54 protein-coding genes, 1 pseudogene and 1 riboswitch (2 of these 56 only partly in view) are annotated in these 56460 nt (G+C 66.7%); of the genes and pseudogenes, 23 read left to right on the forward strand and 32 right to left on the reverse strand.

The window, feature by feature from the left end:
- From upp to WFK36_RS15255, 6 genes are all read right to left on the reverse strand, one after another.
- Nucleotides 1–603 carry the 5' portion of a uracil phosphoribosyltransferase gene (upp, locus tag WFK36_RS15230; protein WP_008379890.1) on the reverse strand. Its footprint begins 48 nt before the window's first position, so only the first 603 of its 651 coding nucleotides appear in the window; it begins with the start codon at nt 601–603; the stop codon falls past the left edge of the window.
- A 24-nt stretch (nt 604–627) separates the two neighbouring features.
- Nucleotides 628–1557, reverse strand: a complete 930-nt coding sequence (locus WFK36_RS15235) for a C40 family peptidase (protein WP_008379893.1) — start codon at nt 1555–1557, stop codon at nt 628–630.
- Entirely contained in the window at nt 1554–1844 is a 291-nt protein-coding gene (locus WFK36_RS15240) for a type VII secretion target (RefSeq protein WP_157436025.1), read from the reverse strand. Before WFK36_RS15240 ends, WFK36_RS15235 begins: the two co-directional genes overlap by 4 nt.
- 64 nt (nt 1845–1908) lie before the next feature.
- Nucleotides 1909–3612 carry a cytochrome c biogenesis protein DipZ gene (locus WFK36_RS15245; protein WP_336792685.1) on the reverse strand — a complete coding sequence of 568 codons (1704 nt, stop codon included), beginning with the start codon at nt 3610–3612 and terminating at the stop codon, nt 1909–1911.
- Nucleotides 3613–3691: 79 nt separating this feature from the next.
- Nucleotides 3692–4384 (reverse strand): anti-sigma factor, encoded by a 693-nt coding sequence (locus tag WFK36_RS15250; protein ID WP_336792686.1) that lies wholly within the window; start codon nt 4382–4384, stop codon nt 3692–3694.
- A complete protein-coding gene (locus WFK36_RS15255; protein ID WP_336792688.1) occupies nt 4384–4935 on the reverse strand; it encodes a sigma-70 family RNA polymerase sigma factor in 552 nt (183 codons plus the stop codon). The genes WFK36_RS15250 and WFK36_RS15255 overlap by 1 nt, the downstream gene beginning before the upstream one ends.
- A 125-nt stretch (nt 4936–5060) precedes the next feature.
- On the opposite strand from WFK36_RS15255, the gene WFK36_RS15260 reads away from it, so the two are divergent.
- Nucleotides 5061–5330, forward strand: a complete 270-nt coding sequence (locus WFK36_RS15260; protein ID WP_336792690.1) for a hypothetical protein — start codon at nt 5061–5063, stop codon at nt 5328–5330.
- Nucleotides 5331–5427: 97 nt separating this feature from the next.
- Entirely contained in the window at nt 5428–6693 is a 1266-nt protein-coding gene (locus WFK36_RS15265) for a primosomal protein (RefSeq protein WP_336792692.1), read from the forward strand.
- Nucleotides 6694–6756: 63 nt separating this feature from the next.
- On the opposite strand, the gene WFK36_RS15270 is transcribed toward WFK36_RS15265, so the two are convergent.
- Nucleotides 6757–7875, reverse strand: coding sequence for an adenosine deaminase (locus WFK36_RS15270; RefSeq protein WP_336792694.1), 1119 nt, complete (start codon nt 7873–7875; stop codon nt 6757–6759).
- Between the two features lie 114 nt (nt 7876–7989).
- On the opposite strand from WFK36_RS15270, the gene WFK36_RS15275 reads away from it, so the two are divergent.
- Entirely contained in the window at nt 7990–8970 is a 981-nt protein-coding gene (locus WFK36_RS15275; protein ID WP_336792695.1) for a glycerophosphodiester phosphodiesterase, read from the forward strand.
- 13 nt (nt 8971–8983) lie between these two features.
- On the opposite strand, the gene WFK36_RS15280 is transcribed toward WFK36_RS15275, so the two are convergent.
- On the reverse strand, nt 8984–10276 hold the full coding sequence (locus WFK36_RS15280; protein WP_336793081.1) for a thymidine phosphorylase: 1293 nt from the start codon (nt 10274–10276) through the stop codon (nt 8984–8986).
- A complete protein-coding gene (locus tag WFK36_RS15285; RefSeq protein WP_040520545.1) occupies nt 10276–10698 on the reverse strand; it encodes a cytidine deaminase in 423 nt (140 codons plus the stop codon). The genes WFK36_RS15280 and WFK36_RS15285 overlap by 1 nt, the downstream gene beginning before the upstream one ends.
- Before the next feature lie 196 nt (nt 10699–10894).
- Between WFK36_RS15285 and sdhC the strand changes: the two genes are divergently transcribed.
- The 6 genes from sdhC (at nt 10895) to WFK36_RS15315 (ending at nt 16740) form a co-directional block, all read left to right on the forward strand.
- Nucleotides 10895–11302: a succinate dehydrogenase, cytochrome b556 subunit gene (gene sdhC, locus WFK36_RS15290; protein ID WP_075051939.1), complete on the forward strand. Its 408-nt coding sequence runs from the start codon at nt 10895–10897 to the stop codon at nt 11300–11302.
- 18 nt (nt 11303–11320) lie between these two features.
- Nucleotides 11321–11752 carry a succinate dehydrogenase hydrophobic membrane anchor subunit gene (locus WFK36_RS15295; protein ID WP_008380871.1) on the forward strand — a complete coding sequence of 144 codons (432 nt, stop codon included), beginning with the start codon at nt 11321–11323 and terminating at the stop codon, nt 11750–11752.
- Between the two features lie 16 nt (nt 11753–11768).
- Nucleotides 11769–13523, forward strand: coding sequence for a succinate dehydrogenase flavoprotein subunit (gene sdhA, locus WFK36_RS15300; protein WP_008380873.1), 1755 nt, complete (start codon nt 11769–11771; stop codon nt 13521–13523).
- A complete protein-coding gene (locus WFK36_RS15305) occupies nt 13523–14305 on the forward strand; it encodes a succinate dehydrogenase iron-sulfur subunit (protein ID WP_008380874.1) in 783 nt (260 codons plus the stop codon). Before sdhA ends, WFK36_RS15305 begins: the two co-directional genes overlap by 1 nt.
- A gap of 179 nt (nt 14306–14484) precedes the next feature.
- Nucleotides 14485–15765, forward strand: a complete 1281-nt coding sequence (locus WFK36_RS15310; protein WP_336792699.1) for a D-alanyl-D-alanine carboxypeptidase family protein — start codon at nt 14485–14487, stop codon at nt 15763–15765.
- Between the two features lie 198 nt (nt 15766–15963).
- Complete coding sequence (locus tag WFK36_RS15315; RefSeq protein ID WP_336792700.1) at nt 15964–16740, forward strand: hypothetical protein; 777 nt, start codon at nt 15964–15966, stop codon at nt 16738–16740.
- Nucleotides 16741–16811: 71 nt separating this feature from the next.
- Here the strand turns inward: WFK36_RS15315 and WFK36_RS15320 are convergent, their stop codons facing one another.
- Both WFK36_RS15320 and trpS read right to left on the reverse strand, forming a co-directional pair.
- Nucleotides 16812–17864 carry a YhjD/YihY/BrkB family envelope integrity protein gene (locus tag WFK36_RS15320; RefSeq protein ID WP_336792701.1) on the reverse strand — a complete coding sequence of 351 codons (1053 nt, stop codon included), beginning with the start codon at nt 17862–17864 and terminating at the stop codon, nt 16812–16814.
- 17 nt (nt 17865–17881) lie between these two features.
- Nucleotides 17882–18904 carry a tryptophan--tRNA ligase gene (trpS, locus tag WFK36_RS15325; protein WP_336792702.1) on the reverse strand — a complete coding sequence of 341 codons (1023 nt, stop codon included), beginning with the start codon at nt 18902–18904 and terminating at the stop codon, nt 17882–17884.
- Nucleotides 18905–19045: 141 nt separating this feature from the next.
- Here trpS and WFK36_RS15330 point away from each other — a divergent pair, with 141 nt between their 5' ends.
- Entirely contained in the window at nt 19046–19735 is a 690-nt protein-coding gene (locus WFK36_RS15330) for a hypothetical protein (RefSeq protein ID WP_336792704.1), read from the forward strand.
- Between the two features lie 183 nt (nt 19736–19918).
- Here the strand turns inward: WFK36_RS15330 and WFK36_RS15335 are convergent, their stop codons facing one another.
- On the reverse strand, nt 19919–20761 hold the full coding sequence (locus WFK36_RS15335; protein ID WP_008380885.1) for an exodeoxyribonuclease III: 843 nt from the start codon (nt 20759–20761) through the stop codon (nt 19919–19921).
- Nucleotides 20762–20771: 10 nt separating this feature from the next.
- A complete protein-coding gene (locus tag WFK36_RS15340) occupies nt 20772–21989 on the reverse strand; it encodes an MFS transporter (protein WP_336792706.1) in 1218 nt (405 codons plus the stop codon).
- A gap of 105 nt (nt 21990–22094) precedes the next feature.
- Between WFK36_RS15340 and WFK36_RS15345 the strand changes: the two are divergent.
- Nucleotides 22095–22709 (forward strand): annotated as a pseudogene (locus tag WFK36_RS15345) (VIT1/CCC1 transporter family protein); the annotation flags it as partial.
- Here WFK36_RS15345 and WFK36_RS15350 read toward each other — a convergent pair.
- On the reverse strand, nt 22653–24122 hold the full coding sequence (locus WFK36_RS15350) for a PE-PPE domain-containing protein (protein ID WP_336792708.1): 1470 nt from the start codon (nt 24120–24122) through the stop codon (nt 22653–22655). The pseudogene WFK36_RS15345 and the gene WFK36_RS15350 overlap by 57 nt on opposite strands.
- A 403-nt stretch (nt 24123–24525) precedes the next feature.
- Nucleotides 24526–24646, forward strand: a riboswitch (SAM riboswitch).
- Nucleotides 24647–24710: 64 nt separating this feature from the next.
- Here WFK36_RS15350 and WFK36_RS15355 point away from each other — a divergent pair.
- Complete coding sequence (locus tag WFK36_RS15355) at nt 24711–26012, forward strand: bifunctional o-acetylhomoserine/o-acetylserine sulfhydrylase (RefSeq protein ID WP_008380892.1); 1302 nt, start codon at nt 24711–24713, stop codon at nt 26010–26012.
- A 25-nt stretch (nt 26013–26037) separates the two neighbouring features.
- A complete protein-coding gene (gene metX / locus WFK36_RS15360) occupies nt 26038–27192 on the forward strand; it encodes a homoserine O-acetyltransferase MetX (RefSeq protein ID WP_336792710.1) in 1155 nt (384 codons plus the stop codon).
- A gap of 225 nt (nt 27193–27417) precedes the next feature.
- On the opposite strand, the gene WFK36_RS15365 is transcribed toward metX, so the two are convergent.
- The 3 genes from WFK36_RS15365 to WFK36_RS15375 are packed head-to-tail and all read right to left on the reverse strand — an operon-like array spanning nt 27418 to nt 28796.
- A complete protein-coding gene (locus tag WFK36_RS15365; protein ID WP_008380896.1) occupies nt 27418–27738 on the reverse strand; it encodes a DUF3017 domain-containing protein in 321 nt (106 codons plus the stop codon).
- Entirely contained in the window at nt 27738–28601 is an 864-nt protein-coding gene (locus tag WFK36_RS15370) for a bifunctional methylenetetrahydrofolate dehydrogenase/methenyltetrahydrofolate cyclohydrolase (RefSeq protein WP_040520547.1), read from the reverse strand. Before WFK36_RS15370 ends, WFK36_RS15365 begins: the two co-directional genes overlap by 1 nt.
- A gap of 36 nt (nt 28602–28637) precedes the next feature.
- Complete coding sequence (locus WFK36_RS15375; protein WP_336792712.1) at nt 28638–28796, reverse strand: hypothetical protein; 159 nt, start codon at nt 28794–28796, stop codon at nt 28638–28640.
- A 391-nt stretch (nt 28797–29187) separates the two neighbouring features.
- On the opposite strand from WFK36_RS15375, the gene WFK36_RS15380 reads away from it, so the two are divergent.
- A complete protein-coding gene (locus WFK36_RS15380) occupies nt 29188–29652 on the forward strand; it encodes a tRNA (cytidine(34)-2'-O)-methyltransferase (protein WP_336792714.1) in 465 nt (154 codons plus the stop codon).
- Here WFK36_RS15380 and WFK36_RS15385 read toward each other — a convergent pair.
- The 4 genes from WFK36_RS15385 to WFK36_RS15400 all read right to left on the reverse strand — a co-directional run bounded on the left by WFK36_RS15385 (nt 29649) and on the right by WFK36_RS15400 (nt 33337).
- Nucleotides 29649–30947, reverse strand: a complete 1299-nt coding sequence (locus tag WFK36_RS15385; RefSeq protein WP_336792716.1) for a reverse transcriptase family protein — start codon at nt 30945–30947, stop codon at nt 29649–29651. The genes WFK36_RS15380 and WFK36_RS15385 overlap by 4 nt on opposite strands.
- Nucleotides 30948–31129: 182 nt before the next feature.
- Nucleotides 31130–31849, reverse strand: a complete 720-nt coding sequence (locus WFK36_RS15390) for an alpha/beta hydrolase (protein WP_336792718.1) — start codon at nt 31847–31849, stop codon at nt 31130–31132.
- 178 nt (nt 31850–32027) lie between these two features.
- Nucleotides 32028–32261: a DUF167 domain-containing protein gene (locus WFK36_RS15395; protein ID WP_008380905.1), complete on the reverse strand. Its 234-nt coding sequence runs from the start codon at nt 32259–32261 to the stop codon at nt 32028–32030.
- A complete protein-coding gene (locus WFK36_RS15400) occupies nt 32258–33337 on the reverse strand; it encodes a citrate synthase (protein WP_336792720.1) in 1080 nt (359 codons plus the stop codon). The genes WFK36_RS15395 and WFK36_RS15400 overlap by 4 nt, the downstream gene beginning before the upstream one ends.
- Nucleotides 33338–33390: 53 nt before the next feature.
- On the opposite strand from WFK36_RS15400, the gene WFK36_RS15405 reads away from it, so the two are divergent.
- Entirely contained in the window at nt 33391–34509 is a 1119-nt protein-coding gene (locus WFK36_RS15405; protein WP_336792722.1) for a citrate/2-methylcitrate synthase, read from the forward strand.
- Between the two features lie 207 nt (nt 34510–34716).
- Here WFK36_RS15405 and nagB read toward each other — a convergent pair whose 3' ends face one another.
- Together nagB and WFK36_RS15415 are read right to left on the reverse strand one after the other, a co-directional pair.
- Entirely contained in the window at nt 34717–35466 is a 750-nt protein-coding gene (gene nagB, locus WFK36_RS15410; RefSeq protein WP_336792723.1) for a glucosamine-6-phosphate deaminase, read from the reverse strand.
- A gap of 105 nt (nt 35467–35571) precedes the next feature.
- Nucleotides 35572–38844 (reverse strand): error-prone DNA polymerase, encoded by a 3273-nt coding sequence (locus WFK36_RS15415; RefSeq protein WP_336792724.1) that lies wholly within the window; start codon nt 38842–38844, stop codon nt 35572–35574.
- Between the two features lie 156 nt (nt 38845–39000).
- Between WFK36_RS15415 and WFK36_RS15420 the strand changes: the two genes are divergently transcribed.
- Nucleotides 39001–40920, forward strand: coding sequence for an SDR family oxidoreductase (locus WFK36_RS15420; protein ID WP_336792725.1), 1920 nt, complete (start codon nt 39001–39003; stop codon nt 40918–40920).
- Between the two features lie 5 nt (nt 40921–40925).
- Here WFK36_RS15420 and WFK36_RS15425 read toward each other — a convergent pair whose 3' ends face one another.
- Nucleotides 40926–42515, reverse strand: a complete 1590-nt coding sequence (locus WFK36_RS15425; RefSeq protein WP_336792726.1) for a DNA polymerase Y family protein — start codon at nt 42513–42515, stop codon at nt 40926–40928.
- Nucleotides 42515–43255 (reverse strand): hypothetical protein, encoded by a 741-nt coding sequence (locus WFK36_RS15430; RefSeq protein ID WP_336792727.1) that lies wholly within the window; start codon nt 43253–43255, stop codon nt 42515–42517. The genes WFK36_RS15425 and WFK36_RS15430 overlap by 1 nt, the downstream gene beginning before the upstream one ends.
- A gap of 117 nt (nt 43256–43372) precedes the next feature.
- On the opposite strand from WFK36_RS15430, the gene WFK36_RS15435 reads away from it, so the two are divergent.
- Nucleotides 43373–43885 carry a hypothetical protein gene (locus WFK36_RS15435; RefSeq protein ID WP_336792728.1) on the forward strand — a complete coding sequence of 171 codons (513 nt, stop codon included), beginning with the start codon at nt 43373–43375 and terminating at the stop codon, nt 43883–43885.
- On the opposite strand, the gene WFK36_RS15440 is transcribed toward WFK36_RS15435, so the two are convergent.
- Together WFK36_RS15440 and WFK36_RS15445 are read right to left on the reverse strand one after the other, a co-directional pair.
- Nucleotides 43832–44632 (reverse strand): ABC transporter permease, encoded by an 801-nt coding sequence (locus WFK36_RS15440; protein WP_336792730.1) that lies wholly within the window; start codon nt 44630–44632, stop codon nt 43832–43834. The genes WFK36_RS15435 and WFK36_RS15440 overlap by 54 nt on opposite strands.
- A 151-nt stretch (nt 44633–44783) precedes the next feature.
- Nucleotides 44784–45698 carry a radical SAM family protein gene (locus WFK36_RS15445; RefSeq protein ID WP_336792731.1) on the reverse strand — a complete coding sequence of 305 codons (915 nt, stop codon included), beginning with the start codon at nt 45696–45698 and terminating at the stop codon, nt 44784–44786.
- A gap of 79 nt (nt 45699–45777) precedes the next feature.
- Here WFK36_RS15445 and WFK36_RS15450 point away from each other — a divergent pair, with 79 nt between their 5' ends.
- On the forward strand, nt 45778–46995 hold the full coding sequence (locus WFK36_RS15450; protein WP_336792732.1) for a serine/threonine-protein kinase: 1218 nt from the start codon (nt 45778–45780) through the stop codon (nt 46993–46995).
- Nucleotides 46996–47107: 112 nt separating this feature from the next.
- On the opposite strand, the gene WFK36_RS15455 is transcribed toward WFK36_RS15450, so the two are convergent.
- Together WFK36_RS15455 and WFK36_RS15460 are read right to left on the reverse strand one after the other, a co-directional pair.
- The gene (locus tag WFK36_RS15455; RefSeq protein WP_008380934.1) at nt 47108–47767 is read right to left on the reverse strand and encodes a LuxR C-terminal-related transcriptional regulator; all 660 of its coding nucleotides are present in this window, start codon (nt 47765–47767) and stop codon (nt 47108–47110) included.
- Nucleotides 47764–49020, reverse strand: coding sequence for an ATP-binding protein (locus WFK36_RS15460; protein WP_336792734.1), 1257 nt, complete (start codon nt 49018–49020; stop codon nt 47764–47766). Before WFK36_RS15460 ends, WFK36_RS15455 begins: the two co-directional genes overlap by 4 nt.
- A 99-nt stretch (nt 49021–49119) precedes the next feature.
- Here WFK36_RS15460 and WFK36_RS15465 point away from each other — a divergent pair, with 99 nt between their 5' ends.
- Entirely contained in the window at nt 49120–50391 is a 1272-nt protein-coding gene (locus WFK36_RS15465) for a PspC domain-containing protein (protein WP_336792735.1), read from the forward strand.
- Nucleotides 50388–50600 (forward strand): hypothetical protein, encoded by a 213-nt coding sequence (locus tag WFK36_RS15470; RefSeq protein ID WP_008380939.1) that lies wholly within the window; start codon nt 50388–50390, stop codon nt 50598–50600. Before WFK36_RS15465 ends, WFK36_RS15470 begins: the two co-directional genes overlap by 4 nt.
- Nucleotides 50601–50635: 35 nt before the next feature.
- On the opposite strand, the gene WFK36_RS15475 is transcribed toward WFK36_RS15470, so the two are convergent.
- The gene (locus WFK36_RS15475) at nt 50636–51004 is read right to left on the reverse strand and encodes an elongation factor Tu (RefSeq protein ID WP_336792737.1); all 369 of its coding nucleotides are present in this window, start codon (nt 51002–51004) and stop codon (nt 50636–50638) included.
- Nucleotides 51005–51154: 150 nt separating this feature from the next.
- Between WFK36_RS15475 and WFK36_RS15480 the strand changes: the two genes are divergently transcribed.
- The 3 genes from WFK36_RS15480 to WFK36_RS15490 all read left to right on the forward strand — a co-directional run bounded on the left by WFK36_RS15480 (nt 51155) and on the right by WFK36_RS15490 (nt 54541).
- Complete coding sequence (locus WFK36_RS15480; protein ID WP_336792739.1) at nt 51155–51541, forward strand: hypothetical protein; 387 nt, start codon at nt 51155–51157, stop codon at nt 51539–51541.
- A 146-nt stretch (nt 51542–51687) separates the two neighbouring features.
- Entirely contained in the window at nt 51688–53457 is a 1770-nt protein-coding gene (locus WFK36_RS15485) for an McrB family protein (protein ID WP_336792741.1), read from the forward strand.
- Between the two features lies 1 nt (nt 53458).
- Nucleotides 53459–54541 (forward strand): 5-methylcytosine restriction system specificity protein McrC, encoded by a 1083-nt coding sequence (locus WFK36_RS15490; RefSeq protein WP_336792743.1) that lies wholly within the window; start codon nt 53459–53461, stop codon nt 54539–54541.
- 60 nt (nt 54542–54601) lie between these two features.
- On the opposite strand, the gene guaA is transcribed toward WFK36_RS15490, so the two are convergent.
- Entirely contained in the window at nt 54602–56185 is a 1584-nt protein-coding gene (guaA, locus tag WFK36_RS15495; protein ID WP_336792745.1) for a glutamine-hydrolyzing GMP synthase, read from the reverse strand.
- A gap of 42 nt (nt 56186–56227) precedes the next feature.
- Nucleotides 56228–56460 carry the end of a Fic family protein gene (locus tag WFK36_RS15500; RefSeq protein WP_336792747.1) on the reverse strand. The gene runs 421 nt beyond the window's last position, so only the last 233 of its 654 coding nucleotides appear in the window; its start codon lies off the right edge, out of view; the stop codon is at nt 56228–56230.

The following is a 56460-nucleotide window of genomic DNA, read 5'->3' on the forward strand; positions in this document are numbered from 1 at the left end:
GATGAACGAGTCCTCGTTGAGATGCTCGTCGATCGCGCCGATCACCAGGCGCAGGCCGCGGTGCGCGGACCCCTGCAGTGCGGCGACGCCTTCCGGAGCGCCGACGACACACACCGCGGTGAGGTCGGTGGCACCGCGTTCGGCGAGCAGGTCGAGCGTGTGGATCAGCGAACCTCCGGTCGCGAGCATCGGGTCGAGCACGTAGACGGGCTGGCCGGACAGGTCCGCGGGCAATGACGCGAGGTACTCGACGGGCTGCGCGGTCTCCTCGTCGCGTCCGACACCGACGAATCCGATCCTGGCGTCGGGCAGCACCGCCAGCGCCGATTCGAGCATGCCCAGACCCGCACGAAGGACCGGCACGAACATCGGTGGCGTCGAGACGCGTGCTCCGGGCGCGACGGCGACCGGCGTCTGGACGTCGATCTCATCGACGTCCACGTCGGCGAACGCCTCGTAAACCAGCATCTGCGACAGGCGGGCGAGCGCGCTGCGGAACGCCGTGTTGTCGGTGGCCTGGTCTCGCAAGATCGACAGCCAGGCACGGGTCAGCGGATGGTCGACGACGCGCACATGCACGCCGTCGTCGGAAGCCGAAGTCATGCGCAGATCTTATGCCGGGCCCGATCACCTCGGGCGGTAGAAGCCCTCGAAGGTCTGCCCGGCGTTGGTCGTCCGCAGAGGCGTGACACCCACCGGATCGCCTCCGGTCTCGACGAACTGGTTGTTCCCGATGTACATCGCGACGTGACCGGACCAGACTGCGAGATCACCCGGCATCAGTTCAGACTGCGACACTTGGACGCCCGCGAGGTCCTGATCCTGCGCGAGTCGCGGCAGATCGAGTCCGGCCTGTCGATACGCCCATTGGGTGAATCCGCTGCAGTCGAAACCGTCGGTGGTGGTGCCTCCCCACACGTACGGGGTGCCTTGGACACTCAATGCCGCCCTCACGGCACGTGCGGCACGTTCGTTCGGCGCCTGCACCACGGTCCCGTCGGGCAGCACGACCTGCGTCCCCGTTCCGCCGACCGAGGTCGGCCCGGCGCCTCGCGGACTGACCTCAGCGGGCGCCCGATGCCGCTCCAGCGCCGCCGTGTCGTCAGCCAGTTCAGTCTGCGCCCGCCTGACCACCGCGACTCCACGCTCGATGTGGTCGAGCGCGAGCGGAACCAATGCGGCGAGCCCGGCAGGAGTCGCGACGGACCCGAGCGCACCGGCGGCCGCGACGAAGGAGTCCACAAGTCCGTTCAGTTCGGTGTTCGCCGCTTTGACGTGCGCGGCCGCCGCTGCGATGACGGTGGCGACATCGGCGCCGTCGTCTCCGACGGTGCGGTCGGTCTGCGCCAGGACCCGTACTCTGGCCGCCGCCGCGTCAGCGCCGGTCCCCCGCCATCGCGCCGACGTCGCCGTCATCGTCCGCTCGGACTGGTCGGCAGCCGCTCCGAGGGTCTGTGTCGACTGAGCCAGCGCTGCGGTGGCCCCCGTGGGAAGGTCACCGGTGCCCAGCGTTGCGATCAGCACCTTCAGCGGCGCGATGAGCACGTCGGCGATCATGCCGTCACCTTCTTGGCACCGTCGGCGTCACAGCAGGTGTACGCGCAGCAGGCCGCCGTGGTTCCGACCGACGTGTTCGTGTGTGCCGTCGACAATGCGTCGAGCTTCCTTGTCCGTTGCACCGTCACGTCGGCGAGGGCGGCGAGGAATCCGGCGCCGATCAGTCCGAAGACCGGCGCCAATGCGCCGGTGTCGAGCCGTTCGGCGTCGGCCTGGTCACGAACCCGGTCGGCGGCGCCCCGCTGCGCGTCGGCGACCGTGCGTAGTGCGGTCTGGTCAACTGTCACTGCCTTCATACTCAGTTGGACGCACAGAATCAGCGTTCGGTTCCACGGTGTCCGGCGTGTCGCGTCAACCGAATGTGAACGTGAACCAGGAGACGCCAGGCGAGACGTCGAAGGTGAGCAGCCGGCTTCGGGGACCGCCGTCTGTCAGCCGATACAGGCGAGGGACGCCGTCGACGTCGATCACCCGGTCGGGACGTCCGTCCTGGTGCACCACTACCCGGCCGCTGCCGCCGAGAACCGCGTTCACGTCGTCGGCTGTGCTCGCCAGCCGGATCCGAGCCTCGGCCCGAGCCGTGACCGACTCGTCCCCGACGTCGAATCGACCGGAGAGCCCGTACGTATCGTCGGGTTGTCGCGCCGCGAGCGAGAAGTCGTTCGGCCCGTTGGTGAGGTCAGGCGATCCCGCGTAGACGCCACTCGCGCGCGTCGACGACAGGTACATCTCCGGTGACACGGCGCTGGACGGCGCCGACGTGTCGGCCGTGTTCACCGGCGCGGGCAGAACCGCACCGGGCGACGCCGCGCGCAGCAGGTCCCGGATGCCGTTCTCGACCTCGCGATAACGCCCCTCCCCGAAGTTCGCGGCGCGGATCCGACCCGTGGCGTCGATCAGGTACTTGGCGGGCCAGTAGCGATTGCCAAACGCCTGCCAGATCGCGTAGTCGTTGTCCTGCACCACCGGATAGTCGATGCGCTCGGCCCCGATGGCCGACGCCACGTTGCCCGAGTCCTTCTCGAACGCGAACTCCGGAGTGTGCACACCGACCACGACCAATCCGGCGCTCCGATACGCGTCGTACCACTGTCGAACGTGCGGGCCGTCGCGCAGACAGTTGATGCACGAGTAGGTCCAGAAGTCGACGAGGACAACTCGTCCACGCAGGTCGGAAGCAGTCAACGGCCGACCGTCAGCGGTGTTGAACCATCGCCCACCGCCGTCGAACCCGGGTGCCGCGCCGCAGTCGGCGAGACCGTCTGCCTCCCCGCGGCACGCGGCGTCGCCGGAGTTCGAGCGACCGAGCGCGTCGTTCACGGCATCAGAGTTGGAGAGCGCACGATCGGCGGCCGCCGTGTAACTGGGAAGTGCCGCTTGCAGACGGGCCGGGGCGTCCACCACCAGTGCCGCAGCGAGTCCGATGAGCACCACGCCGCCGACGATTCGGAAGGTGCGCTGACGACTGCGATACGCCGCGAGCCTCCTCGATAGGGATGCCCCGGCAGCGGCGAACACCGCGAGCGGGAGCGCCGCGCCGATCGCGAAGGCCACCGTCAACACCACTGTCCGCCAACCGATCTGACCGGTGGCACCGGCCACCGAGATCGCAGCCAGGACCGGACCGGCACACGGCACGTACAGCGTTCCGAGCCCGATGCCGAGCAGGTACGGCGCGAAGCGTCCACCTCGCCCTGCGGAGGTGAACGCAGGCATCCGCGCGAACGGCCGCTCCAACAGATGGGACACCTGCGGCACGATCAGCCCGACACCGATCAGGATCAACAGGACGATGCCCGTCCACCGCAACACCGAATCCGGCAGCCCGAGTGCGCTGAGGATCAGTGTGCCGAGCAGCGAGATGATGCTGAAACTGGTGACGATTCCGGCGATGATCGCGGGAGTCCGCCATCGATTCGGGGGATCCTCTGCGTCGTCGGACACCGCCGATCGCGATCCGCCGGTCACAAAAACGATCGGCAGCATCGGCAGCACACACGGTGACACTCCTGTCACCAGCCCGCCTGCCAACCCGACCAGAATCACCGTCAGCACGACACTCTCCTCACTGACCACGCCGCAGTCGGACGCTCGTCATCAGTGATTCGTCACCGTGCCCCGCAGGGATCGGTCGTCATCGCATCGGGATCGTCACCACCATCGGCGACGACGGCTGGTGGGAGCCTGCCATCGGTTCGACGGACAGGCCGATGTCGCCCGGTCGATCCATGTCGGCCATCACGACCGACGTGTCGCCCGCACCGCTGCGGACAACTCCCGCGCTCTTCTTCCGACCCCCGACGGTGATCCACACCTGATATCCCATCTCGGGCTCGGTCGCGGGGAGGTCGGCGACCGTCACGACGGTGGCACGCATCGACGGCGCGTACATCGCGGCGATGGTGCCGTCGCCGACCGTTCCGGTGGCCTTCTCCATGTCGGGGGCGGCAAGAACCTGCCGCATCGTGTCGTCGTGCAGCACGATCGGAGGCGCGTCCCCGGCGCGGTTCGAGGACCACACCGCGGCACCGATCCCTCCCCCCACGACGACAAGTCCCACAGCGGCTGCGACCATCAATCGCTTGGCGCGTCGGTCGTGCCTGGGCTTCGGCGAGTGCGTCGCGGCCAACACCGCCGACCGCAGGCGTTCAGGCACCGGTTCGACGTCGGTGGACATCATCGCCGCGGCTTCACGCAGGTTGTCGAGTTCCGCGCCGCAGCTCGGGCAGTCGTCGACGTGGCGGAGGAGTCGTCGGCGTTCCACGTCGTCGACGGCGTCGACCGCCAGGGCGCCCAATGCGTCGAGCGGATGTTCGTCCGTGGTCATCACAGGCCTCCCATGCAGGTCCGGAGCCGTTGCAGGCCGTCGCGGATACGAGTCTTGACAGTCGCCGGGTTCACGGCGAGGACGGCGGCGACCTCGGCGTATGTTCGGCCGCCGAAGTACGCGAGGTCGATCGCTTCTCGCTGTCGGCCGGTGAGCCCGTCGAGGCAGCGACGGACGCGGCGTGTCTCGTCGCGGTCGACCGCCGCCTCGCTCACCGTGTCATGACCGGACGGACGTGCCGCCTCGTACGCGATGTCTCTGCGGTTCGCCGCCGAGTCGTGGCGCACCGTGTCGACTGCGCGCCTATGGACAAGGGTCGTGACCCACGCCGTCGCCGATCCGCGACTGCGATCGAACGACGCCGCATCGCGCCACACCTGAAGCCACGCGTCCTGAACCACCTCTTCGGCCAACGACGCGCTGGCGACCACTCTCCGCGCCAGCGCCAGATTGCGCGGCGCGAGCGCGTCGAAGAGGGCCGCATACGCCTCTCGGTCGCCTGCCGCCACCGCCTCGAGCAGTTCCTCGGGCTGAACTTCCACAGTTCTCACACCCTCGATTCGTCGCGAGCCCGTCCAGAGATTGGTCGTGGATCAGAACCAATCCTTCGCCTCGGCCGTCGCGAATCGGTGAATGAGGGGCGCGATCGGCGCGTCCACACATCGAAAGGCACGACATGTCGACCACCAGCTCGATCTCCCCCCGCACCGTCGCCGGAGCAGTTCTCGCCGGAGCCGCCTCCCTCGCCCTGCTCACCGCCTGCGGAGACGACTCCTCATCCAATGAGTCGCCGACGAGCGGGATGACACAGCCGATGTCGTCGACCATGATGATGCCGCCGCCGATGTCGTCCGACCCGAAGATGTCGCCCGAGATGACAAGCTCTGAGATGTCTCCGCAGGTCACAAGCCCTGCAATGACACCGGGCATGACCATGGACCACTGATCGGTCACGTTGTCGTCACGCGTTCCAGAGTCCGTTTCGGGCCACTGACCAGGGTGCGTGCAGCGGGATCGACAGAACATGACTACGCTCTGTGATCATGGCCGGAGACATTGTCCCCATCGAACTCGGACTCACCGAAGGCAACCTGTTCACACTGTGGGCCCCACGCTGGCGCGAGGGCGACGACGAGTGGGAGGCGTTCCTCGGTCTCGACGAGGATCTGTACGCTCTCGACTCCGTCGCCGAGCTCGCCGCATTCGTGCGCGGTGACGACGACAACGACCTCGCCGATCATCCCGCGTGGGAGACGATCAAGCAGCTCCAGGCCGACGAACTGGTGCCCGACGACCGTCACTCCTACGACCTCGTCGGCGTGCCGGAGCTCGCCGCAGAGGACCCGCGTGCCGAGGTGGTCGCCGAGCTCGAAGACGCACTCGAGATCGTGCGGATCATCGGCGAGGTCTGCGAGCTGACCCCGATCACGAAGGTGTTCACCGGCAACCCCATCCTCGGCGCCGTCACCGTCGGCACCGACAACTTCGCCGGACGTGACGGCGTTGACCTGTGGGTCCGCATCGGCCGCATCATCGCGAAGAACTGGGACGACGTCCTCGACGCTCTCGACGAGGTCATCTCGCGCCCCAAGGTGGACGCCGCGGCTGTCGAAGAAGCCGAAGAGGAGCTCGCCGCAGCTGCGTCGGCCGAAGACGAGGACGAGCCGGAAGACGAAGACGGCATCGACTCGATCGACGACGAGGACGAAGAGGCTGACGACGACGAAGGCGAAGACGACGATGATCTCGTCGACGAGGACGACTTCTGGGCGGCCGTCGGCATCGACCCGATCCGCATCTACACCGATGAGGGCGAGTTCCTGACTCTGCGCTGCTATCTCGGCGACGATCCGCTGTTCCTCGGTTCGAAGGGCAAGATCTTCGGCTTCGGCTCCGAGCGCGCACTGACCCGCTTCCTCGCTGACGGCAAGGGCCACGACCTGGCGAAGCTCTCCACCTTCGCTGATGTCCGGAGCGCCGCCGAGACCGCGGAGATCGAGTACCAGGTGCTCCCGGAGAACGTGTATTCGTTGCAGGGCATCGACGAGGACATCCTCGATGGTCCGCGCCGCGTCGACTCCAAGCAGCTCGATCTCGCGGTCGAACTGCTCACCGACGCCGCGGACTACGCGGGGATCGACACCGTGGGTGAGGAACTCGCGTCGACCACGCCCCTCGGCTGGTTCGTCGACTACACGATCAACCCGGACCCCAAGCGCCTCGCTCCGTCGGGCCCGTTCGACAACGAGGCCGAAGTGTGGCGCGCCCTCGTCGTCGACTTCGAGGACCGTCTCACCAAGCGCGGCTAGCATTTCCGACGCTTAAGGGGCGATTCGGTGTCACCTGGTGACACCGAATCGCCCCTTAGTGCGTCATCCGTCGAATCGCTGCGACTTCAACCTCGCGAAACCCGGCTTGATGACGCCGTCGATGAGGGCGATCCGTTCGTCGAACGGCAGGAAGGCCGACTTCATGGCGTTGACCGTGAAACGTTCGAAGTCGGCCCAGTCGTAGCCGAACTGCCGGTGCAGGAGCATGAACTCCCGACTCATCGACGTGTCGCTCATCAGCCGGTTGTCGGTGTTCACGGTGACGCGGAACCGGAGTCGGGCCAGCACGTCGAACGGGTGGTCGGCGAGGGACGCGACGGCGCCTGTCTGCACGTTGCTGCTCGGGCACAGTTCGAGGGGGATCCGCTTGTCGCGGACGTAGTGCGCGACTCTGCCGAGCGTCGCTCCGTCGACGGGTCGACCGGGAGACACTCCGCCGCCGGGCAGTGTCACGTCGTCCATCACTCGTACGCCGTGACCGAGGCGCTCCGCTCCGCAGAACGCGATCGCCTCGTGGATCGACGGCAGCCCGAACGCCTCACCTGCGTGGATGGTGAAATGTGCACACTCGCCGCGCAGGTACTCGAAGGCGTCCAGGTGGCGGCTTGGCGGGAATCCGGCCTCGGCGCCCGCGATGTCGAACCCGGCGACGCCTCGGTCGCGGTAGGTCACGGCGAGTTCGGCGATCTCGCGGGATCTGGCCGCATGCCGCATCGCGGTCACCAGACACCGCACGACAATCGGCCGACCCTGTGCGCGAGCCTCGTCGGCGCCCTCGGTGAACCCCGCGAGCACTGCCTCCATCACGTCGTCCAGGCTCAGGCCCTTCTCCACGTGGAGTTCGGGTGCGAACCGGACCTCTGCGTAGACGACCCCGTCTGTCGACAGATCTTCCACACACTCCCGCGCGACACGAGTCAACGCCGACGCCGTCTGCATCACACCGACGGTGTGCGCAAACGTCTCCAGGTAGGTCTCCAGTGACCCGCTGTTCGCAGCCGTCGCGAACCAGGTCGCCAGTGCGTCCGCGTCGTCGGCGGGAAGAGCGCCGTACCCGGTCTCATGAGCGAGTTCCAGTACGGTAGCCGGGCGGAGACCGCCGTCGAGGTGATCGTGCAGAAGGACCTTCGGCGCCGTGCGGCACTGCTCCTCGGTGATCATGCTTCGACCGTATCCGCGTTCGCCCGACCGCGCTCGCGGAGCGGATCGACCATTAGGGTCGACGACACCCTCTCGTCACTGCGAATTCGCTTGAGGTCATTAGATTCTCGATCCATGAAACGTCGTCTCGCCGCGGCCGCAGCCGCCGCCTCCGTAGTTTTCGGCGCTGTCGCCGTCGGACCTGTCCACGCCGTCGATTCCAAGCATTCGATAGATCTGCAGTCTCACCGTGGCGGACGAGGCGAACACACCGAGGAGTCCCTGTACGGCTTCGCGAAGTCACTGGAACTAGGCGTGAGCACTCTCGAACTCGACGTCGTGCTGACGAAGGACACCGTTCCGCTCGTATGGCACGACCCGTCGATCCAGGCCGACAAGTGCGTCGACACAGTTCCCGCGTGGCCGGGCGACAAGCAGTTCCCCTACGTGGGCAAGGACGTCCACGACCTGACCTACCGCCAGGTGCAGACGCTTGTCTGCGACAAGAAGCTGGTCGGCTTCCCCTCCGCCAAGCAAGTGATCGGCAACCGGATCGCGACGCTGCCGCAAGTCTTCGACCTCGCCTCCCGCTACCGCGGGAACAAGGTCCGGTTCAACATCGAGACCAAGATCGAAGCGGAGGAGCGGTCACGCAGCGCGAAGCCCGCCGTCTTCGTGTCGACGATTCTGCGCGAGGTCCGTCGCGCACACCTCGTCCGTCGAGTCGAGATCCAGAGCTTCGACTGGCGGAGCCTGCCGCTGGTCCGCGCGCAGGAGCCCTCGATCCCGCTGGTCGCCCTGTACGACGAGACGACATGGAAGCCCGGATCGCAGTGGCTCGGCTCGGTGCCGTACGGCCCGGATGTTGTCGCCGCCGCCGATGCCGCCGGGTACGACGTCCTGTCCCCCGCGTTCAAGCTGGTCGACCCGGGCCTGGTCGCCAGGGCGCACGCCGCAGGTCTCAGAGTGATCCCCTGGACGGTCAACGAGGTCTCCGACATCCGCAAGCAGCTCTCGTACGGCGTCGACGGCATCATCACCGACTACCCGACGCGCTTGCGCGGAGTCCTCGGGGACGAGGGATACCGACTGCCGAAGCCTGCCGTGCGGCGCTGACCTCGGCGCCCTCTCAAGGGCAGCCAGAGACGACGCGGTCGAGGACGAGCGAGCGGCGGGTCGGTTCGGCGTCCCCGATCACCGCGTCCCCGATCACTGCGGCCTCGGCCAGCGAGTCGAGAGCGGCGTCGAACCTCGATGCGTCATCGGTGTGCAACGTGAACAGCGTCTGCCCCGCCCGCACCCGCTCTCCGAGGCCCACGTGCCACTGAACACCCGCCGCGTACGACACCGCCTCCCCCGGACGCGAGCGACCCGCACCGAGACGCCACGCCGCGTGGCCGACTGCGAGAGCGTCCAACGAGACGAGCACGCCGTCCGAGCCTGCGCGGACCTCGTGGACGTGCCGCGGATCAGGCAGAGGCGCGTCGGGATCGCCTCCCTGTGCGGCGATCATCATCCGCCACTTGTCCATCGCGCGCCCGTTCTGCAGGTTCTCCGCCGGGTCCACGTCCCCCAGTCCGCCCGCGTCGAGCATCTCCCTCGCGAGGGCGAGAGTCAGTTCCACGACGTCAGACGGTCCGCCTCCGGCCAGCACCTCGACCGACTCCGCCACTTCCACGGCGTTGCCCGCCGAGCGACCGAGCGGCGTCGACATGTCGGTGAGCAGAGCCCGGGTGTCGACCCCGGCGTCGGCTCCCAACGAGACCATCGCCCGAGCCAACTCCCGCGCGTCGTCGACGGACGGCAGAAATGCGCCCGACCCCGACTTCACGTCCAGCACCAGCGCCCGCGTGCCTTCGGCGATCTTCTTGCTCATGATGCTGCTCGCGATCAGTGGAATGGACGCGACCGTCCCGGTGACGTCGCGCAGCGCGTACAGCTTCCGATCCGCCGGTGCGAGATCGGCTGTGGCCGCGCAGATCACGGCACCCACGTCGCGAAGTTGCGCCGTCATCTCGTCGACGCTCAACTCCGCCCGCCACCCGCGGATCGATTCGAGTTTGTCGAGCGTCCCACCGGTGTGGCCGAGTCCGCGGCCCGACAGTTGCGGAACCACGAGCCCGTACGACGCGACGAGTGGTGTCAGCGGCAGCGTGATCTTGTCTCCGACGCCGCCCGTCGAATGTTTGTCGACTGTCGGGAGGTCGCCGAGGTCGAGGCGGACGCCGGAGTCGATCATCGCGGCCGTCCAGTCCGCGGTCTCCCGTCGCCCCATGTCGTTGAGCACGATCGCCATCAACAACGACGACATCTGCTCGGGTGCGACGTCACCCGCGGTGAAGGCCTCGATGATCTCCGCGATCTGGGCCGTCGAGAGCTCCCGGCCGTCACGCTTGGCCTCGATGACGCCGATCGGGTCCATCACCGGCCCCGAACCGCGTCGAGGTGCGTCGGTCCGAACGCGTCCGGCAACAGCTCGCCGAGAGTCCGTGGACCCTCTGTTCCGTCGACGAGGAGCGACGGACCCCCGAACTCGAGGAGCACCTGTCTGCATCGCCCGCACGGCGTCAGCGGGGACCCGTGCGCGTCGACGACGGCGACAGCCGACAAAGCGCTTCCGGCGGGCCCGAGAACCCCCTGCGAAACACCGACTGAGACCAATGCCACCTCTGCGCAGACGCCGAGGCCGTATGAGACATTTTCCACATTGACTGAACTGATGATCTCGCCATCGAGAGTGATACCGGCCGCCCCGACCGGAAAGTGCGAGTAGGGCGCATAAGCCCTGGTCATCGCCGCGGTCGCGGCTCTGCGGAGCAGGTCGAACTCGATCTGGGTCACAATTCCCTCTTCCTGAACTCGCGGTAACAACAGGTAAGGCATGCCTAATGAAATTGCGGGAGGCTGATCACATTGTTCGGGCAATTCACGATAGGCCTCAGCTTAGGTTTAAAGTCAGGTGCGATGGGTCCCGCCGCGACGTCTCGCGTCGCCCGAGGTCCTCCACAATTATCGACGACTTTGGAGGCGTAGTTCCGCGATGAGCACCCCCACGGAGGTTGCACCCGCACCGGTGCGCAAACGATCTCTCTACAGAGGTGACCCAGGAATGTGGTCGTGGGTGTTGCACCGCATCACCGGCGTCTCCATCTTCTTCTTCCTCTTCGTTCACGTTCTCGACACCGCGGTCATCCGCGTCGACGCGAACGCGTACACCGAGATCATCGAGACCTACAAGACGCCGCTCATCGGCCTCATGGAGATCGGCCTCGTGTTCTGCGTGCTGTACCACGCACTGAACGGCGTCCGGATCATCCTCGTCGACTTCTGGTCGAAGGGACCCAAGTACCAGCGTCAGATGCTGTGGGCGATCCTCAGCATCTTCGCGATCGTGTTCATTGCAGCCGCCGCGCGCATGCTGCAGATCCTGATCACCCACGCACTGTAGGACCGAGGAGAAGACACCATGACTGAAGTCAAGACACTCGGCACCGACTACGACCGCCCCGCCAGCCTGGACAACCCGCGCAGCCCGCGGGCCCGCAAGGGCGGCAACTTCGAGAAGTACGCGTGGATGTTCATGCGATTCTCGGGCCTGGCGCTCATCATCCTCACGTTCGGCCACATGTTCATCATGCTGATGGTCGACGACGGCGTGCACCGCATCGATGCGGGCTTCGTCGCCGATCGCTGGAAGGAACCCTTCTGGCAGATCTGGGACCTCTGCATGCTGTGGCTCGCCCAGCTGCACGGCGCGAACGGCGTCCGCACCGTCATCGCCGACTACTCGCGCAAGGACAGCACCCGCTTCTGGCTGAACGCGCTGCTCGGCCTGTCGATGCTGCTCGTGCTGATCCTCGGCACGTACGCGATCCTCACCTTCGGCAACGCCGGCTAAGGAGATTTGACTACCCATGCAGGAACATCGCTATGACGTCGTCATCATCGGTGCAGGTGGCGCAGGCATGCGCGCGGCCATCGAGGCCGCGCCCCGCGCACGCACCGCGGTGCTGACGAAGCTCTACCCGACTCGCAGCCACACCGGCGCGGCTCAGGGCGGCATGTGCGCCGCTCTCGCCAACGTCGAGGAGGACAACTGGGAGTGGCACACCTTCGACACGGTCAAGGGCGGCGACTACATCGTCGACCAGGACGCCGCCGAGATCATGGCCAAGGAGGCCATCGACGCGGTGCTCGACCTGGAGAAGATGGGCCTGCCGTTCAACCGCACCCCGGAAGGCCGCATCGACCAGCGTCGATTCGGCGGTCACACCCGTGACCACGGCAAGGCTCCGGTGCGTCGCGCCTGCTACGCGGCCGACCGCACCGGCCACATGATCCTTCAGACGCTGTACCAGAATTGCGTCAAGCACGACGTCGAGTTCTTCAACGAGTTCTACGCACTCGACATCAACATGACGACCGACGAGAACGGCGAGCCCGTCGCCAACGGCGTCGTCGCCTACGAACTGTCGACCGGCGAGATCCACGTCTTCCACGCGAAGTCGATCGTGTTCGCCACCGGCGGCTCGGGTCGCATGTACAAGACGACGTCGAATGCCCACACCCTCACCGGTGACGGCATGGGCATCGTGTTCCGCAAGGGCCTTCCCCTGGAGGACATGGAGTTCCACCAGTTCCACCCGACAGGTCTCGCAGGCCTCGGCATTCTCATCTCGGAGGCTGTGCGCGGCGAGGGCGGCATCCTGCGTAACGCCGACGGCGAGCGCTTCATGGAGCGCTACGCCCCCACCATCAAGGACCTCGCACCGCGCGACATCGTCGCCCGCTCGATGGTTCTCGAGGTGCTCGAAGGCCGCGGCGCCGGTCCGAACAAGGACTACGTGTACATCGACGTCCGCCACCTCGGCGAAGACGTGCTCAACGAGAAGCTGCCGGACATCACCGAGTTCTCGCGCACCTACCTCGGTGTCGACCCGGTGACCGAACTGGTCCCGGTCTACCCGACCTGTCACTACGTGATGGGCGGCATCCCGACCACCATCACCGGCCAGGTGCTCAGCAACAACGAGCAGGTCGTCCACGGCCTGTTCGCCGCAGGCGAGTGCGCCTGCGTGTCGGTGCACGGCGCCAACCGCCTCGGCACCAACTCGCTGCTCGACATCAACGTCTTCGGTCGTCGTGCGGGCATCGCCGCCGCCGAGTACGCGAACTCCGCCGAGTTCACCGAACTCGAAGAGGCTCCGACCGCGATGGTCGACGAGTGGCTGGAAGGCCTACTGTCCGAGCACGGCAACGAGCGTGTCGCCGACATCCGCACCGAACTGCAGCAGCTCATGGACAACAACGCCTCGGTGTTCCGTACCGACGAGACGCTGACGAACGCCCTGAACGGCGTCCGCGAGCTCAAGGAGCGGTACAACCACATCCGCGTCCACGACAAGGGTCGTCGCTTCAACACCGACCTGCTCGAGGCCGTCGAGCTGGGCTTCCTGCTCGAGATGGCCGAGGTGACCGTCGCAGGTGCACTGAACCGCAAGGAGTCGCGCGGCGGGCACGCACGCGAGGACTACCCGGATCGTGACGACGCGAACTACATGGTCCACACCATGGCGTACAAGAAGGGCAAGGGCCTGCTCGCCGACATCGAACTCGACTACAAGCCCGTCGTCCAGACCCGCTACGAGCCGATGGAGCGTAAGTACTGATGACTGCCACTTTGGAGAATCCAGCAACGAGCGAGCCCGCACTGCCCCCGGTTCCGGCCGAGGCGACCATGGTCACGCTCAAGATCTTCCGGTTCAACCCGGAGGATCCCGACGCGCAGGGCTTTGAGAGCTTCCGCGTGCCGGCACTGCCGACCGACCGGCTGCTCAACCTGCTCCTCTACGTGAAGGGCTACCTCGACGGCTCGCTGACGTTCCGCCGCTCGTGCGCGCACGGCGTCTGCGGCAGTGACGCGATGCGCATCAACGGCGTGAACCGTCTCGCCTGCAAGCTCCTCATGAAGGATCTGCTGCCCAAGGACTCGTCGAAGGAGATCACCATCTCCATCGAGCCGATCAAGGGTCTTCCGGTGGAGAAGGACTTGGTCGTCAACATGGAGCCGTTCTTCGACGCGTTCCGTGCGATCAAGCCGTTCCTGATCACCTCGGGCAACGAGCCGACCGCGGAACGCCTGCAGAGCCAGGCCGACCGCGCCCGCTTCGACGACACCACCAAGTGCATCCTGTGTGCGTGCTGCACCACGAGCTGCCCGGTGTTCTGGAACGAGGGCTCGTACTTTGGTCCGGCCGCGATCGTGAACGCTCACCGCTTCATCTTCGACAGCCGTGACGAGGCGGCCGCCGAGCGTCTCGACATCCTGAACGACGTCGACGGTGTGTGGCGCTGCCGCACCACCTTCAACTGCACCGACGCGTGCCCCCGCGGCATCCAGGTGACGCAGGCGATCCAGGAAGTCAAGCGCGCACTGATGTTCTCGCGCTAGTTTCTCGCAGACCTTTCTCTGCAGCCCCGGAAGGGCCCCGACCATCAGGTCGGGGCCTTTCCGTTTCCCTCGAGCGACCGCTTCCCTACTGCTCCTTGACCGCGAACGTCATTCGAACCATCGCTTTTCCGGCACCCGAGGCGGCATTTCGGTGTGACGCACCGTACGCTCAGGCGGTCATGATCTCCCGCATCTCACGTGTGGGCGCGGCACTCGCCGTCGCCGCCGCCGCAGTCCTGTCCGCTCCCGTCTGCGTCTCCCATGCCGACCCGGTGGCCGGAATCGACGGTTACGTTCCTGCGCCCACGCCGGACACCGACGACTGCCCGCATCGAGTTCACACTCCCCCGGCGATCGACGAGTCGGAAGTGGTCCAGCCCGGCCAGACCACACCCACACCGTTGCCGGTGCCCACGCCCGCTGTCGGCGGCGCGAAACTGGCAGGGTGCGGCGTGGTGGCCGACCCGAAGGCCGGAGACGTCCCCGCGAACCTCACGAGTGCAGGATGGCTCATCGCGGACCTCGACACCGGGGCCGTCATCGCGGCGAAGGACCCGCACGGCCGCTACCGTCCGGCGTCCACCATCAAGACTCTGCTCGCCCTGACGGCGCTGAAAGAGCTGAATCTGGACACCGTGGTCACCGGTACCACTGACGACTACGGCGTCGAAGGCGATTCGTGCGGAATCGGCCCGGGCGGCACGTACACCGTCCGCGAACTGTTGACCGGACTGCTCATGGTGTCCGGCAACGACTGCGCCAATGCACTCGCGCGAGAGCTCGGCGGCCGCGAACAGGCACTCGGGAAGATGAACGCCGAAGCGAAGGCCATCGGCGCCGTCGACACGCGTGCGGCCAGCCCGTCCGGTCTGGATGCACCCGGTATGTCGACGTCGCCTTTCGACCTGGCGTTGATCTTCCGCGAGGCGATGCGCAACGCCGACTTCCGGCACATGATCTCGTTGACCGAGTTCAAGTTCCCCGGTTTCCCCGCTCTGAAGGACGTTCCGGGCGACAAGGCCCATCCGGGGTACATGATGGCGACGTCGAACGCTCTGCTCCGTGACGGGTATCCCGGCATGCTCGGCGGCAAGACGGGCTTCACCGATGACGCGCTGAAGACGTTCGTCGCGGGCGTCGAGCGGGACGGCAAGCGCCTGGTGATCGTTCAGATGGCGGGCCTGACCGTTGCAGGCGACACATACGTTCAGCAAGCGCAGCGCATGATCGACTACGGGTTTGCCGCACCCGCCGGAACCAGTGTGGGTTCGCTTGCCCACAGCGGAGACAACGCTCACTCGCCCTTCTCTCCGGCGCCCGAACCTGCGCCGGCGACATCCGACGAACTGTCACATATCGGTCGCAACGCACTGATCGTGGTCGCCATCGTGCTGGCAGCAGCGGCCGTCACAGGCGGCGCTGTGCTGCGGAAACGTGCCGCAGACTCCGGCACGGACTGACTGACGGCCCGGCGTCTCCGAGCCGCCGGACACCTGTTTTGTGCCAAACTATTCGATCGATCGATCGGTTCGTGCCTTCTCCCACCATGGCGGGCCATCGACCCGTTATCCCAGTGTTACGTTTCACAGACGTGTTGCGGCAGTGTCGCCACTCACTCTCCTCCCATTTCCACACGTCATCCGTTGAACGGAGCCCCGATGACTCACGCCCCTACGCGCCACCGCCTGGTGTCGCTCGCTGCCGCCGCCGCTGTTGCCGGCGCCGGACTGACCGCCGCCATCGCCGCGCCCACACAGGGCACCGCTGACGCTGCGGCCTGTGTCAATGAGCACTCGGTCAAGAAGACGCTGATCGTCAACTACGGCCTCACCAAGTCAGTCCCCGAGACGGTCGGCCAGGGCCAGCCGATCACCTACTCGCTCTCGGTGACTACAGACAGCATCGGCAACCCCTACGTCCAGGGCGTGTGGGACATCCCGCCGAAGGAACTGCAGAGCGTGAAGCCCACCGTCAAGATCAAGGCGTTCACGCTGATCGGCGGCATCCTGGGTGGCGGAGGCGCATTCGGCAAGCTGATCAACGAAGAGACCGTTCCGCCTGCCGAGGTGATCAAGGACGGAACCAGCTGGAAGATCAGCCACACGGGTTGGGCAGTCTTCTCGGGCCAGTCGTTCACCGCCGAGTTCACCTACAAGCCGCCGGCCAGCTACACCGCGGGCAAGCAGATCACCAGCGGTGGCGCCGCGTTCAAGGCGACACCCGCGCCGCCGCTCGGCTACCTCGAGCTCGGTCAGCTGACCGCATGCACCACCGTCCGCGCTCCCAATGCGGGCGAAGCCGTCCTCGGCAGCCTCGACTCGGCGGGCCTCGGCTCCGCTGAAGGACAGCTGTCCAGCACCGGTTCGCTCGTCGACATCATCCCCGGTCTGATCGGCGGCATCGGCGGCGGCGACAAGGAAGAGCCGAAGAAGTAGCCTTCAGTCGCAACAAACGAGCCCGTCCCACTTCCGTGGGACGGGCTCGTTTGTTGTTGTGGTGTCTCTCGTCAGCGACGGCGACGCGACGCGATGGCGCCGATCGCTGCTCCAATGCCCGCCGCAGTCAATATCTCTCGGGTTCGAGGAGCACTCGGAGCTTCGTAGACCGGGGCGAGGTACACCGGCCCCTTGTCCTGCTCCTCCTCGCCCTCCACCTCGTCAGCGGTGAGAAGGTCGGCGTGCTTCGGGTCGGACGCCGACCAGGCCGCTCCGTACAGAACGATCCGGGACGCGAGGTAGGCGAACACCATCACACCCAGGATCGGGCCGAAGGCCGCGCCCGCGGGACTGCTCAAGACCGACGACAGGTAGACGGCGCCCAACGACTTCAGCGCCTCGAAGGCGATCGCGATCGCGAGCGCCGACACCGCCACCGCCCGAACCGGGATCGTCTGCAACGGCATCTGCGACAGGACGACGATGAACAGCAACCACGTCGCGAGGACGGACACCACGATCGACGTGAGCCGCAGTAGGACACGGCCCCACTGGGTGTCGTCGATGCCGAGGAACTCGAGGACGGCGTCGCCGAGCGGTCCGGTGGTGAAGACTGTCAGTGCGATGGTCAGGACGAACAGCAGTCCCATTCCCACGAACATTCCGAGGTCGTACACCTTGCCGAGGACGGCATTGCGCTTCCGACGTCCACCCCACATCTCACTTAGGGCATTGCGGACCAGCGCCATCCAGCCGAGGCCGGTGAACGCCGCACTGACCAGACCCACCACGCCGACCGTGCGGCGCGAGGCGATCGCGGAGTCGATGACGTCGTTGAGCTGTTTGCCGAGCTCGCCCGGAACCTTGCGAAGCACCGCGTCGGTGATGTCGTCGATCACCTCGGGTTGTCGTGCGAGCACGAACGCGGCGATCGCGAACGAGACCATCAGGACCGGCACCAGCGACAGAATGCCGATGAAGCTGATCGCGGCGGCGTATGCGTTGCCGCGGCGAGCCGTGTAATGGTCGAGCATGCCCATCACGTGGGCAAGCAGCGGCCACCTCGCCTTCAGACGTTCCAGCAGGGCGGGCAGGTCGGCGACGAGCGCTTTGATCCGGTCCACACGTTCCTTCGGGTCGGTCAGCCCCGCGGAACGAAGCCGATCTTGTCGTACACGTCAGCGAGAGTCCCGGCGGCGATCTCACGAGCTCGTGCCGAGCCGTCCGCAAGAATCGAGTCGAGCTGTGCCGGGTCTGCCAGGATCTCGTCGACCTTGCCGCGCAGCGGCGAGACGAAGTCTGTGAGGATCTCGGCTGTCTCCACCTTCAGGTCACCGTAACCCTTGCCGTCGTACGACGCGACGATCTCGTCGATGCCACGCCCGGTGAGCGCCGACTGAATGGTGAGAAGGTTCGAGACGCCAGGCTTGTTCTCCCTGTCGAATGCGATGACGCGGTCGTTGTCGGTGACAGCCGACCGGATCTTCTTGGCCGACCGCTTCGGGTCGTCGAGGAGATTGATCAACCCGGCTTCGGAGTCGGCCGACTTGCTCATCTTGGCCGTCGGGTTCTGGAGGTCGTAGATCTTCGCGAACTCCTGCACGATGTGCGCCTTCGGCACCGTCAGCGCCTTGCCGAAGCGCTTGTTGAAGCGCTGAGCGAGATCACGTGTCAGTTCAAGATGCTGCCGCTGGTCCTCGCCGACCGGAACTTCGTCGACCTGGAACGCGAGAATGTCGGCGGCCATCAGGATCGGATAGGTGAACAGCCCGACACTCGCCGCGTCCTGGCCCGCCTTGGCGGACTTGTCCTTGAACTGCGTCATCCGACTGGCCTCGCCGAAGCCGGTGATGCAGGTCAGGATCCACGACAACTGTGTGATCTCCGGGACGTGCGACTGCACGTAGATCGTGGCGCGCGCCGGGTCGACGCCGACGGCCAACAACTGTGCGACGCTGCGACGGGTCCGCTCCCTGAGTTCTTTGGGGTCGTGCTGCACGGTGATCGCGTGCATGTCCGGGATGAAGTAGTACGCGTCGAAGTCGTTCTGGAGGTCGACCCACTGCTTGACCGCGCCGAGGTAGTTTCCGAGGTGGAACGAATCGCTTGTCGGCTGGATACCGGACAGGACGCGACGACGCGGTGCAGGTGCGGGGTTGGTCATGCTCACGATTGTTTCAGACGCGCTCAAGCCGATTTCCGATGCGTGACAGCCGACGCGTGTTCTGTGCCCGATCCTCTCTCCGACAACGGATTTGGGCCGTGCGGACGTTAGATTCCGGACATGACTCGGAGATTCACAGCCATGTCCCGCACCACGACCGTGATCGCCTCGGCGACTCTGATCGGCGCGGGCATCACCGGTGTCGCCGCCCAGACAGCGGGTGTCGCGAACGCAGCGGGTTGCGAGGCGTCGAGCCGTGCCACGAAGGACGCAGGTCTGGGGGTGACGCACACCTACGCCAAATCCGTCCCCCAGACGGCCGGAGCGGGCGCCAAAGTCACCTACACGATCGACGTGGGCACCACCGGTATCGGAAACCCGTACGTCCAGAGCGTCACCGACATCCCGCCGAAGGGGTTCGCGAAGCCGACTGCCGAGGCGACCGTGTATCACGTCGTCGGCGGACGCAAGACGGAGAAGGTTCCGGTGACCGCGGCGGGTTCGGGCTGGCAGGTCACCACGACCGGATGGTTCGTGAACGCCAGCAATCCCGCGACCGTCAAGTTCACGTACCCGATGCCCACGTTCAGTGTTCCCGGACTGTCCGTGACCAGCGGCGGCGCCGAGGTCACCGGAACTGTTGGCGTCAGCAACAAGCTTCCCGACCTCACCGCATGCTTCCTGACCCGCCCGATCTCCCCCGGAGAGGCGATCGGCAGTGTCGGCGACGACCTGTCGAGCAGCGGCTCAACTGAGCAGATCATCGAGAGCACCATCTCGAGCGTGATCAAGGGCATCATGGGCGGCATCGGCGGAGGTCTCGGCAGCTAGCCCACCGGCCCCTGCTCGTTGAGCGACGCAGTTGCCCTCTGCTCGTTGAGCGACGCAGTAACCCTCTGCTCGTTGAGCGACGCAGTAACCCTCTGCTCGTTGAGCGAGCAGGAGAGTCGCGCTCGCTCAACGAGCAGGAGAGTCGCGCTCGCCCGACGAGCAGGAAGGCGCGGCGAGGAGGGGTCAGAGGAAGGTCGCGGTGACGGGGGCGTGGTCGGACCAGCGACGGTCGTAGGCGTCCGCGCGGTGGACATGGGTGCTCTGCAGCCGGGCGGCGAGTGCAGGCGTGGCGAGGTGGTAGTCGATGCGCCATCCGGAGTCGTTGTCGAACGCCTTGCCACGCCACGACCACCAGGCGTAGGGGCCGTCGACGTCCCCGTGATGGATGCGGGCGACGTCGGCCCAGCCGCTGGTGATGCGTGCACCGACCCATTCGCGCTCGTGCGGGAGGAATCCGGAATTCTTCCGGTTACCCTTCCAGTTCTTGATGTCGCGTTCGGTGTGCGCGATGTTCCAGTCGCCCGCAACGACCACCTGCCCGTCTGCGCCCACGAGCTTGTCCAGGTATGGACCGAACTCGTTGAGGAAGCGAACCTTCTCTTCGTACTTCTCGACATCCTTCGGGTCGTCGGTGAGCGCTGCACCCGACGGGAGATACAAGCTGGCGACGGTGACCGTCGACCCGCCGAGGTCCACATCGGCCTCGAGGTATCGCCCGGACGTGTCGAACTCGTCGCTGCCGAATCCAATGCGCACAGCTGACGGCTCGGCTCTCGTCAGCACTCCGACACCGGACCTGCCTTTGACGTCCGATTCGGTCATCGTGAGGAACCACCCGTCGTCGAGAGCGGGCGCCAGCGCCTTGCGCGTGATGGCCTCCGACGCGCGGATCTCCTGCATCAGCACAACGTCGGGTGCGTGGTCGGCGAGCCACGGCAACATTCCCGGGTTGTTCTCGTTCCGCTGTTTGACGCTGGCGCGGATCCCGTTGACGTTGATGGTGGTGATGGCGAAGGGAGTGGTCACGTCCGAGACTCTATCGGCGAGGTCCGACAGCGTCGCGGCGGGCGGAGACCACCGCGATCACCAGCACCACGAGGCCCGCGACGCCGAACGCCGCGCCGACCAACGACGGCGCCCGGTAGCCGTATCCGGCCGCCACGACAACACCGCCGATCCACGCACCCAAGGCGTTCGCCACGTTGAGCGCTGAGTGGTTGAGCGCGGCGGCGATCGTCTGTGCGTCGTGTGAGACGTCCATCAGACGTGTCTGCAGGCCGGGGATCGCGCTCGAGCCGGTCATACCGACGCCGAACGCGACGACCACGGCCGGCCAACCAGTACTGACGGTCGCCGCGAACAGAAGCAGCGTGACGGCAGCGCCCGCCAGACCGATCCCGATCGCGATGTCTCCATACCGATCGGCGAGGCGGCCGCCGACGATGTTGCCGGTCACCATGCCGAGCCCGAACAACATCAAGGCGATCGGCACGGCCGATTCACCGAGGCCGCCGATCGAGGTCAAAGCCGAGTTGAGGAAGGTGTAGAACGCGAAGAAGCCACCGAAACCGATCATGCCGACGAACAGAGTCAGCCAGATCTGCGTGCTCCGCAGTCCTGCGAGCTCGGTGCGTGGGTCGGTGGTCGTCATGTCGGTGAGGCTCGGAAGCACCCGCCACAGCGAGGCCACAGTCACCACGCCGATCACGACGACAAGGCCGAGCGCTGCCCGCCATCCGAAGTGCTGGCCGATGAACGTGGCGACCGGGACACCCGCGACATTGGCGACGGACAGACCCAACATCACCTGGCCCACCGCGCGTGCGCGTCGACCCGGGCCTGCCACGTGCGCCGCCACCAGCGCCGCGACGCCGAAGTACGCGCCGTGCGGCAGCCCGGCGACGAACCGCGCCGCCATCAACGTGCCGAACGACGGGGCGATCAGGCTCAGCGCGTTGCCCGCGGTGAACGCGACCATCAAGGCGATCAGCAGAGTCCGACGCGACACTCTCGCGGCGAGCACCGCGATCACCGGGGCCCCGACCACCACACCGAGCGCATACGCAGAGATGACGTAGCTCGCGGTCGACTCGGTGATCGTCAGATCGCCTGCGATGTTGGGAAGCAATCCCATCGCCACGAACTCGGTGGTGCCGATGCCGAATCCGCCGAGAGCGAGGACAAGGATGATCCACGTCAGGTGGGGGCGAGGGGCGGACGGCTCGTCGACGACGGATCTAGTCTCGGTGTTCACTACGGATTCGCGCACAGTGCAATAACGCGCCGACATCGTCCACTCATCCACTCGGCGCGGTGACACTTGTCACGAAGTGCTGTGCGCTGGGACTATTCTCCTCAGATGCCCAACGCACTCGCCCGATGGTGGGCCGATGTCGACGCCGGCGATCTCCGGGACCGGCTCACCGACGTCAACGACGGCATCATCGCCCTGGCCGGCACCGGGCTGGGTCTGGCAGGCGCGAAGATCAGCGGGGCCACATCGTTCGCGGTGCTGGTGATCACGACCCTGATGGGCGCGTTCGCGGTGTTCGGCGTCCAGCTGTGCGAGGCCCTGTCGCATCGGGAGGCTCAGCAGTCGACTGTCGCGCGAGAGCAGCGACTGCTGGAGCTGACGCCGGACGAGGAGATGGCCGAGCTCACCGAGTGGTTCGAGCGGAAGGGCGTCACCCCTGAGACGTCGAAGCAGGTGGCCCAGGAGCTCTGGGACGCCGACGCACTGTCGGCCCAGCTCGAGATCGAGTACGGGATCCGCGAACTGACAACGCAGTCGGACGCGTGGCGGGAGGCGATCACAGCCGGTCTGGCATTCCTGGTCGGTGCGACGCTCCCGGTTGTGGCGATGGTGATGGTGCCGCTCCCCTGGCGCAGCGAGTCGACGATCATCGCTGCGCTCGCATCACTCGTGGTCACCTCGGTGATCATCGCTCGACGCGGCTATGCGAACGCGACGAGGACCGCCCTGCGATCGTTGATGATCGGCGGGACGGCCCTCGCGCTCGGTTACCTGTTGGGCGATTGGATGATGTGATCGGCCGCCGATCGGAAGGGTGATCGTTCCCTTGCGGGCGTCGGCGGTGCCCGGAGCGAGCTCCACGCTCACCGACGGCGCCGTGGTCGGCGCCTGGTCGAGGAGCACCGAGTTCCCGGGCGCATTCGAACCCATCAGTCCCGTCGGGTCGAGGGCGATGTAGAGCAGCTTGCGGCTGTCGATCATCGGCACCGTCGTCTCCACGTGGAGGAGCTTCGTGCTGGGGATCAGCGCGTCGTCGACGGACGGGTTGTCGGTCATTCCGATCCCGAGGTCGACGCCGACGGTGAGGTCGTTCTTGGTTCCCCAGTTCCGTTCCACCTGAACGCCGACCGCGCCTGCGACGACTGCCTCGACACCGACGGACAGGTTGCCGCTCGACGAGTCCGGTGCGCCGCCGATGAGCGGACGCATCTGGGCAATGGTGACACCGGGCACAAGATCGAGCGGGGCGCGATTGTCGACGTAGTCGGCCGCATCGCCGAAGATGTTCGTCTGTCCGGTCAGTGCATGTTCCGCTCGGGCCAGCAGCGAGGTGGACGACGGCAACGGAGTGACGCAGTCGTCGGTGGCGCCCTGCTGCTCGCACTTCAGGCCGCCCCACTTGGCCTTGTCGGTCGGGTCGTGGTTCATCCGGCCCGGGTAGTAGCCGTGCTTGAGGAAGTAGCCGAGGAACGAGTCGGCGGCGCCCACCGGATCGAACAGCGGATCGGGGACGTCGCAGATTCCATCGCCCTCGGTGCAGACCTGCTTGACCGGGATGTCGCCGAATCCGCCGTCACGCGGTCCCGACATCGTCAGCCCCGGAATGAATCCGATGAGCGCGTTCTCGACGCCGGTGCTGTTCGGACGGCCGACCCGGCGGGGATCGGAGTACAGCTCGCCCGACAGGCCTGCACGCGAGATCCGTGCACCCTTCTGGCGGTCGTTCGCCACATCGGACAGAACGTCGCCTGCGACGCGGGCGCCCTGCGAGTAGCCCGACACGACGACCGGCTTGCCCGGACAGCGCTGCTGATACGAAGCGATCGCCGACTGCGTGGCCGCCTTGCCGAGCGCGACGTCATCGTCGTAGCTGATGGGTCCGAGTGGCCACAGCGACGTCGGATAGTCGACGTACTGAACCTTGTAGCCGCTGTCGAGGTACCTGGCGCCGACACCGGTGACGCCACCGGTCGGAATGCCGTGCCCGTTGCGCGGCGCGTTCGTTCCGGCGACGACGATGGCAGCTCCATTGCCACAGGTGTCGGCGGACGCCGTTCCGGTTCCGAGCGGCGCAACGGCGACAGCTGCGGTGAACGACAGGAGAAGGAGAGGGAGGGAGCGCGTCTTGGTCACCAGGAGATTCTCAGGTAGCTCGGAGGATTCCGCTCAGCGAGAATTCACTCCTGGCACAGAGTTGCCGGGACCGACACCCGGCGACATCCGCCCGTCACGAGTTCGTTGCATCGCGTTTTCCAGCGAGCCGAAAGAAAGGGTTGCCTTACCTTGGTAAATGTCGAATCGTTCGACGGAAACGCCCTTCCGCGAGGGTGGGTATGAGGTGCGTCACCCACACGTCCCCGTGGCACAGAAATGCACTCGCCGTGACCGTGAACACCCCGTCGGGCCGAAGCCTGAGCCCGATCGAGCGGCTCGCAAATGCCCGATAACACAGGCCGGTCGCCGAGCGGAAGACTTTTGCTCCGATGGGTTGCGGCTGTACCCGCCCCTGATGGTCGGTGATATATCCTGTGCAACAGGTCATGAGCATCAGCGACAAGCCCCGGCTCGCTGATCGGCAACCCTCCTCCGCGGTGGGGTGCTCCGGGTGATGACCTGGTCGCGGCGGACTTCGTGTTCGCCCGCGGCAAGCGCGGGTCCGACGGTCGGACCCACAAGAGCGGGCCACGGCCCGGCCGACCACGAGAAAGTGAATGACGTCCCATGTCTGACGCCACAAGCTGGAGCTTCGAGACCAACCAGATCCACGCCGGTCAGGTGGTCGACTCGACCACGAACGCCCGGGCGTTGCCGATTTACCAGACGACGTCGTACGTCTTCAACAACACCGACCACGCCGCGAATCTCTTCGCGCTGGCCGAGCCCGGCAACATCTACACGCGCATCATGAACCCGACCCAGGACGCCGTCGAGCAGCGCCTCGCCGCCCTCGGTGGAGGCGTCGCCGCGCTCCTCGTCTCGTCGGGCCAGGCCGCGACGACCTACGCGATCCAGAACATCGTCGAGAACGGCGGCCACGTCGTCTCGAGCCCCCGCATCTACGGCGGCACGTACAACCTGTTCCACTACACGCTGCCCAAGTTCGGCATCGAGGTCTCGTTCGTCGAGGACCCCGACGATCTGGAGTCGTGGAAGGCCGCCATCAAGCCGAACACGCGCGCCGTGTTCGCCGAGACCATCTCGAACCCGCACAACCAGGTCCTCGACATCGCGGGTGTCGCAGGCGTCGCGCACGACAACGGCCTGCCGCTGATCGTCGACAACACCGTCGCCACCCCGTACCTGCTGAACCCGATCGAGCACGGCGCCGACATCGTCGTCCACTCGGCCACCAAGTACATCGGCGGACACGGCAGCGCCATCGGCGGCGTCATCATCGACGGCGGCAAGTTCGACTGGCGCGTGCAGCGTGACGGCGTGGACCTGTTCCCCGGCTTCACCACACCCGACCACAGCTACGGCGGTGTTGTGATCGCCGACCTCGGCGCCCCCGCGTACGCCCTCAAGGCGCGCATTCAGCTGCTCCGCGACACCGGTTCGGCCATCGCGCCGTTCAACGCCTTCCTCCTGGCCCAGGGCATCGAGACCCTGAGCCTCCGCGTGGAGCGTCACGTGTCCAACGCTCAGAAGGTCGCCGAGTTCCTCGAGGCTCACGACCAGGTCACCTCGGTCTCGTACGCGGGCCTGCCGTCGTCGCCGTACTACGAGCGCGCACAGGAACTCCTCCCCAAGGGCGCCGGCGCCGTGATCGGCTTCGAGATCGCCGGCGGCGTGGATGCAGGCAAGGCGTTCGTGAACGCATTGACCCTGCACAGCCATGTCGCCAACATCGGCGACGTCCGGTCGCTCGTGATCCACCCCGCGTCGACCACCCACAGCCAGCTGTCTCCCGAGGAGCAGCTCGCCGCAGGCGTCACGCCGGGCCTGGTCCGTCTCGCCGTCGGCATCGAGGGAATCGACGACATCCTCGCCGACCTGACTGAAGGGTTCAAGGCCGCCAAGTGATTTCAGTGAATGTGGAGGGCGCCCGGTGTCGGTGATCGTCGACCCGGCCGCCACGGCTTTCGACTCCGACTGGGCTTCCCGCCCAGACGGGTCGGACGTCGCCGTGCGCATCGGCGACCTGACCCTCGATTCGGGGGCCGGGCTCGCTGATGTCACGGTCACATTCCAGAAGTGGGGCACGCCCAACGCGGCCGGTGACAACATAGTGCTGGCTCTGCACGCCCTCACCGGCAACTCGCATGTCACCGGTCCCGCCGACGCCCGGTTCTCGATGACGGGCTGGTGGGACGGGCTGATCGGGCCGGGCTGCGCGATCGACACCGACGAATGGTGCGTCGTCGCCCCGAACGCGATCGGCGGATGCTACGGCTCCACCGGTCCGGGTTCCGTCGCGCCCGACGGCCAGGCGTGGGGCTCCCGCTTCCCGCTGCTGACGGTCCGCGACCTGGTCCGCGCCGAGAACATCGCATTCAGCGCTGTCGGGATCACCCGGTTCGCCGTCGTCGCGGGCGGATCCATGGGCGGCGCCCGTGCCCTCGAGTGGACCGTCACGCACGACGACAAGGTCGACGCCGCGCTCATTCTCGCCGTCGGCGCACGCGCATCAGCCGATCAGATCGGCACCCAGACAACCCAGATCGCGGCCATCAAGGGCGACGCGGACTGGCAGGGCGGCGACTACTACGGCACCGACCGTGCCCCGACGACAGGCATGGGCGTCGCCCGCCGGGTCGCGCATCTGTCGTACCGCAGCGACCGGGAACTCGACGAACGGTTCGAGAATCTCCCGCAGGGCGACGAGGACCCGCTGACGGGCGGCCGCTACGCGGTCGCCAGTTACCTCGAGTATCAGTCGGAGAAGTTGAAGGCCCGGTTTGATCCGGGCAGCTACGTCGCGCTGTCGGAGGTACTGAACAACCACGACGTCGGGCGTGGCCGCGGTGGCATCAAGGCCGCGCTCAACGCCTGCACGGTGCCCACCGTCGTCGGCGGCATCGACTCCGATCGTCTGTACCCGCTGTACCAGCAGGAAGAACTGGCGGCCGAGCTCGGAAACTGTGTCGGTGGACTCCGCGTGGTCCATTCCAACGCGGGCCACGACGGCTTTCTCACCGAGAAGGAACCCATCGGCGTCCTCCTTCGCGACACCGTCGCTCTCGCCCGCGCCCAGCGCCGCTGAGTTCTTTCCGCTCGTCCCCTGCTCGTCGAGCCGTTGCCCTTCGTGCTCGTTGAGCCGGGGAGGAGCGCCGCGAAGAACCGAGTCGAAGCGTGCCGACGCGCCGACCTTTCGACTCGCTTCGCTCGCTCAAGGAGCAGGGGAAAGCTCCCGAGCGGAACTCCACCACTGCTCGTTGAGCCGGGGAGGAGCGCAGCGACGAGCCGAGTCGAAGCGCGCCGAGCCCAGTCAGGCAGTTCCGAGGGAGTCGATCGAGGTGGCGAGCCACAGGACTGCGGCGCCGAGGGCCGCCATGGCGGCGACGTCGAACGGGCGACTGCGGACCTGCAGCAGTCCGATCCGGACGGTCGGCAGGATCGCGCGGAACGTGGCGCCGACGAGAAGCGCCGATCCGAAGACGAACGCGCCGCGTCGCCAACGGTCCATCAGCACGAGGATCGCGGCCACCACGACGATCGCGAGCACCACGTAGAACGGGATGTTCGCGATCACCTGGTGGATGCGTCGTGCCTTGCGGATCGCGTCGACGCGCTCGTCGCGGTCGGACATCAGGCTTCCGCGGCCGCCAACTGCTGTTCGGCACGCTCTACGACGTTGGCGAGCAGGAAGGCGCGGGTCAGCGGCCCGACGCCACCCGGGTTCGGGGACACTGCACCCGCGACGTCCCAGACGTCAGGCGCCACGTCGCCCTGCAGCCCGGCGTCGGTGCGGCTGACGCCCACGTCGACGACGGCTGCACCGGGCTTGACCATGTCGGCGGTGATGAGGTGTGCAACGCCTGCGGCCGCGACGATGATGTCGGCGCGCCGTGTCTCGGCGGCGAGGTCCTTCGTGCCGGTGTGGCACAGCGTGACGGTCGCGTTCTCGCTGCGACGGGTCAGCAGCAGGCCGATCGGCCGTCCGATCGTCACGCCACGGCCGACGACCGTCACGTGCGCGCCGTCGAGCGGGATGTCGTAGCGACGCAGGAGGTGGATGACGCCGCGCGGGGTGCACGGGAGCGTCGACTCCTTGCCGAGGACGAGGCGACCGAGGTTGATCGGGTGGAGACCGTCCGCGTCCTTCTCCGGCGCGATGCGCTCGAGGGCGGCGTTCTCGTCGAGATGCTTGGGCAGCGGCAGCTGGACGATGTACCCGGTGCACGCGGGGTCGGCGTTCAGTTCGTCGATGGCCGCATTGAGCTGCTCCTGCGTGATGTCGGCCGGCAGATCCTTGCGGATCGACGAGATGCCGACCTTCGCGCAGTCGGAGTGCTTGCCCTTCACATACGACTGCGAGCCGGGATCGTCGCCGACCAGCACCGTGCCCAGTCCGGGCGTGATGCCCGCAGCGCGGAGTGTGTCCACTCGCGCCTTCAGGTCAGTGAAGATCTCGTCTCGGGTGAGCTTGCCGTCCAGTCGAATCGCCGTCACAGTGATCCATTGTTCCACTGACGGCGATTCGACGGGTCAGGCGGCTGCCATCTGCGACCGCGCGACGGCGAGGAACTCCTCGACGGTCACGTAGAAGCCTGTGGCGTCGTCGATCTGGAACCAGACGGTCTGCGCCGGATCCAGGTCGTTCGGGTTGGTGTTGATGCTGGTCATGTCAATGGTGTTGGTACGCATGGTTATGCCTCCTGGCATGGGTGATTGGCAGCGAACAAATCGCTGCGCGCAAATGTCGTGGGTCACTCGCTCGCAGATGGAGCAGCTCTTCCCGCGTGTCGATCGAAGTCGAAACAGAGGACTCGTCGGTTCGTCGGCGCCCTTTATCGGCGCGCGAACCCAGACCCTGAGATCCTCGGGAGATTCGCAACTGTGTCGGCGGACCGTGAGAGGGTCAACGCCTGCGTGTTGCGGACAAATCATCGTCGCACACTCGTTCGCCCTGCGTCAACCCGCATTGCGAACTCTCCCAGTTCCCGCGGCACTTCCAGTTCCCGCTCTTCGTCCCGTCGAGGAGCGGGAACGAGAACTGCCGCGGGAACGTCGGACTGCGACGCATAGACTGACCTGCGTGTTCCGCATCGTGTACTTCCAGCCCTGCATCCCCCCGAATACGGGCAACGCGATCCGGATCGCGGCCAACACGGGGTGTGAGCTGCATCTGATCGAGCCGCTGGGCTTCACGATGACGGACACGCAGGTCAAGCGAGCGGGCCTCGACTACCACGAGATGGCGAACGTGACCGTTCACAAGAACCTCGACGCCGCATGGGACGTCCTCCAGCCCGAGCGGGTGTTCGCGTACACGGCGCATGCGTCGAAGTTCCACACCGACGTCGACTACCGTTCCGGGGACGTCCTCCTGTTCGGCCCCGAGCCGACCGGGCTGCCCGACGAGGTCCTGGGCGACCCGCATGTCACCGAGCGGTTGCGGATCCCCATGCTCGCGGGACGCCGCTCGATGAATCTCGCGAACGCAACGAGCGTCGCCCTCTACGAGGCGTGGCGGCAGAACGGGTTCGACGGCGCCGTTTAGACCGACCAGTCGACCTGTGCGGCGAGCGCCATGAGCTTGCGCCTCCGGCTTGGCGAGCCGGTCGACACCCACCCGATCCGGCCGTAGACGTATCCCCGGAAGTCTCCTCGCCCGTCTCGATTCTGCGATTCGCCGCCGTCGCGGACAGCGTTGTGCAGCAACGCCTTCAGTGCGTCGAAGTCGGCGCGCCGCGCACGCGGGCCCGCGTTGACGACGAGTCCGGCCAACTGTTGGCGTTGGTGATCGCCCATCACGCGGAGCTTGTCGGGATGCACGCGGAAGCCTTCGTCGTGCACGATCGACGAGACCACCCATGTCACCAGCTTCGGGTCGATGTCGTCGCCGGAGAGCGCCAGATCGTCGCCGTACCGCGTGTACGTGAGTCTGTTCTTCTCGGCGAAGCCCGCGATGCGGATGTCCATGCGCCGCAGGATCAGGTTCAGCAGCGCAGGCGAGGTCGGCGCGCCTTGGGGCAGGTGACGTTCCCGCAGCAATGCGGCATGGAACGAGTCCAGCTGTGCAGCGTCATCGATCGAGCAGGTGGTCGTGCAGAGCGCGGCGAGATACTCGCATACGCCCGGCGTGTATCCGATCGCCGTGAACACCGCTTTCACTCGTCGGTAGTTCGCATGCTCGAAGCAGTGCTTCAGATCGATCCGGACCACCGTGTCGTGCAGCGAATGCGGACCGGAGAACGAGACAGCCGAACGCCCGCGGACGAATCCGTGGGCCGCCGGGTGCGGCGGAACGGAGACGAGGACGTCGTCGAGGATGCGACGCTGCGCCGCCGCGAGTCGTTCCTTCGGCGCCTCGATGATCCGGAATCCACCGTGCGCCTTGGGTATCCGCCATATCCGATAGTGCCGCAGCCGCTCTGGAAGTCGTTTCGACCGGCGTCCACGAGCAGCGAACCAGTCGAGTTCGGGCAACGACATGTTCTGCCACGCCGCCAACGCCTCGACATCGGCGATCTGCCGTACGCCGAAGACCGGTGACGACACGTCCGGGTCGGCGACGAACGTGTACGGATCGGCGCGCATCGCACCGATCAGTTCTCTGATCGCCTCGCGTGGATCAGCAGGCGGCACGGGGAAGGCCTCGAGGATCGCGCGGGCCACCTCCTCCGCGTCGGCGGGTGACACCACCCGCATCAGCAGATCGGACAGTTCGGGTCGCGTCCACTCCGGACCGAGATCGCTGCCGCGGACACGCATGAGCCGCTGCGCGACAGCGCCCGCCATCATCGCGGTCTCACGCGCGGTGAAGCGCCGCGGGCGCGACAGTCCGGCCCCCAAGGTCTCCCCTTCCACCAACGAGGCAGGCGACGCGACCTGGACTTGTCGTCCTCGGCGCGCAGTGAAGCACACGAAGTGTGCCGACCTGCGTGCGACGCGGTGCCGTGCAGTGCATGAACCCAGGGGTAGCCCCTGAGACGGATCATCGATCCCTCTCGCGCCGCCTGCTCTCGCCGTCGAGGCTAGCTCAGATGCCGTTGGAAGAAGCGCAAAGCGGACTCTCCCTCGTATTCTGGGACGCCGGTGTGCCCGCCCATGTTGGCGTGCAGTCCCTTCTCCGCCGATCCGAACGCGTCGAAGAGGTCAAGCGCCATCTGGCGATCGTTGCCCGCATCGTCCCACTGCAGGAGCACGTGGAGCGGAATCGTCAGACGACGCGCTTCATCGAATGTCGCTGCGGGAACGTAACTTCCGGCGAACAACGTAGCGGCGACGATCCGCGGATCGACCAATGCCAGCCGAACCGCGACAGCCATCACGCCGCCGGACAGACCGACGGGACCGTCGATGTTCGGAAGGTCGAGCAGTGCGTCCAGCACCGCCTGCCATTCCGGCACTGCCGCGTCGACGAGCGGCGGGATCAGCCGTTCGACGATCTCGCCGACCGGACGTCCGTTTTCGGCGGCGTCCCACAGATCACGACGTGCGCGATCGACGTCGGTTAGTCGCGGACGGCCGCCACTGCCGGGGAGTTCGATGGTGGCGCAGGCGAATCCAGCGGACGATCGGGCACGCGCCGCGAGCCGCGGCCGCATCCGGTCGAGTCCGCCCGGCTGGCCGAGAAGGATCAGGGGCGTCGGACCGTCGGGGTTCTCGGGCGTCCAGAGGATTCCCGGGATGTCGCCGAGAACGAAGTCGCGTTCGACGAAACCGTCGGTGAGCGATTGTGAAGTGAAATGCATGGCTGGAGTCCTTTGCAGAGTGCGTGAAACGGCGCTCCGCGGACGACCTATCGCCCGACCGTGACTCCTGTGGGGAGCACCCTTGTCGAAACGTTCACGGGTACCACCTCCTCACGGTGTTGCACGGTCGTCGACGACGCTAACAACCGGGAGTTCCGCGTGTCCATCGATTTTCTGTTCAACCGATTCGGAACCTCTTGATTCGCGACGTCGCGCCGCTCACCAGCTCGACCCTCGACTTCGGTACCCCGAAATGCTTGGCGAGCGCCACTCCGACGGCCTTCGTCGCCTTTCCCTCGACGGCGGGTTCACGCACATAGACCGTGATCGCACCGTCGTCGGTCACCTCGACGAGAGGACCCTTCCGACTGTTCGGCTTCACGGTCACGGCCACCATTTGAACGTCGGTCATGCCTGTCTCCCCTGGCCAGTGTTGCTGCCGCGCCACCGCAGCGGCGCCTCCCCGTACTCTTCGACGACGTGTGCCGCCATCCCGACCGTGCGGCCGTACTGGAACAGGACCTCCCCGGCTCGCGGCCCCAGACCCAGTTCGAGCGCGACAACGGCACTCGCCAAGTCGACGTTCACCGGGCGGCCGGCACGCGCGATGATCACCTCCGCTGCGGCCAACGCCGTCGACTCGGGCCGGTCTGCGCGCAGGCGATCGAGCACAATTCTCGCGCGCGGATCATCGCCCCCGTAGATCACATGGCCGAATCCCGGCAGACGTCCGTCGACGACGGCGTCCGCGAGGGCACGATCCACATCGACGCCACCACGCACGGCCTCGACCAGGGAGTACGCGGACGCAGGCGCGCCTCCGTGCAGCGGCCCCGAGAGTGCGGCGTACCCGGCGAGCAGTGAATCGAAGACGCCCGCTCTGGCCGACGCCGCGACCCGAGCCGCAGTCGTCGACGCCGCGAGTCCGTTGTCGATGAGCGTCGTGACGAGCAGGTCCACCCAGGGGTGTGCAAGATCGATCTCCGGGACCACGTTCACCAGGACTGGAAGCACCCCGAGCACACGGGCGGCGGCGTCGGTGCGGTCGGCGCGCAGCGGGTCGTTGGCTGCGATCAGTGCAACGGTCAACGGGATGCGGCGTTCCACAGGGACCTGTTCGACGGCGCTCAGGTCCACCGAAGGGGGCGGCACAGGAGCGTCGACGTCGAGCACAAAGCGCGCAGCTGCGGTGAAGTCCATCGTCGCGCAGATGTCGGCGATGTCGGTGCCGCGCAACAGGAGTCGGTCGTCGCTGATCGTCGACACGCGGGTCGCGACGGCTCGAAACCGCAGAAGGCGATCGCCGGCGCGGCGGCCGTCGTGTTTGGCCGCTGCGAGCGAGTCGACCTCGGCACGGTCGAACAGCGACTCCGCCTGCCCCGGCATCCGGCGCGACGTCAGCACTCCCCTGCTCACGTACGAGTACAGCGTTCCGCGCTTCACCCCAAGCCGCGCCGATGCCTCGGACGTTGTGATCCACCTGTCCACGCGTTGATTGAATCAACATTGCAGACATTGATCAACAGCGCCACACTCGTGTCATGAGCACACCGATCAACGTCCCGCGGGGACTCAAGAACGTCATCGTCACCGACACCGAGATCGGCGACGTCCGAGGTGAGGAGGGTTTTTACCACTATCGACAGTTCGACGCGACGGAGCTCGCTCGCACCTGCACGTTCGAGGACGTCTGGCATCTGATGGTGTTCGGGTCGCTTCCCGATCCGGGACAGTCGGAGGCGTTCGCGCGGCGCATCGCCGCTCTGCGAGTGATCGACGGCGCCACCGTCGATCTGTTGCGTTCGATCGTCACACCGGAAACGGATCCGCTCGCCGCCCTGCGGGTGGCTCTCGCGGCGCTCGGCCTGGCCGACCGCCCGCTGTACGACGTCCCGGCCGCCGACCGCGTCGACTCCGCACTGCGTGCCGCGGCAGTCGTGCCGACGGTGCTCGCCGCAGCGCACCGACTCTCCCGGGGTCAGGAGGTGCTCGATGCGGATCCCGACGCGGACCACGTGTCCGATTATCTGCGGATGGCGACCGGGTCGACCGACGCAGAGGCCGCCGATGCGCTGCGCACCTACCTGATCACCACCATCGACCACGGCTTCAACGCGTCCACGTTCGCGGGTCGGGTCGTGGCGTCCACCGGTTCGGATATGACATCGTCAGTCCTCGGCGCTCTCGGTGCGTTCCTCGGACCGTTGCACGGTGGTGCTCCGAGTCGAGCTCTCGCCGCGCTCGACGACATCGGCGACCCGTCGAACACTCGAGACTGGGTGCGTGGCCGCATCGAGTCGGGCGAGAAGATCATGGGCTTCGGTCACGCCGTCTACCGCACCCATGACCCGCGGTCGGAACTGTTGAAAAGCGTTGTCCAGCAACGCTTCGACTCACCTCTCGTCCACCACGCCACCGCCGTAGAAGCCGAGATCGAGGCAGCGATCAACGAGCTCAAGCCAGGTCGTCGCCTGTACGCGAACGTCGAGTTCTACGCGGGCGTCCTGATGAGCGAGGTGGGCCTGCCGCCCGAGATGTTCACGCCGACCTTCGCCGTCGCCCGAGTCGTCGGCTGGACCGCGAACATCCTCGAACAAGCCGCCGAAGGCAAGATCATCCGCCCTGTCGCCCGCTACGTCGGCCCCCTGCCTGCTCGTTGAGCGGAAAGCTCCCACTGCTCGTTGAGCCGTCTCCGAGGCGCCAGCCGAGGTGACGTGTCGAAGCGTCGCACGGTTCAGCGCAACGAGGACGCACGATCAGGCGCTTGGCATCGCGCATACTGCTGAGATCGCGCTTTTCATCGGCTTACGAGGGCAATGTGCCCTCGTAAGCCGATGAGACGAGCGATCTTTGCAGTGTTAGCCCGATCAGGGCTTGTTGGCCCAGACATACTTGTAGTAGTCGGCGTCCTTGAGGTCGGCGGCAGCGGCGGGATCGACGACCATCGTCGCGTGGCGGTGGAGCTGCAGCACCGACGCCGGGCACGATGCCGACAGCGGTCCTTCGACAGCGGCTGCCACAGCTGCTGCCTTCCCGGATCCGGTCGCGACGAGGATGAGGTGCTTGGCATCGCAGATGGTGCCGAGCCCCTGGGTGATGACGTGCATCGGGACCTCGTCGAACGAGTCGAAGAAGCGGGCGTTGTCCTGCCGGGTCTTCTCGGTCAGGGTCTTGATGCGGGTGCGCGAGGTCAGCGACGACGACGGCTCGTTGAAGCCGATGTGGCCGTTGCTGCCGATGCCGAGGATCTGGACGTCCACCGGGCCGACTTCGGCGATGAGTGCGTCGTAGGCGTCGGCGGCAATCCGGCTGTCAGGTGCCATGCCGTCCGGGGAATGGACGTCGCCGATGTCGATGTGGTCGGTGAACTTGTCACGGATGAACCGCGCATACGACTGCGGGTGCGTCGGCACGAGCCCGACGTACTCGTCGAGCAGGACCGCGTTGACGCCGGCGAACGACAGTCCCTCGTCACGGTGTCGACGGATCAGCTCGTCGTACGTCGCGAGGGGCGACGATCCGGTGGCCAGACCGATGGTCTTCGCTCCGCCTCGGACCGCGTTCTCGACGATGTCGGCCATCACCTGTTCCGGGTGATCGACGATCACGACCTCCATGCGCTACCTGCACCTTCCATAGTGTGTGGGTTCGGTTCGAGGGTACGTTGCTCCGCCTCGACTCCGCTCGGGGAACAGAGGAGTTGCTCGGGGGACTCGTACCGGTCAGCACCAGTCGCGGGAGCGGGTTCCGACTTTGAGGTCGAGTTTCTGGAGGCGATCGGCGACGACGGTCACCGCGCCTTCCGCGTTCTGCACTTTTCCGCGGATGAGCAGAGCGGACGCGGTCTGCGCGAGGGTTCGGTAGCGCGCCCACAGGCCGACGGAGCAGACGACGTTGACCATGCCGGTCTCGTCTTCGAGGTTCACGAAGGTGACACCCGACGCGGTCGCGGGCCGTTGGCGGTGCGTCACCGCTCCCCCGACGAGCACACGGGACCCGTCCGGCACGGCGAGCAGGCCGTCGGCGGGGATCACTCCCATCGCGTTCAGTCGCGGGCGCAGGTACTGCGTCGGGTACGAGCGGGGTGAGATGCCGGTGGAGATCGCGTCGACGGCAGTCAGCTCCACCTCGCTCATACCGGGAAGTGTCGGCGCCGACCGCGGCGAGACGACGGGGAGTTGGTCGTCGCGCATTCCGGCCGCGGCTCCGGCCTCCCACAGTGCGGCCCGCCGATCCAGACCGAAGCACTCGAACGCACCAGCCGTCGCCAGCGCCTCCAGGTGCGCAAGCGTGGGCTCGGTGCGACGCGACAGGTCGGCCACCGAGGTGAACGGGCCGCCGGTGCTGCGATCGTCGACGATCCGCTGCGCCACGTCGTCCGACAGCCCCTTCACCGCGGCGAGCCCGATGCGCACGTCGAGTCCGTCGTTCTCGAGGGTCGCGTACGACAACGACCGATTCACGTCGGGTCGGTGCACCTCGACGCCGTGCCGTCTGGCGTCGGCCACCAGACTCTGCGGCGAATAGAAGCCCATCGGCTGCGCCCGCAGCAGAGCAGCGCAGAACGCCGCGGGGTGATGCAGCTTGAACCACGACGAGTAGAAGACGATCGACGCGAAGCTCTGCGAATGACTCTCCGGGAACCCGAAGTTGGCGAACGCCGCCATCTTCTCGTAGATACGATCGGCCGTGTCGCCGACGATGCCGTGCGTCTCACGCATCCCCTCGTAGAAACGCGCCTTGAGTCGCTTCATCCGTTCCGGCGACCGCTTGGATCCCATCGCCCGCCGCAGTTGGTCGGCTTCACCGGCGTCGAAGCCTGCGACGTCGACCGCCACCTGCATCATCTGCTCCTGGAACAGCGGGATTCCGAGGGTGCGGCCGAGCGACTCGCGCATCGAGTCGTGGTCGAAGGTGACCTTCTCCTTGCCGTCGCGACGTCGGATGTACGGGTGCACCGACCCGCCCTGGATCGGCCCCGGTCGGATCAACGCCACCTCGACGACGAGGTCGTAGAAGTTCCGCGGCTTCAACCGCGGGAGTGTCGCCATCTGGGCTCGCGACTCCACCTGGAACACGCCGATCGAGTCCGCGCGACACAGCATGTCGTACACCGCCTCCTCGCCGAGATCGAGCTTCGCGAGGTCGACGTCGATCCCCTTGTGATCGCGGACCAGGTCGATCGCGTAGTGCAGCGCCGACAGCATGCCGAGACCGAGGAGATCGAACTTCACCAGCCCCACGGCGGCGCAGTCGTCCTTGTCCCACTGCAGCACACTGCGGCCGGGCATCCGCGCCCACTCGGTGGGGACGACGTCGGCGATCGGCCGGTCGCAGATCACCATCCCGCCGGAGTGGATGCCCAGGTGGCGGGGCATCGACGAGATCTGTGACGCCAGGTCTCGAACATCGTCCGGTGCGGAGTCTGGAACCTTGGCCCACGCATCCTGCTGCCCTGGCGCGTATCCGAGCGCACGTGCCATGTCGCGGACGGCCGACCGCCCCCGATACGTGATGACGTTGGCCACCTGCGCACTGTTGGCCCTACCGTGCCGCGAGTACACATACTGGATCACCTCTTCGCGCCGATCCGATTCGATGTCGACGTCGATGTCGGGCGGACCGTCACGCTCGGGCGACAGGAAGCGTTCGAACAGCAGATGATTGCCAACGGGGTCGACGTTGGTGATGCCGAGGGCGTAACAGACCGCGGAGTTCGCCGAACTCCCTCGCCCCTGGCAGAGGATGTCGTGGGTTTTGCAGAACGAGACGATGTCGTGGACCACCAGGAAGTACCCGGGGAAGGTCAGCGTCTCGATGATCGCCAGCTCGTGCTCGATCTGTCGGTACGCGTCCGGGCGGGCGGCGCGCGTCCCGTACCTGCGCAGCGCCCCCTCCTCGGTGAGATGCCGCAGCCACGTCGCCTCGGTGTGGCCCTTCGGGACGTCGAACGGCGGGAGATTCGGGGCGATCAGACCGAGGGAGAACGCGCAGTCGGACGCCAGCTGGACGGCGTTGTCGATGGCGTCGAGGTGCGCAGGCATCAGGCGAGCCATCTCGTCGCCGCTGCGCAGGTGCGCCCCTCCGACGCCGGGCAGCCAGCCGTCGATCGTCGTCATGTCGGTGCGCGCACGCACCGCGGCCACGGCTGTCGCGAGTCGGCGGTTGGCCGGTCCGGCGAAATGTGCGCCCGTCGTCGCCACCGTCGACAGGCGCAGTTCGGCGGCGATGTCGGCGAGGATCGCATTGCGCTCGTCGTCGTCCGAGCAGCCGGACGCCGTCAGTTCCACCGTCACGTAGTCACGACCGAACCGATCGACGAGGTCGCCGAGCGCATCGCGGGCGCCGATCCGCCCGGCCCGCGCCAGTCCCCGACGCACCGATCCCTTCCGGCAGCCGGTCAGTATCTGCCAGTGGCCGTCGCCTGCGGCCGCGGTGATCGCGTCGGCGTCGTACCGGAGCCGCCCCTTCTCCCCTCCGGTCATGTGCGCGTCGGCGATCACTCTCGACAGCCTGCGATAGCCCTCGTCCCCGCGGGCGAGCACCAGCAGGTGATCGCCTTCCGGGTCGACGGCGCCTGCGCGCGGCGCGTCGTGCTGCAGTGACAGTTCCGCGCCGAACACCGTCGGCATGCCGAATTCTCGCGCGGCCTCGGCGAAGCGGACCACTCCGTAGAAGCCGTCGTGATCGGTCAGCGCCAACGCTGTCAGCCCGAGCCGCCACGCCTCCTCGACCATCGACTCCGGCATCGATGCGCCGTCGAGGAAGCTGTACGCGCTGTGGGCGTGCAGTTCCGCGTATCCGATCGTCGACCGTCCGAACGCGATGTCGGCAGGCACGTACTCGCCGCGTTTGCGCGACCATGCAGGCGAATCGCCGCCATCACCGACATTGGGCGGAAACGTCTCGCCGCGTCGGTCCCCCGCCCCCGGGCCTCGGCCCGACAGCACCCTCTCCATCTCCGACCAGGTCGGCGGACCGTTGCTCCACCCCATTCATCCGATTATAGAACACACGTTCGACAAACGGAATAGATAGCCGCAGGATTGCTCGAACCGACTTGATCAATCGAACTACACAGATCCGACACCCGACAGGCACATAATCGTGCCAGCGCACCGAACGCATGCCACATATGAGAACCTGTGTCAGTGACCAGCTACTTCGTGACGGGCGCAAGCGGATTCATCGGCAGTCGAGTGCTGCAACGACTCCTGGCGCGCGACGCCGACGCCCGTGTCACCGCGCTGGTGCGTCCCGGTTCGCTTCCACGTTTCGCACAGATCCTCGAAGGCATCGACGGCGGCGAACGAGTGATCACCGTGCCCGGCGATCTCACTGTCGACGGCCTCGACATCCACGACGCGACGGTGCTCACCGGCACCGATCACGTGATCCATCTGGCCGCGATCTACGACGTGACCGCCGACGACGCATCTCAGGACGCCGCCAACCGCGACGGCACCGCGCGTGTCGCCGCACTCGCGGCCGACCTCGGCGCGACGATGCACCACGTGTCGTCCATCGCCGTCTCCGGAGATTGGGACGGCGAGTACACCGAGGACGACTTCGACCTGGGTCAGGGCTTCCCCACCGCCTACCACCGCACGAAGTTCGAGGCGGAGAAGGCAGTCCGTGAGACACCCGACCTGCGGTGGCGCGTATATCGGCCGTCCGCGGTGGTCGGCGACTCAGTCACCGGCACGATGGACAAGGTCGACGGGCCCTACTACTTCTTCGGTCAGATGTCGCTGCTCGGGCAGTTGCCGTCGTTCCTCAAGATGCCACTGCCGAACCTCGGGTGGGTGAATCTGGTGCCGGTCGATTTCGTCGCCGACTCGATCGTCGCGCTGCTGCATCACCGGCCGGACGACGACTCGCTGGTGTTCCACCTGTCCGACCCGCAGCGGCGGACCGTCACCGAGATGTTCAACGCGCTCGCGCCCGCCTTCGACGCGCCTCGCGGTTTCAACGCGCTGCCCGGCGCGGTGGTCCGCCCGGTGCTCGCCGCCGGTTCGCGAGGTCCGCTGCGTGCCGCGCGCGACGCCGTCGCCGCCCAGCTCGACGTGCCTCCCGTCCTGTTCGACCTCGTCTCTCTCCCCGTCCGATTCCGCAGTGACACGACGCTCGCCGTGCTTCGCTCGCTCGGCGTCGAACTGCCCGATCTCGCCGACTACGGGCCCGGCCTCTGGCGATACTGGTACGAGAATCTCGACCCGGCGAGACATCGCCGCACCGACCCGCGTGGTTCGATGGTCGGCAAGAACGTGCTGATCACGGGCGCGTCGTCGGGCATCGGCAAGGCGACGGCCCGCATGTGCGTGACGCGCGGTGCCAACGTGTTCCTGGTGGCGCGCAGCGTCGACGGTCTGACCGACGTCGCCGACGAGCTGAACGCCGAGACCCCCAAGGACGGCCTTCCCGCCGGACACGCCTACGCGTATCCCGCCGACATCACCGACGAGTCGGCCGTTCAGACGCTCATCAAGTCGATCATCGCCGAGCACGACCACGTGGATGTCCTCGTCAACAACGCCGGACGATCGATCCGCCGGTCGACGCTGAACTCGGTCGACCGTTCGCACGACTACCAGCGGACGATGGCCGTCAACTACTTCGGCGCCGTCTACCTGACATTGGCGTTGCTGCCGCACATGGTGGAACGCCAGGCCGGGCACATCGTGAACGTGTCGTCGGTCGCGGTGCAGAGCCACGGTCCCAGGTTCGGCGCGTACGGTGCGTCGAAGGCAGCGCTCGAGGCGTTCAGCGACGCGACGGCCGCCGAGACTCTGTCCGACCACGTCACGTTCAGCACCGTCCGACTGCCGCTGACCCGGACCAAGATGATCGCTCCCACCGACGCCTACCAGGCGCAGCACGGCATCTGGGGCGTCGACAAGGCCGCAAGTCGGGTACTCCGCGCGATCATCGACAAGCCCAAACGCGTGAACACGCTGATCGGCGACATCGTCGACCTCGGGCACCACACCGTCCCTCGGCTCACCAACCGGCTCATGCACCAGGAGTACCTGCTGGTCGGCGAGTCGGACGCAGCACTCGGCAAGGGCTGAGCTCCTCACTCGTACACTCCTTCCACCGTCCAGGCGCGTTCTCGGTAGCAGAGCAGAAGTGCTCGCGAATCCTCCAGCAACACCTGGGCTCTCGCCGAGACGCTCGTCGGCTCGGCGTCGGTGCCGAACGGCCACGGCCCGGCCCACCAGCAGACCGCGTACGGCCGACGCCCCACCCGGACCTCGGCGGGCTCCGTGGTGAAGCCGCCGCGTGGCGTCACCTCGACCTGATCGCCTTCGGCGTCGAGCAGTTCGGCGTCGGTGTGCGACAGCAATGCAGGCGACGGCCGGGCCAGCCGATCGGGCCAGGCGGCGTTCGGATCACGCGGCGGCACCTGCTCGTCCCCGAGCGTCACGAGCGCGACCTGCTCGGCGGGCCCGCGTCCACCGCTGCGGATCGGCACCCGCACCGACTCCCCGCCGAGGAGACCTTGCACACGGACGAGCGCACGTCGAGCTCGATCGGTGAGCCCGTCGCCGACCGCGGCAGGCAGTCCGGCCCCGACGAATGCGTGCTGCAGAGATCCGGGATCGACGACTTCCACCGGTTCCAGATGCAACCGCGCGATCGGCGAGTCCGGTGCACCGGCCCCACCCGCATCACGTCCCGCCGTACCGGCCAGCCACCCTTCGAGCTGCCAACGGATGCGGTCGGCGGTGGCATCCGGTGTGAGCGGCTGCGCGCACCACCAGGTGCGCGAATGCCGTTGTCCACGTTCGGTTATCGCGTGAACAGTGAGCCGAGTGCACGCCAGCGACGCCGCCGACAGACGCCGGTGCAGCTCCTCGGCGAGCCGACGGCCGAGGAAGGCGGCCGAGTCGATGCGGTCGACGGGGGGATCACACGTGTACTCGACGTCCAGCACGGCCGGGATCGGCGCACGACTCGGCCGCCTGCCGGGCGTTGCGCTCGCCAACCGGTGCGCGACAACGGCGTCCGCCGAGAACCTCGACGCGACGTCGGCGGCAGGCAGTTCGGCGAATGCGCCGAGCGTTCGGATGCCGAGTCGCCACAACAGGTCGACAAGATCGGGACGTGTCGGATCGGACAGCGCGATCTCCACGGTCAGGTCCGAGATCGGCCGGGTCGCCAGGTACGCGGCGTCGGTGCCCGGCGGCACCGACTGCCCGGACCGTGCGGACAGGACCGCGGTGAACAGTTCGTCTGCCACTCCCACTCGCGCTGCGACACCCGTCGCGGCGACGGCGTCGACGATCCGCTCGGCGAGCACCGCCTCCCCTCCGAAGTAGCGCGCAGCCCGATCGGCAGTCACCACCAGCAGCCCGGGACGCAACACCTCCGTGAGTGGGACCACCTCGGTCACCGCCGTGACGACCGGCTCGAACAGTCGGCCGTCACGAGTCGGATCAGCGTCGAACACCACCAGGTCCGGGCACAACGACTGCGCCTGACGTTTCCGCATGCCGCGTCGGACGCCGACGGTGCGCGCCGCCCGAGAACACGCCTCCACCTTTCCCGCATGCAGGACGGCGATCGGCTCGGCCACCGTGATGCCCGCCGTCGACGCGGCCGCAACCGCAGGCCAGTCCGGGCACCACACGGCCATCACCCGACGACCGCCCTGAGGGTCCATCAGTTCGCCACGGCGAGTGCCGGACGCGACGGGCGCTGCACCGAACCGTGCGCCGCGACCAACTGCAGCACCGGATTCTCCCCCGGTGTCGTCTCGCCCATACCCGGGGCGACGAGGTCGAAACCACCCGACGACGGGCGAGCACCCGAAGCCGTCACCCGCACGTCCACGCCGAACCCGCCGATGCGCCCGAAACCGCTCCGCCGCGCGGGCACGTGCCGGTATTCGGTCACCTCGCTCTCGATGCGGACCGATGCTCCGGGCCAGTCGCCGAGGACGAGCAGCGTCGACGACTGCTTGCGTGCCCGGCCCGCCAGGACCCGAGCTCGCGACGGCGGAACCGGCCCGCGTTTGCGGCCAGGACCGAGGTCGGGCCCGAGCACCACGAGATCGATGCCGTCGAGCAGCACCCCCGCAACCTCCAGAGGGTCCACACCGGGCTCGGTGACGACCGCGACGCGACTCAGATCCGCCCCCATGTCCATAGCGGCAGCAAGGTTGAGTCGCGGGAGTCCCACAAGCGCCACCGTGGCACCCGCCCGAGTCACCTCGGCGATGACGGCCATCGGAACGGTGATCGCCCCGGTGGACGCGACCACCGTTCCGCGAGACAGACCCCGGCGCGGGAACAGCGGCGCCATAGCCTCGGGAACGGGGAGCACTGAGGTCTCTGCAACGGCGTCGCCCGACATGCCCGCCAGGCGCCTCCGCAGGGCTTCTACCTCCTCTGATCGTGCCATCACTTCCCCTTCCCACTGTTCGAACTCTTGTTCGATACTGTACGACCGACCTCCGACAACCGTCAACGCTCCTGGTCGCGGCCCCGACCCTTCCGTACGCCACGTAGATTCGGACGCATGCAGTCACGCCTCTATCCGTTCGCCGCGATCATCGCCGCGGTGACGTCGATCGCGCTCACCGCCCTGCCGTGGATCTCGTTGGCCCCGCTCGGCCTCGACTGGTCGTGGAACGGGCTCGCCATGGCCAGCGTCGATCTCGGCGACGATCTCGGCGTGGTCGGCGTCGGATGGGCGGTGGTCGCAGCAGCAGTCGCGGCTATTCTTGCCGCGCTGATCGGCCTGATGCCGTCTCCCAAAGTCCGACCGCTCCTCCCCCTGGCGAACGCGGTCGCAGCCGCTGCATGTGCACTCGCAGCACTCGCACCGCTCATCACGCTCATCTGGCCCGCAGTGTTCTACGGCGACCTGTTCGTCAGCATCGGAGCGACAGGCCTCGTATCTCAGGTTCCACTGAAGACGCCCGTCATCGTCGCGACCACTGCCACGATCCTGCTCACGGCCGTTGTCTGTGCAGCGTCAGCGGTGGCCGCCCGCCCTGGTCCAGTGTCGCGTGCTGACACGCGACACTAACGATTCGGGCCGCGTCGGCGACGAAGCCCTGACCTGAGCGGTCACGACCGCCGCGATCGATCCGGACGCCAGTAGCGCGGCCAGAACAAGCACCTGAAAGCGGCCGGCCTCCACCGGCGAGAGCCCACCGAAGATCGCACCCACAAAGGCGCCGGGCAAGGTGACCAGCCCGGTGGTCTTGGTCTGATCGATCGACGGCACCAACGCACTGTGCACCGCATGTCGTGCCATCGACGCCGCCGCCTGACGCGGCGTCGCACCGAGCGCCAGCCAGGCCTCCACCTCGCCCCAGCGCTCGATGAGCGTCTCGGTGAGACGCCGTCCGGTGAGCGTCGTGATGTTCATGGTGTTGCCGATGACGATCGCCGACAACGCCAAAAGGTATCGCGACGTCGGTTCCAGCGCACCGGTCGCGAACACCACTCCGAGCGCGACCACCACACCCGAAGCCACCGCCAGCGCAACAAATCCGGCTGTCCGCCAAAAGGCTCCAGGAGCAGCAAGGCGTCGCGCCGCAGTGCCGACCGCCACCGTGAACATGACCGACACCGCGAGCAGCACCAATCCGGGATGCGTGATCAAGCCTGTCAGCGCGACACTGACCACCGCGAGTTGGACCATCCCGCGCAGAATCGCCGACGCCGTCGCCCACCGCTCGCGGACGCCGTACCAGCGCAAGACGCCGACCGACACTCCCGCCAGCACGATCACGGCCACAGCCGTCGCGATCACGTCATGTGCGGACACCCGCTAATCCAATCACCTCCGCCGACCTTTCGACTCGCAAGCTCGCTCAAGGAGCAGTCGATACGAGCGCCCACTGAGCGAGCCTGCATCCCCTTGCTCCTCAAACGAGCCTGCATCCCTGCTCCTTGAGCAAGCGAAGCGCGTCGAAAGGTCAGAACAGCGTCAAACTCTCGGGCTCGACAACACCGACCGCCTGCGGCGCCGCACCCTCTTCTGCCGCGACCTCGTCGGGTTTGGCGAGCCCGTGCTCGCGGACGAGAGGCGTCATGCGTTCACGGAGTCGGACTGCGTAATCCGCGGGAACGAACGAACCGCGCCCGTACAGCGATCGGTATCGACGCAGCAGCGCGGGATGTTCCTGGGCCAGCCAATCGAGATAGCCGTCGTCGGAGTCGAGCTGCAGCACCGACACGGACACGCGGACCGCGCCGGCGTCCGACAGTTCGGACAGCAGCGCATCCAACTGCGACGACGAATCGGTCAGACACGGCAGCAACGGTGCGATGCGCACGTGCGGTTCGAGCCCCGCGTCGGCGAGGCGTCGAACGGCCTCGATCCGCGCGGCGGGGAGCGAACCGTCCGGATCGGCCCGGCGACACAGGTCGTCGTCGAGGCAGGGCACGGTCATCACGATCGTCGTCGGCACCGCGTGCCGCACCACCCGCAGCAGCGAGACGTCGCGCACGATCAGATCCGAACCCGTGTACAGCGCGAACGGCGTGTTCGATTCGGCGAGCGCCGAGATGACCCCGGGCATAAGCCGATAGCGTTCTTCGAGAACGCCGTAGGGATCTGCTCCGGTCACGCCGACGGCCACCGTCGATCGTCGCCACGACCGGCGGCGGAGTTCACGTCGCAACACCGCGGCTGCGTTCATCAGCACCCGCATCTCGCGGTCGTCGCCGACCATCGTCTCGAGCGCGTAGTCGTAGGGATGGGCACGCTCCACCGTCACCGACCGCAGCATCGCCGGCGCCAGCACCTCATGCACCGCCAGGCGCGGAAACTCCGGCAGCCGGAGCGTCCGCACCAGGTCGGTGTCGACCAACCCGAGCACTCCACTCATGCCATCTATCCGAACACATGTGCGAATAACTCGTCAAGTGTCCGAATGGACTGTCACAGGCCCCGGCTACGATGGCTGCATGACCGGATCGGCCGAGCCTGGACCCTCGTACCTCGTCGCCGGCCGTTACCGCCTGGTCAAGCGCATCGGGCGGGGCGGCATGGGCGCGGTGTGGGTTGCGCGCGACCAGCTCCTCGACCGCGACGTCGCCGTCAAGCAGGTCCTGTCGGTCGCCGGGATGTCCGACGACGAGGCTCTCACCAACCGCCAGCGAGCGATGCGGGAGGGCCGGATCGCCGCTCGCCTCTCGCACCGGAACGCCGTGTCGATGCACGACGTCGCGCTCGACGGCGAAGAGCCGTGGCTGGTGATGGAGTACCTCCCGTCGCACAGCGTGGCCGACGTGCTCCGCGACAACGAGACCATCGCGCCCGTCGAGGCCGCGCAGATCATCGCGCAGGTCGCCGACGCGATCGCGGAAGCCCATGCGTCGGGCATCATCCACCGCGACATCAAGCCCGCCAACATCCTGATCGCCAACAGCGGGCGCGCGACGGGCCTGGTGAAGATCACCGACTTCGGCATCTCTCGTGTCAAGGACGACGTGTCGATCACCCAGACCGGCATCGTCACCGGAACGCCCGCCTATTTCGCACCCGAAGTGGCGCGCGGTGACGAACCCGGCGAGGCGTCGGACGTGTTCTCGCTGGGTGCGACGCTGTACACGATGATCGAGGGCCGACCACCGTTCGGCGACGGCGACAACTACATCGCGACGCTGCACCGCGCCGCGGCCGCCCGCATCGATCCGCCGACACGAGCGGGCGGACTCGAACCGATTCTGCTGCGCCTACTGGAGCCGTCGCCTGCAAACCGTCCGACGATGTCGCAGGCCCGTGATCTACTCGTCCAATACGCGGCGTCCGAACTCGGCACGTCGGAGAAGGTCCTGACCGGCCTCGTCTCGACGAAGCCGAATCACACGCGCGTCCGTCCCCCTGCGCCGTCGGTGATGCTGCAGAAACCCGAGCCGTATGCGCACACGCGCGTCGGCACTCCGACACCCCCGCCCGGCCGGTACGCGCCTCGCGCAACTCCCGAACCGCTCCCGCCGCAGCAGTACCCGTCGAACCCGTCGATGCAGCAGCGTCCGTACTCGCAGCCGCAGTACCAGTTCTATCCGCCGCAGCATCATCAGCCTCAGCGAGGCAGCAACGCCAGCCTCGCCGCAGCGATCTTCGCCCTGTTCGTCCTGCTCACGGCCATCATCGCCGGGATCATCGTTCTCACTGTTTAGCGTCCTTCATGCGACGCTTCGACTCGCTTCGTTCGCTCAACGAGCAGTGGGGTGCATCCTGCTCCTTGAGCGAACGGAGTGAATCGAAAGGCTTGCGGCGTGGCCGAGAGAGTCAGCCAAGTTGGCGGTTGACGGCCCAGCGGGTGAGGGCGTTCCGGTTGGACTGCTGGGTCTTGCGGAGCACGTTGGATGCGTGGGTCTCGACGGTCTTGACCGAGATGAAGAGCTCTTCGGCGATCTCACGGTAGGTGTACCCGCGCGCCAGCAGCCGGAGCACTTCGAGTTCGCGCTTGGTGAGCGAGTCGAGTTCCGGATCGAGGTGCGGTTCGGGGACGGCGGAGCGACCGGTGAACGAGTCGAGGACGAACCCGGCCAGGCGCGGGCTGAACACGGCGTCGCCCTCGGCGACACGTCGGACGGCGTCGGCGAGTTCCGTGCCGCTGATGGTCTTGGTGACGTAGCCGCGAGCACCCGCCCGGATGGTCGCGATGACGTCTGTCGCCGCGTCCGACACCGACAACGCCAGGAACACCGGGGCCTCGGATCCGAGTGCGTCGGTCACGCCGCGCAGGACGCCGACGCCTCCCCCGCCGGGCATGTGGACGTCGAGGAGCACCACGTCGGGTCGGGTCGCGACGATCTCACTGATGGCCTGCGGCACGGTGCCCGCGTCGCCGACCACGTCGATGCCGTCCTCGCCCGCGAGTTCGGCTCGGACTCCGGAGCGGAACACTCCGTGGTCGTCGACGAGGAAGAGACGGTAGGCGGTCATGCGATCTCCTGATCGGTCTGTGCGGGTGCGTCTTCTGTTGTAGCGGAAGCGATCTCACCCGCGGCACGCGGCAGGGTCAGTGCGACGTTGGTGCCGCGGCCGATGGTCGAGCTGACGCGTGCCGCGCCTCCTGCCCGCTCCATGCGGGCTCGGATGGAACGGCTGACGCCTTGGCGGTCGGGGTCGACGGCGTCGACGTCGAAACCCGCACCGCGGTCGCGGACGAACACCTCCACTTGGTCGTCGGCCACTTCGCAGTACACGTCGACCGTCGCTGCGCCGGAGTGTTTGGACGCGTTGACCATCGCTTCGCGGGCTGCCGAGACGAGTGCGCTCCAGCCGCGCGCGCGGGTGGGGTCGAGCATTTCGTCGGGCGTCACGTCGCCGACCGTGATGGCTTCGATCTCGACGCCGTATGCGTCTTCCACTTCGACGGCGACAGCGCTGATCGCCGCGGCGAGGGACTCCCGGGGTCGGGCGCGGTCGCCGAACAGCCATTGGCGGAGCTCTCGTTCCTGACTGCGCGCCAAGCGTGCGACGGTGTCGGGGTTCGCGGCCTGCTTCTGGATCAGCGCCAGCGTCTGCAGGACAGAATCGTGCAGGTGGGAGGCTATTTCTTCACGTTCGTCGGTTCGGATGCGTGCAGCCCGCTCCTCGTTCAACGCGCGGAGCATGCGCATCCAGACGGGAACGGTCAGCAGCACTGCGCCGACGAGTGTCGCGAGGACCGCGACGACGATCGGCGGCATGCCCGCCAGCGCGGTGTCGGGGACGGTCACCATGACCACGAGGCCGCCGATCACGAACACGGCACCCGTCGCCAGCCTGACCCACGTCAACGTTCGCGACTGCGATGCGGCGATGCCGGTGACGTCGGCCTCTCGCCACACGATGGCGGCGCCGCCGAGGACGAACAGGATCGCAAGCATCGACTGCGCGGGCGCGCTCGTCGCCGCCATGCCGTTCGCGGCGAGCGCGAGGACGCCGATCACGATGAGGCCATGCGCCTGGCGTCGTTCCCCCGGCGGCGCCGCGGCGGTGTCGTCGCCGGTCGGGCAGAAGAACCAGAGCAGCGCATAGGCGATGACACCGGCCCCGGCCAGCGCCGCGAGCACCACGAACACGACTCGCACCCGGAAGACGGAGACGCCGAGGTGGTCGGCGACGCCGCCGCACACACCGGCGATCACCTTGCCGCCACTGCGTCGATGCAGTCGCGGCACGGTTGTACTCGTGCGCAGTTCTCTTCTCATTGATTCGATAGTGGCACGTCGTGGCCGGTTCGCACATCAGGGAGCATCTCAGGGTTTCGCCGGATTCACGGCGGCGCGATCATCGCCAAGATGAATGGCATGAACGCTTCGACTGTCCAAGACATGTGGAACACGCGCCCCGTGCGACGTCGTTCCGGCAACACCGTCGCAGGTGTGTGCATCGGTGTCGGTGAGCGCTATCGGGTGGACCCGACGTTGGTGAAGGTGGCCTTCGTGGTCGCGACGCTGTTCGGCGGCAGCGGCATCCTGCTGTACATCGCCGCCGCGATCGCGCTGCCCGCCGACGACGAGAGCAAGGCGCACCAGTGGCACGGTGGGCCGCCGTGGGCGCGCGCCGGGCATCGAAGCCACCTGAGGTGGATCCCGCTGGTGATCATCGCGGTGATCGCGATGTCGATCATCGGCTCCCCGAACGCATGGGGAACCAGCGGTGTGCTCGGCGCGGTCCTGATGGCCGGCGGCTGGTATCTCCTCTACCAGCGGACTCCCGTCGCCCCGGCAGGCACGTCTGCCGCCGAGCTCGCGCACGGCGGTTCCTCCACCATCGGAGACTTCTCGCCGGTCGGGAGCTCTCCGTCCGTCGACCGTGGCGCCGAGCCCGGTATCGCTGCGGCGACGGAGCAGTCCGGCGACACCGTCCAGCTCACCAAGGACGTTCCGCCCGCCGATGCGCCCCCGAGTTGGGATCCGCTGGGTGCGGCCCGGTTCGCGTGGGATCTGCCCGAGCCGACTGAACCCGTGCAACCGCCCGCGCCTCGGGTCCCGCGCTCGCCTGTCACGCCGATCTTCCTCGGGCTCGCCGTGATGACCGGTGCGGCGACGTCGGCCGCGTCCCTCGCCGGAGTTGGGTGGTTGACGCCCGGACGCATCGCATCGTTGGTGCTGGCCGTGCTGGGTACCGGGTTGGTCGTTGCATCCTTCCAGCGCCGGCCGGCCGGTCACAGCGGATCGGGTCTGATTCCGCTGGCCGCGCTCGGTGTGGTCGCCGTCCTCGCGACCACCGCGCTCGCAGGACCCGGCGAGACGTTCCCGTCCGGCGGCATCGGCGAGCGGACGTGGACTCCCCCGACGTCGTCCGACCTGCGCGACGACTACTCGCTGACGATCGGCTCCACGACGCTTGACCTGCGTGAGCTGAACGGGCTCGACAAGGACCGGACCGTCTCGATCCGCCAGGGCATCGGCGAGATCAAGGTGTTCCTGCCCGACGACATCCGTGTCCGCACCGACTGCAGCGTCACCGTCGGCAACGTGAACTGCAAGGACGGCGTCGTCAACCCCGACGCGAAGACTCCCACCCTGACAATCGACGCCCACGTGAACGTGGGCGATGTGGAGATGATCCGATGACTGAGAACAGCACTCTCGAAGCAGAATCGGCCGAACGTCGCCGCAGCCCCGGCCTCGCGGTCCTCGGCATTCTGGCGCTGATGGTCGCGGGATGGGGCCTGCTGGGCGGCCCGAGTCTAGGCGACACCCGAGCCCTCCCCTGGGCCGTCCTCGCCGTCGGAGTCGTCATCGGTCTCGGCCTCGTAGCCTCCGGCATGCGGCGGCGTTAGGCGGGCTGTTGCCCGCGAGCTGAGTCGAACGACCGTCAGTCCGACGACCGAATCAACGCGCCTTTGAGCGCCGCGACATCAACACGCATGTCGCCGTCGGAGTGCCGCAACGGGAGGTCCTCGGTCGTGATGCCGTCAAGGAACACTCCCCCGGTCTCGCCTGAACGGAGAGTCTGCGACTTGCGTCGACGAGCTTCGATCCGCGCCACGCGACCCGGCAGCACCCGATCGTCGAGCACAAGATCGGCCGACGTCCCGATGACTACCTCGCCGGACTCGACGACACCCGTGAACACCCGCCCACGACCGGTGATGGTGAACATGTCGTCGACCCGAAACGTGAACGGCGTTCCCGGCTTCGGCACCGGAGCATCTCGCGCCTCGCTCTTACGGAAGAATCCCATTTCTCGGACTCTAACGGACCGCCCCCAACCGCTGGTTGAGCCCTTCACGGAGCTCACGAAATCGGCAACACCGAAGGCACGACCTAGAAATCGTGTCGAAACCATCCCACACGACCCGAAATGTCGTACCTGTCCGTCACAATGACGGCCATGGTCGATGTGAAGACATGGCGGTTCTGGCAGTTCCTCAACCAGGACGGCAAGCTCGAGTGGGTCGGCGTCACCCGGCCGACCGCGCACGCGCGGATAGATCAGACGAAGGTCTGGACCCTGCTCCCAGCTCAACGGAGGCTGATCGCGAATTGGTTCGTGTCCCACGACCATCAGCTCGACGAGTCCGACCGCTTGTGGGTTCACGATTCGATCGACGGGTGGGATTTCTGCGACACCGCTGCGCTGGCACCAGAGCCTTCGAAGGCCGACGTCGACCGCCTGTCGCGGCCCGAGTCGATGCTCACGTTCGGACAGATCGACGACATCCCGCTAGTCAATATCACCGGCAAACGCGACCTCGAGCCCATCTACCGAGCCCGCTGACACCCACGAGCGTCACCTCCACAACAATGACGCGCAACGTCCGACGTCTTCTCCGCGTGGCGCAGAAGGCATCTCGACGAGCGGCTCCCACGTAAATCGACACACCGTACGCCGACCGACATCTCACCGTGAATGAGGAACACCTGATGACAACCGATTCGACCGCCATCACACCGATCGACCTTCCGCCGATCCCGTGCTCGCATCGGCCGAGCGAAGAACCTGTTCGAGTCGCGGCCGCGATGCTCTTGCACGCAGCGCGGTACGGCGGTTCGGTGCTGACCGACCGCGACGTGTGGACCGACGCGAACATCGACACACTGATTTCACACTTCGTGAACCAACCGGACGTGTCCGGCAAGTCGTTCGACGACAAACTCGACATCCAGCTGGACGGTGTCAGCGACGACGTGCGATTGCTGTTCGCAGAGATCTACCTGTTGCAGATGCTTCCGACGATGCAGTTCCACAAGGCCACAAAGATCAAGAACGCCACGTCTGCCCTGCGCAACGCGGGGATCGACTACCAGATTCCAGCCGAGATCGACGAGGCCTTCGATCACCCGGTGTTCTGGGGTGGTGTCGCCTTCGCAGTTCGTCGGTTCCAGCAACTGTCGGTCCTCATCGAGTTCGTCCGCTATCTCCGCACATTTCCCGAGACAGAGATCGCCGCTGCCTATGATGATCCGTTCGCATGGCGGACGATGGTCAACAACGCTCCCGGCACCTCAGAGCCGTCCCTGCGCTCCTGCTTGACCTTCCTCGGCCACCCCAAGTTCTTCATGTCGATCGTCGCCGGTCACCACAAGAAGCAAATCGTCGAAGCGTTCTTCCCTGCGGTCACCGGATGTGTATCAACGGGCGACGTCGACGTCGACCTCGCGAAGATTCGATACTGGCTGCAGGAAGAGCCCGGCGACACTCCGGATTTCTATCACGGTCCGCTCGAATCGATCTGGCGGCCCGACGAGGTCGCCGACATCGACGACGTTCCCGCCGTGACGACCGAGCCCGACGACGATCGACGCGAGTCGTCGTACACAGTCGAGTCGATCATCGAAGACGGTGCGTTCCATTCGGCTTCGGAGCTCCGCGACATCATCACTCGCTGGCACGAGACCCGGAACATCGTCCTTCAGGGTGCGCCCGGGACCGGAAAGACGTGGCTCGCACGGCGCCTCGCGTTCGCGTTGATCGGTGACCGCATCGACGACGCCGTCCGGTCTGTTCAGTTCCATCCCGGGACCTCGTACGAAGACTTCGTGCGGGGATGGCGACCTGGAGGCGACGGCACCCTCACGCTCGTCGACGGTCCGCTCCTGGAGCACGCGGAACGCGCACGGCAGTATCCCGACATTCCGCACGTGGTAGTCATCGAAGAGTTCAATCGCGGCAACCCGGGCCAAGCACTCGGCGAGATGCTCACTCTGCTCGAGCGCAGCAAGCGCAATCCCGCGGATGCACTCGAGTTGACCTATATGCGCGAGGCCGAGCTCGCCGTCTTCCTGCCCGAGAACCTGTACGTCGTCGGCACGATGAATACCGCCGACCGTTCGTTGGCGCTTGTCGACTTCGCCCTGCGTCGGCGGTTCGCATTCTTCGACCTCGAGCCCCAGTTCAACGACGCATGGAAGCAGTGCTTGCGTGCGCGGTTCCGGGGTGTCGATGCAGATTTGATCGACGAACTGGCCGTCCGCATCATGGCGATGAACGACCAGATCGCAGCGGATCTGTCTCTCGGGCCCTCGTTCCGAATCGGCCATGCCTACTTCACACCGGGACTTGAAGCTCCCGACCTGGCCACCTGGTTCACCGCCGTGGTCAGGTCATCGGTGGAACCGCAGCTCCGGGAGTACTGGCACGACGATCCGGCGACCGTGAACGACGTGGTCGACAGCCTGCTGTCAGGTATCTGACGTGTTCACCGCCGGTGCGGGCACCACTCGAATCGATGTTCGGAGCGTGTGGTTTCTCCTGCTGTACGCATCGGATTACGTGGCGAAATTGACCGATGCCGACCGGATGGAGTCGCTACTCGACGGTGAGCGGGACAACGACCTCCTCGACGCGTTAGCGGAGACGTTCACGGACGAGGTGGCGTCGCGAATCAGGTCGATGCTGGCCGTCAGCTATCGCGCCCGCGTGGATTCGCTCACTCGGGTTCGAGGTCGGATCGACCACCTCGGCACGGCTCGACGCCGCTCGATGGAGTCGGGCCGCGTGATATGTCGATTCCATGAACAGACCATCGACCTGCCGCGCTACAGGTTCATGCTTGTCACGCTGCGTCGTGCGGCGCAACAAGCCCAATCCGATCGAGTGCGTCGGAAGTGTCTGACGACAGCTCAGATGTTGGCGCGCAGCGGCGTGAGCGCCACTGACCCGCTGCCGACGGAGATGGCCCGTGAGCAGTACGGCCATGCCGATTCGGCGGATCAGAGGCTGGTCCAGCTCGGCCGCCTAGTCCGCGACATGTGTGCACCCGAACATGTAGCGGGCCGGGTCATGTTGCCTGCGATCGTTCGTGACGAGAGGGAGCTTCGCCGACTGTTCGAATCAGCCGTCCGCGGCTTCTACAGTTTCCATCTCGGTCGCGCGGGTGCGTCGGTCCGAGCCGCGAAGCGACCGTGGCCTGCGACCGGCGATCCGGCCCATCTCGCGCTGCTGCCTCTTCTCAACGCCGATGTCGTGATCCGCGGAGGCGGACGGCAGACGATCGTTGAGTGCAAGTTCGCCCCGGTCTTCGATCGTCATTTCGGAAAAGCAATGGTCAAGCCCCACTATGTCCGACAGGTCTATGCCTACGCATCGGTGTTCGCCGAATTGACATCGGACACAACCTGCGGGTTGCTGTTGGGCGCATTGGTCGACGGGTCGCCTGGACGGGATCTGGACGTCGACATCTCAGGAATCCCGGTCCGTGTTCGGCAGATCGACCTGACGAGGAAGCCGAACGAGATCCGAGCAGCGTTACGCGAGGCCATCGTCGACTGGCACTGAGCCGACAGACACGTCAGCCCCCGCACGAGGCGGGGGCTGACGTGGTGGTTCAGGGAGTGATCACTCCCATTCGATGGTCCCCGGCGGCTTGCTCGTCACGTCGAGCACAACGCGGTTGACGTCTTCCACCTCGTTGGTGATGCGGGTGGAGATGATCTCGAGGGTCTCGTAGGGCACGCGGGTCCAGTCGGCGGTCATCGCGTCTTCGCTGGAGACCGGGCGCAGGACGATCGGGTGGCCGTAGGTTCGGCCGTCGCCCTGGACACCGACGCTGCGGACATCGGCGAGGAGCACCACGGGGCACTGCCAGATGGTGCCGTCGAGGCCTGCCGCTGTGAGCGCTTCGCGGGCGATGAGGTCGGCCTTGCGGAGCAGTTCGAGCCGTTCTTTGTTGACCGAGCCGACGATGCGGATCGCGAGGCCGGGGCCGGGGAACGGCTGGCGGGCGACCATCTCTTCGGGCAGTCCGAGTTCGCGGCCGACGGCGCGCACTTCGTCCTTGAACAGGAGTCGGAGCGGTTCGACGAGCTTGAACTCGAGGTCTTCCGGGAGACCGCCGACGTTGTGGTGGCTCTTGATGTTCGCGGTGCCGCTGCCGCCACCGGATTCGACGACGTCCGGGTACAGGGTGCCCTGGACGAGGAAGTCGACCTTCTTGCCTGCCGCGGCCTGGTCGCCGAGGACCTCGGAGACGGCGCCTTCGAACGAGCGGATGAACTCGCGGCCGATGATCTTGCGCTTGGTCTCCGGGTCGGAGACGCCGTCGAGGTGACCGAGGAACGTCTCCTCGGCTTCGACGGTCACCAGGCGGGCGCCGGTGGCGGCGACGAAGTCGTTCTGCACCTGCTCACGCTCGCCCGCACGCAGCAGTCCGTGGTCGACGAACACGCACGTCAGACGGTCACCGATCGCCCGCTGGACCAGCGCTGCGGCAACAGCGGAGTCGACACCACCGGACAGACCGCAGATCGCGAGGCCTTCGTCGCCGACCTGCGCCTTGACGTCGGCGATGAGTGCTTCGGCGATGTTTGCAGCGGTCCACGTGGGCTTGAGACCGGCGATCTCGTACAGGAAGCGGGTCAGGACTTCCTGGCCGTGCGGGCTGTGCAGCACCTCAGGGTGGTACTGGACGCCGGCCATCTTGCGCTCGACGCACTCGAACGCGGCGACGGGTGCACCTGGAGTCGAACCGGTGACCGTGAAGCCCTCCGGTGCAACCTGCACGGCGTCGTTGTGACTCATCCACACCGGCTGGGCCTCCGGGAGACCACGGTGCAGCGTGCCCTCACTGTTGGGCGTGAAGTTGGTGCGGCCGAACTCGCGTCCGCCCGTGTTCGCAACCTCGCCGCCGAGCGCCGTCGTCATCTTCTGGAAGCCGTAGCAAATGCCGAACACCGGAATGCCCAGGTCGAACAGCTTCTCGTCGATCGTCGGGGCGCCGTCGGCGTACACCGACGCCGGGCCACCGGAGAGAATCAGCGCCGCCGGGTTCTTGGCAGTGATCTCTTCGAGCGTCGCATCATGGGCGACCACCTCCGAATAGATCCGGGCCTCGCGCACACGCCGAGCAATGAGCTGCGCGTACTGAGCACCGAAGTCGACGACCAGGACTGGGCGGGGATGGTCCGCGGGAGAGTTCGTCACGGGTGCATTCTACAGGGGTAATAGTGGCACTATCTCCCCCTGTCACTTCAGCTGGACGAAGCCCTTCTGCTCCAGCAAAGCGAGAACGCGGTCGTGCTCACCGAAGACATACGCACGCGCGAGAGCGTCGTTGAACTCCGCGGCAACGCTCGGATCATTCTCGTCGACGGGAATGGTGAGCAGGTCTCCAGCCTCCGTTCCGAGAAGCAGCGCGTTCGCCGCGAACACTGCAGTTCGCTTATTGCCGTCCTCGAACGGCTGAGCCTTCGCGAGGT

The sequence above is a fragment of the Gordonia malaquae genome (assembly GCF_037148075.1).
Classification (GTDB): Bacteria; Actinomycetota; Actinomycetes; order Mycobacteriales; family Mycobacteriaceae; genus Gordonia; species Gordonia malaquae.

What these genes read in the sequence shown, in the direction of transcription:
- WFK36_RS15235 (WP_008379893.1), bottom strand. Translation starts at nt 1,557, where the DNA reads ATGATCGCCGACGTGCTCATCGCGCCGCTGAAGGTGCTGATCGCAACG.
- WFK36_RS15250 (WP_336792686.1), bottom strand. Translation starts at nt 4,384, where the DNA reads ATGACCACGGACGAACATCCGCTCGACGCATTGGGCGCCCTGGCGGTC.
- WFK36_RS15260 (WP_336792690.1), top strand. Translation starts at nt 5,061, where the DNA reads ATGTCGACCACCAGCTCGATCTCCCCCCGCACCGTCGCCGGAGCAGTT.
- WFK36_RS15265 (WP_336792692.1), top strand. Translation starts at nt 5,428, where the DNA reads ATGGCCGGAGACATTGTCCCCATCGAACTCGGACTCACCGAAGGCAAC.
- WFK36_RS15270 (WP_336792694.1), bottom strand. Translation starts at nt 7,875, where the DNA reads ATGATCACCGAGGAGCAGTGCCGCACGGCGCCGAAGGTCCTTCTGCAC.
- WFK36_RS15275 (WP_336792695.1), top strand. Translation starts at nt 7,990, where the DNA reads ATGAAACGTCGTCTCGCCGCGGCCGCAGCCGCCGCCTCCGTAGTTTTC.
- WFK36_RS15280 (WP_336793081.1), bottom strand. Translation starts at nt 10,276, where the DNA reads ATGGACCCGATCGGCGTCATCGAGGCCAAGCGTGACGGCCGGGAGCTC.
- sdhC (WP_075051939.1), top strand. Translation starts at nt 10,895, where the DNA reads ATGAGCACCCCCACGGAGGTTGCACCCGCACCGGTGCGCAAACGATCT.
- WFK36_RS15295 (WP_008380871.1), top strand. Translation starts at nt 11,321, where the DNA reads ATGACTGAAGTCAAGACACTCGGCACCGACTACGACCGCCCCGCCAGC.
- sdhA (WP_008380873.1), top strand. Translation starts at nt 11,769, where the DNA reads ATGCAGGAACATCGCTATGACGTCGTCATCATCGGTGCAGGTGGCGCA.
- WFK36_RS15305 (WP_008380874.1), top strand. Translation starts at nt 13,523, where the DNA reads ATGACTGCCACTTTGGAGAATCCAGCAACGAGCGAGCCCGCACTGCCC.
- WFK36_RS15310 (WP_336792699.1), top strand. Translation starts at nt 14,485, where the DNA reads ATGATCTCCCGCATCTCACGTGTGGGCGCGGCACTCGCCGTCGCCGCC.
- WFK36_RS15315 (WP_336792700.1), top strand. Translation starts at nt 15,964, where the DNA reads ATGACTCACGCCCCTACGCGCCACCGCCTGGTGTCGCTCGCTGCCGCC.
- trpS (WP_336792702.1), bottom strand. Translation starts at nt 18,904, where the DNA reads ATGACCAACCCCGCACCTGCACCGCGTCGTCGCGTCCTGTCCGGTATC.
- WFK36_RS15330 (WP_336792704.1), top strand. Translation starts at nt 19,046, where the DNA reads ATGTCCCGCACCACGACCGTGATCGCCTCGGCGACTCTGATCGGCGCG.
- WFK36_RS15355 (WP_008380892.1), top strand. Translation starts at nt 24,711, where the DNA reads ATGTCTGACGCCACAAGCTGGAGCTTCGAGACCAACCAGATCCACGCC.
- WFK36_RS15365 (WP_008380896.1), bottom strand. Translation starts at nt 27,738, where the DNA reads ATGTCCGACCGCGACGAGCGCGTCGACGCGATCCGCAAGGCACGACGC.
- WFK36_RS15375 (WP_336792712.1), bottom strand. Translation starts at nt 28,796, where the DNA reads ATGCGTACCAACACCATTGACATGACCAGCATCAACACCAACCCGAAC.
- WFK36_RS15390 (WP_336792718.1), bottom strand. Translation starts at nt 31,849, where the DNA reads ATGCATTTCACTTCACAATCGCTCACCGACGGTTTCGTCGAACGCGAC.
- WFK36_RS15395 (WP_008380905.1), bottom strand. Translation starts at nt 32,261, where the DNA reads ATGACCGACGTTCAAATGGTGGCCGTGACCGTGAAGCCGAACAGTCGG.
- WFK36_RS15405 (WP_336792722.1), top strand. Translation starts at nt 33,391, where the DNA reads ATGAGCACACCGATCAACGTCCCGCGGGGACTCAAGAACGTCATCGTC.
- nagB (WP_336792723.1), bottom strand. Translation starts at nt 35,466, where the DNA reads ATGGAGGTCGTGATCGTCGATCACCCGGAACAGGTGATGGCCGACATC.
- WFK36_RS15415 (WP_336792724.1), bottom strand. Translation starts at nt 38,844, where the DNA reads ATGGGGTGGAGCAACGGTCCGCCGACCTGGTCGGAGATGGAGAGGGTG.
- WFK36_RS15425 (WP_336792726.1), bottom strand. Translation starts at nt 42,515, where the DNA reads ATGGACCCTCAGGGCGGTCGTCGGGTGATGGCCGTGTGGTGCCCGGAC.
- WFK36_RS15430 (WP_336792727.1), bottom strand. Translation starts at nt 43,255, where the DNA reads ATGGCACGATCAGAGGAGGTAGAAGCCCTGCGGAGGCGCCTGGCGGGC.
- WFK36_RS15435 (WP_336792728.1), top strand. Translation starts at nt 43,373, where the DNA reads ATGCAGTCACGCCTCTATCCGTTCGCCGCGATCATCGCCGCGGTGACG.
- WFK36_RS15445 (WP_336792731.1), bottom strand. Translation starts at nt 45,698, where the DNA reads ATGAGTGGAGTGCTCGGGTTGGTCGACACCGACCTGGTGCGGACGCTC.
- WFK36_RS15450 (WP_336792732.1), top strand. Translation starts at nt 45,778, where the DNA reads ATGACCGGATCGGCCGAGCCTGGACCCTCGTACCTCGTCGCCGGCCGT.
- WFK36_RS15455 (WP_008380934.1), bottom strand. Translation starts at nt 47,767, where the DNA reads ATGACCGCCTACCGTCTCTTCCTCGTCGACGACCACGGAGTGTTCCGC.
- WFK36_RS15460 (WP_336792734.1), bottom strand. Translation starts at nt 49,020, where the DNA reads ATGAGAAGAGAACTGCGCACGAGTACAACCGTGCCGCGACTGCATCGA.
- WFK36_RS15465 (WP_336792735.1), top strand. Translation starts at nt 49,120, where the DNA reads ATGAACGCTTCGACTGTCCAAGACATGTGGAACACGCGCCCCGTGCGA.
- WFK36_RS15470 (WP_008380939.1), top strand. Translation starts at nt 50,388, where the DNA reads ATGACTGAGAACAGCACTCTCGAAGCAGAATCGGCCGAACGTCGCCGC.
- WFK36_RS15475 (WP_336792737.1), bottom strand. Translation starts at nt 51,004, where the DNA reads ATGGGATTCTTCCGTAAGAGCGAGGCGCGAGATGCTCCGGTGCCGAAG.
- WFK36_RS15480 (WP_336792739.1), top strand. Translation starts at nt 51,155, where the DNA reads ATGGTCGATGTGAAGACATGGCGGTTCTGGCAGTTCCTCAACCAGGAC.
- WFK36_RS15485 (WP_336792741.1), top strand. Translation starts at nt 51,688, where the DNA reads ATGACAACCGATTCGACCGCCATCACACCGATCGACCTTCCGCCGATC.